We start from the raw sequence: 57,671 nt of genomic DNA on the forward strand, positions 1-57,671 counted from the left end.
GGCTTGGTTGCCATCAATCGTATTACCAGCGGTGTAGACATCAACGCTGCTGGTAACGCTTGCGGTTTTGCCTTGGGCTAAATTGGTTTGGGCGTGGGCGATGCTGGTGGCCAATGAGCCGATTAAACCCAGTGTGCTAATTAAAATACTGTTTCGTAAAAAACTGCTTCGTAAAAAAATGTGCCGGGGCACAGCGACTTGAGTAGCGCTTGAGGTTTTCATGCGGTTGTCCTCTTGTTATTGGTTGTTGTAAAGCATCATAAGGTGTAAAGCATGGATTGCTGTGAAGTGTCAGCCAAACACTACATGTGCTGACATACGGCATCACAAATGAAATGTAAAAAGTATTCAGGTGTCTGGTTGTGAACTACAGATCGAATTGTTTACCGCTAACTCGCATTTTTTATTGTTATGGATTGGAGCAAAAATATCTTAATGAGAGAAAATAGCTTGTGTCTAGATGAAAACCAGTGTTTTGAAAATCTGAAATCGATTTCTTTTTTTGAAAACGTTTGCACTTTTTGGATTTATCGACAGGGTTCACTTTTTCATTTTAGTGGGATGATAAAAATCGTGATGAAACAATGAGAGGCGGTTGCTTGATGATCTCTTACCTGAAATCGTTTTCAGAAATTTGAAAACGATTTCTTTTTTAAAAACAAGGGTTTGTCGCTGGACACTGCATTAATCCTGATATTAAATTGAAAACAGCCGGCGGGATTTTTCTTGCAGGAGTAAGCTGTTTTAACGTTTGCAATACAATAAATTAACGTTCTATTTTATATGTTGCGATTTTTATGTGTGGCAGCTTTTTATGTTTTAACAAATATAAAATTAAACGTTTTTTAAATGACCAATAAAAACTGAATTATAAAAAAATCAATCCATTATCAAGATTAAAAAAGCATGAAAAAAATACTTATGATCTTTATTGCCTCCTGGGTTTCCAGTGCGGTTGCTGCCCAGGCTCCGGCTGCCAGCATTTCTTCGCCATCAAAAACATTGGGTGTCAATTTTTACCTGTCTGCAACGGGTGAGCCCAGCTATAAAGTGTTTTATAAAGGTAAGGATGTAGTAGCCGATTCGCGTTTGGGCTTTGATCTTAAAAATCAGGCAGACATGGCAAACGGTTTTAAAGTGGTATCCACCAAAGCGACACGCGTTGACCAAACCTGGGAGCAACCTTGGGGTGAAGAGCGTTTTATTCGCAACCATTACAACCAGCTGCGCGTTGCGCTGCGTGAGGCCAGTGGTGCCAAACGCAAAATGGACGTGGTATTCCGTGTTTATGATGATGGTATAGGCTTTCGCTACGAATTTCCCAAGCAGGCATCAATGGAGTCGCTGGAGATTCTGCATGAATTGACGCAATTCAATATGGCTGCCGACCATGCCGCGTGGTGGACACCCGCACAGGCGGGCAACCAATACGAATATCTTTATAAGCAATCACCCATCAGCAAAATGGGATTAGTGCATACGCCTGTTACCATGAAAACGGCCGATGGTTTATATATCGCCCTGCATGAAGCAGCGTTGCACAACTATTCCACTATGAATGTTACCGGAGCTAACGCGGGCAACATTAGCGCAACATTGGTGCCTATTTCTAAAAATATGCCAACGGCAGTGAGGCTTCCAATACCTGCGGTCACACCATGGCGCACGCTGCAAATAGAAGAATCAGCAGCGGATTTGATGACTAATTATTTAACGCTGAACTTAAACGAGCCGAATAAATTGGGTGATGTTTCTTGGATCAAGCCTGCCAAATATGTGGGCATCTGGTGGGAATTGCATTTGGAAAAAACGACATGGAAATCAGGCGAGAAGCACGGCGCAACCACAGCAAATACCAAAAAATATATTGATTTTGCAGCCAGGCACGGATTTGCAGGCGTGTTGGTAGAAGGTTGGAACACTGGTTGGGATGGTGAGTGGTGGCTGCCTGGCGGCGGCAATGCATTTAATTTTTATACGCCAATGCCTGATTTTGATGTGGCGGAGTTGAGCCGCTACGCGCAACAGAAAGGCGTTTATATTATTGGCCATCATGAAACCGGTGCGGCGATTGAAAATTATGAGTCGCAACTGGAAGACGCTTTTGCCTTTCTTGAGCGCTATGGCATGAAAGCGGTAAAAACCGGCTACGTCGAAACCGGAGAGGAATTGGTTAATGGTTTGTATCACCACGGGCAGTTTTATGTGAATCATGCGCAGCGCGTAATTGATATCGCGGCGAAACATAAAGTTGCCGTAGTGGCTCATGAAACAGTGAAGGATACCGGCGAGCGCCGCACCTATCCCAATATTATTTCACGCGAAGTAGCGCGCGGCCAGGAATACGATGCATGGTCTGCTGATGGCGGTAATCCTCCTAATCACACGGCAATATTACCTTTCACCCGTATGCTATCCGGGCCGATGGATTTCACTCCTGGTGCATTTGAACTGACGCTGCCATCGCGACCAAAAAATCAGGTAAACACAACACTGGCCAAACAACTGGCGCTCTATGTCGTGATTTATTCACCGGTGCAAATGGCATCGGATTTACCTGAGCATTACGAGCAGCACCCGGATGCATTCCAATTTATTAAAGACGTAGCAGTGGATTGGGAAACTACCCGTCCATTAGGCGGTGAAATCGGTGAATATGTGGCGATAGCGCGTAAAGCGCGCAATAGTGATGACTGGTTTGTAGGTGCATTGACTAACGAAAGTGCGCGCACATTGGAAGTGAAGTTAGACTTCCTTGATGCAGACAAGCAATACACTGCGCGCATTTATCACGATGGCAAAGATGCCCACTACGCAAAGAATCCGGGAAGTTATGGAGTTAAAGAAATGGAAGTCAAAACTGGCGATGCGATTTCATTGCAACTGGCTCCCGGAGGTGGTGCTGCCATCAGTTTGATCGCCAGATAGTTGTTTTAAATTGTAAGTTTGTATTTCTTGTTTTTTGTTACCCGTAGTCTCTCCCTTAGCTTGGGGCAGTGGTGAATAGTCATTTGGGGATGTGTCTTCCCTGAAGCGCTGAGGTATCCCGCTGCTCCTTTTTTGCCAATTGTTAACACTCATTACTTTTTTGTAAAACCCGCCGCTTTTCCCGCCAAAAAATGCTAGCCTTTATTCGCTAGACACAGCACAAAAACCAATAACAAAAAATCAGGGTCGTTAAATGATTGGAATCAAAGAGATTGCCAAAGAGGCAAAAGTATCTCCCGCTACAGTATCGCGTGTGTTGCGCAACCCCGAGCTGGTCACCGAAGACAAGCGCAATCGTGTGCTGGAAGTTGTCAAGCGCACAGGTTATACACCCAATAGCCTTGGCGTCAGTTTGCGAATGTCCAAAACCTATAACCTGGTGGCTATTATTCCCGATGTAATCAGTGTGTTTAATTATCCGGTTATCCGCGCGATTGAAAGTATCGCATTGGAAAAAGGGTATTCGTTGCTGCTGGGTGATACACAAGAAAAGGAAAGCCGGGAGCGATCGTTTGCCAACATGGTACGCTCGCGTCAGGCCGATGGCATCTTATTATTTTGTTCGCGCCTGCCGTTTGATATAGACCCGGAAAAACCGGTTGCCGAACAATTGCCCCCACTGGTTAATGCCTGTGAACCCGTCGGTGTTGACGGTATTCCCAGTGTCAATATCGATAACGCTGCCGCTGCTGAAGATGCGGTCAACTATTTGTTAGGCTTGGGGCACAAACGCATTGGTGTGATTGCCGGCAACATGAGTGTGCCCAGTACCCAAAGCCGTATGGAAGGCTACAGACGAGCGCTTACCAATGCGGGTATTACGTTTGATGAACAGCTGGTTCAAATTGGAAATTACGCATTGAGCGGTGCAGCTGAAGCCACACGAAAACTCGCACAATTGGCCAACCGGCCTACGGCTATTTTTGCATTCAGCGATGAAATGGGCATGAGCTGCATGTCAACATTGCACAAAATGGGTTTTAAAATTCCACAAGATTTTTCAGTGATGGGCTTTGATAATATTCGCTATGCCGAATATTGCAGCCCATCGCTGACGACGATAGCGCAACCGATGACGGAAATTGGAATTGCCTGCATGGAATTGTTATTGCCGCAGCTCAATGGCGAGCCAATGACATCGGTCCACCGGATTTTGCCGCACGAGTTAATGGTGCGTGAGAGCACTGGCTTGGCACCGCAGCTGATTTAATTCTAATTTGTGCTGGAATTGGTTCTGATTGACTTTTTTATCGCTTCTTTGGTTGGCGGATTTAGTAGTGTCCAGTTTTTTACTCGCGGATTAAAAAATCCACACTCTTCATAAGCGCGCTGGATAATATTTTTTTGTTCCAGTAGCGCTATGCCTTTTTGTAGTGCAGCAAATATTGCCTCACCTTGCGGATGTTTTTTACTGACAGGCCAGTGGCGGCTGCCAGGCAAACCAACTTTCACGCCAGGAATAGGCACCAGTTCCAGATTATCAACTACCACTTTCATTTCCGGGTTGGGCTGAAACGGGGCGAGGGTAAAATCAGCGCGTCCTGCTACCACCATACGTACTATTTGCACCCAATAAGTTGAGTAATGAATTTTTTTCACGCCCAATGATTTCAAGGTGGCGACATCAGCTTTCCAGTGATTGTTGGATGCCGCACTTAATTGGCTGATGTGTTTGCGGGTGGTTGCGGCAAGTGCGTGCTGGTTGGTTTTACGGGTGTAAAGCCCTGCGATAAATTCGCCCTCTTTGACCAGCGCAGAAGTTGTGAGGAACGAATCGGTATCCGGTTCAATATCGGTGCGCCACATAAGTGCACCGGAGACAGGGATCTGGCCATCTTTGATTAATTTCAGAACACGCAAATAACTATTTTCGGGTCGGAATATCACGCGGCCTTTATATCCACCCAAATGTAACGCCTGCTGCAAAAGCACCAGTTCAATGACATCGCGGCGCGCACCGGCGCCACCGTAATAATCAATAGTGAGCGGATCGCGGTTACCCACAAATAATTGATAATCCGCAATAATATCTTCATCCGCTGCAGCGATAATGGTGTTGGCTGCTGTACAGGTAAAAGCGAACAGCAAGCTACATACGCTAAACAGTATGCCTAAAATATTTTTCAACAGGTTTCTCCTTGGAAAGCGTAGTGACCAGAGTCTCCCCAATTCCTGTTGAGGTTGTATTGCTACAAATGCCAATAGTAGTTATTAATAGTTATCTTGATTTTTAATATTCTGCATAATTTCTTTGCAGAATAACGTTTAGTGCATGCTTATGTCACTATCGTTGGTTTGCCTGAATTTTGCAATCGCAGTGGGCAATGAGGATACACTGCCGTCATGCAGCCCAATATCGCACTATTGTGATAATAAAATATAATTATGAAAAATAATGGTAGGTCAGCAATCAAATATTGAGGCTGTAAAGTGTTGTCCATACAGGGGCGGGTTTCCAGGTGGCAACCCAGCGAGGAATGTCTGCGGCGGGCATGGGGTGTGCAATGCCATAGCCTTGGGCTAATTCGCAGCCAAGAGGAATTAATAATTCTCCGTGAGCAATAGTTTCCACGCCTTCCGCAATTACCTTGCGGTGAAATGCGTTGGCAAGGCTGATAACTGCTTTGACGATTTCCAAATCGTCCGGGTCATCGAGCATATCGCGGATAAACGTCTGGTCAATTTTTAAAAGACCTGCCGGTAAGCGTTTTAGATAAGTGAGCGATGAATAACCCGTACCAAAATCATCCACGGCAAAACTAACGCCCAGTGCGCGGCACGCGCGCATTAATTCAGCTACTTCTGCGATATCTTTCAGTGCACTGGTTTCAACGATTTCCAATTCCAGAAAATCAGCAGGTACATCCGGATGCATGGACAAATGTTCAGCAAGACGCACAGCAAAATTGTTTTGTTGTAATTGCATAGCACTGATATTGACGCTGACAGGAATGTTTAATCCCATCAGCCGCCAGCGTGAAATTTGTTGCAGTGCATCATTAATAATCCAATCGCCCAGCTCAATGCTGAGCGGATGGTCTTCAATCACCGGCAAAAACGCTGCGGGCGCTAGCAGCCCTCGCTCGGGGTGCTGCCAGCGAACTAGCGCTTCGGCACCAATCATGTCACCGGTGCGCATATTTACTTTCGGTTGGTAAAACAATACAAATTCTTTTTTATCCAGTGCTGCGCGAATGTGTTCCAGTGTTTCGCGTTGGCTTTTGCTGGCAATATCTTTGGCTACATCAAACAAGTGGTAACAATTTTTCCCTGCTTGCTTGGCGATATACATGGCTTGGTCGGCGTGGCGCAATAGCTGGTCTGCATCAGCATTGTCCTGCGGATAGAGCGTGGCCCCCACACTGGCGGATACACGCAAAAATTGTTGATTGAGCATGGTGGGTTCTGCTGCTACTTGCAGCAGTCTATTTAACACAACCTCATAATCTTCAGGGCGTTCCAGATCGGCCATCACAACCACAAATTCATCGCCACCTATGCGCGCAAGCGTGTCGCTTTCGCGCAATGCCTCTTTCAAACGATGGGCAATATTCACCAGCAACTGATCGCCCATGTCATGACCATATTGATCATTGACTGCTTTAAAACCATCCAGATCAAGATAGACCACTGCGAGTGAGCCGTTTTTGCGATGGCAATGGGCAATCGCGTGTTTTAATCGGTCGGCGAGTAATACGCGGTTAGGCAAGCCTGTCAGCGCATCGTAATGTGCAATATATTCGAGCTGCCTTTGATGCTCTTTTAGTGGCGTAATGTCGGTAAATAAATTGACATAATTTTGTGCAACGCCGTGAATATCCTGAACCGCGCTGATGGTCATCAAGGCGGCGTAGACTTCACCATTTTTGCGTTTGTTCCATATCTCGCCATGCCAGTCACCCGTGCTCAGTAAATCTTTCCACATGGCGGCAAAAAATTCTTTATCGTGAAGACCCGATTGCAAAAAGCTTGGATTTTTGCCAATCACTTCTTCGCGTGGGTAGCCGGTGATCTCGGTAAAAATATCATTGGTTTCAATAATATTTCCCGCTGCATCGGTAATTAATATGCCTTCATTAGCGTGGGTAAATACACTGGCCGCAAGATGCAAGCGGGATTCTGCAAGAGATTGCTCAATTGCTACGGAGGTTAGTTTTGCTTCACTTTCAATCAAGCGAATTTCTGCATCCGATGGATTGCGGCTGTGCTGATGATAAAGCGCAAAGGTGCCGAGCACTTTCCCCTGCGCAGAGAAAATAGGTTGCGACCAGCAGGAATGAATATTGATCTGCTTTGCAATGTCGCTGAAAGCCTGCGTCCAGGGGTGTGTATGCACATCTGCCACAATGACCCTGTGGCCAAAATAAGCAGCGCTACCGCAAACTCCCATGCCTTCACCAACAGGCAAACCATTAATGGCATCGATAAAAAAATCAGGCAACCCATGTGATGCGGCAACGTGCAAATGTTTTTCATCGCCATCCAGCAACATAATGCTGCAAAAACTGTCTGGTAAAAGTATTTCAATATCCGTTGCCAGAGCAGTGAGGATTTCATTCAGCTCGACTTTAGCCAGCAGCATTTCCAAAATTCGGTTTTGGTGTTGATGTCGGCGCTCGGCTTGTTTGCGTTCACTAATGTCTTGATAAATTCCGGTTAGCCGCACGACTTTTCCATTTTCCATATGCGCAGTGCAGGTGGTTCGTATATCAATTTTTCGGCCTTTAAACGTGTATTTTTCAACTTCAATGTCAAACACTTCACCAGTATCCATTGCGCGCCGCAATGCTTTGGCAATGCGCTCGCGTGAACCTGGTGGGTACATGGTGAAGCCTTCATCCAGACTTGGGGTGTATTCTTCGGGAGTAGTGTCGTGAATGGCGTAGGTTTCTGTGGTCCAGTAAATGCGGCGTGTTGCTACATCCATTTCCACTCCGCCCACTTTGGCAATGCTTTGCGATGCTTCCAGTATGCGTGTATTGGTAAGCAGGGCTTCCAGTTGTTGATGTTCGAGCACGCTAAGTTCTTCCAGTTTTTGTTGCAGGTTTTGTAATTCGGTACGCTGTAAATCCAGCGCAAGGCGATATACCCGCAGTTCGCGCTCTGCCAATTGCAAGGGCGTTAATTCAGGTAAGGAAGTGCCGCGTAGCGGATGCAGTTGCTCCAAGGCGCGGTGATAAAATTCAGAACTGTCGTTTAATACTTTGGATGCCATAATCCAGATCCATTCCTTCAGTCAAAACTCTCCTGTGCGGTTGCACCTTGAGCGCTAGAAATATAGCAGTGCAAAGCGATGCTGTCGAAGTACTTCAAAATTCTCTTGCATAGGCAGATTTGTTGTTAGATCAAAATGATTGAGCGCAATAAAAATTACTGTTTTTTCTCCATAAATAAACAGATTTTTATCGCAATATGTAAATTAGGCGTGGGTTTTAATAACCAGGTTTGTCGGTGTTAAATCGGGTGCTGTAATACGCTGTAATAAAATAAACGCTAATGGTAATAGGGTGGGTGTTAGAAGTGGCGTAGTTCTACATCTTTGGGGCATCAAAATGCAGCACTCGCCAATCTGTTAGCCAATCCACATTTCCACTATCTACCACATCGCTTGTATTGACCTGCCCACCTCATCCCAATAGGGTGTGCGCCGTCAACGCTTTGCCCCCGGGCATGGACGAATTTTCCGCAGCTACAAGGAGTTGCCGCATGCAAACTTTTGCACTCAAACACCGCGCCCAACTGACATGGGAAGACCTTCCTTTTGTGGAAGCCCCTGTGTTTGCACATACTCATATTATGCAGATGCTGAACAATCCCAATCATTTGTGGATGCGCATCGAGCATCTTCAGGAATTTATCCGCACCGAAATTGGTTCCTATAACTCGCTAAGAAATCACGACTACGCCAATAACCAAATAGAACACCTGATCGGCAGTGGCCTCTATTTTAATGTGTGCCGCACCGGAAAGCCTTTTTGCGCGGCTTTCACATGGCAAGAAGATCCCGAACACCCACACAAAGGTTTTTGGGTCGATAAACTTAACTACTACTGGCGCGCATCTACAGCAATCAAAAATCAGCTTATGCTGATTGCTAATCAATGGCATAGATTACAGACGCAAGATAATTCTGATGAAAACTCACTTGATGAGTGGATCTCTAAAACAGATGCAGTAGCTTACGCTGCTGATCCTTTTACTGCGAAGGGAATGAAATCTGGTTATGCACTGAGTTCACCGGAGCAGTTGAAATATATTTCGCCGGTTACGGAAAAATCAGAAATTGAATCGGTGGATTATTTGGGGATTGTGGATGAAGTTTTGATGAAAGTGGGTGTGGACTCCGCACAGGTCATGTGTCCTCCTGCTAGCTCACCACCTAATCCCTATAAGGATGTGCTGGATTTAATTGCAAAAGGTGAAGGTGGCTATAACTCTATGAATAATGGGACTCGCAATAATAAAATTATCAATAGTACACATAATGCAAGTATTTATCTTGGTGAAGATTTAACTGAAATGTCACTGGATGAAATTATGATAATGCAGCAAGGTACTATAGATAGCGGGCGTAAAATATTTGCGGCAGGACGCTACCAAATGATTCCAGGAACGCTTAAGTCTGCGGTTCAATCCAGCGAGTTAGATCCGGACATCAATTTTACCCCAAAAACACAAGATCAATTGGCTATTCAATTAATCGAAAAAAGAAAACCTCTGGTGGATTACTTACATGGTAATCACGATGACATTAATGCAGCAATGCTCTCTATGTCAAAAGAGTGGGCTTCTATTCCAAATCCTGCCACCGGTGATAGTTATTATGGCAATGGTAATAAATCCATGCATACAGTGGATGAGGTTAAGCAAGTCCTGATAAATACAAGGAACACTCTAGCTAGAGCAAAATGACTATACTGCAATTCAGCTTTTGTATAATTTTTAAGGTGTTTTGATGCTATGAATTTTAAATTCAAAATTTTATCATTATTTTTAATTTTAAGTTTTTCATTTAATTCTTGTTATGCTGAGCCTGAATTTGTCGCAATAGATAAGTTGGAGGCTCCGCACTTTTCTTCAGGTGAGCCTTACTCTGCTGTAAGAGAAAAGTTAATAAATGAAGGCTGGAGTCCAGTTATATCTCCTGATTCAGATGTTTGTATTGATGGCGATGTGCGGTGCGCTAATCGTCCTGAAATGGAGGCATGCTCTGGTTCTGGCCTTGCTCCTTGCAAATTTGTCTGGAGTAAAGATGGCTATAATCTAAACGTGTTTACTGTCGGTGTGGATGCTACCGATGAAGGAGATGCAGCGTTTGATTCTTTGGAGATTGTTGACCTGCATTCGAAAAAATAAAATTTATTCAAAGCTCCCGGCCTCGCCGGGAGCTTTTAAGAGTTACTCCGCTTTCTTGCTCTCTTGTTCTTTCTTCTCGTAATAATCTTTTAATACAAAAAACGCTTTTTTCTTCTGGCCTTCGTTGGAGAAAACGCCTTTACGGTTAAAGTCATCTTGAATGCCATCTAACAGACGACGTGGAGAGCGGAAGTCGGCGAGGATCCAGGGGGAGGTGCCGACGTAGCCGTCGATTTTGTCGATCATGCCCAAGCTCTTGATGTAGAGATTTTCCTGGAATTCTTCAGTGAAAATGGTATTTACATCGCCATGATAGCCATAGCGTGCGCCACCGCCGAATTCGCTGATGAATACCGGTTTGTTGTAGTTAATTTCCCATGTCACTTTGTCTGCTTTCTCTGGCAGGCCATCGTACCAACCGATGTATTGATTAAAGCTCACCATGTCCACTATGTCTGCGAGCGGATCTTCTACAACAGCGATGTTCGGGTTGTCACTGCGGTAGTGTTTTTCCATCGCGGCACTTAATAAGCGGGTGTTATCCAATGTGCGTGCGGTTTTGGCGAGGCGACCGAGAAATTGGTTGCGCGCTTCTGATACGGGCGTTTCGTTAGCGAGCGACCAAATAATAATAGCGGCGCGGTTTTTGTCGCGCTCGATCATTGCGGTTAATTGTGCTTCTGCGTTTTTATAGGTCTCTTCATTTTTCCAATTAATCGTCCAGTAAACCGGAATTTCTGACCACACCAATAAGCCCATTTGGTCTGCAAGGCGCACCATGTCTTCGTTGTGCGGGTAATGGGCGAGGCGCACAAAGTTTGCGTTCAGGTCTTTTGCCCAGTTCAATAACGCTTGCGCTTCTTTGGCATTTTTAACGCGGCCACCGCCTTCGGCAGAATATTCTTCGTGTACCGAAATACCACGCAAGAACAATGGTTTGCCGTTTAACAATAATTGTTTGCCTTGGGTGGTGATGGTGCGCAAACCGATGGTGTCGGTGAGTTTGTCTTTGCCGCTGGTAACTTGCACGGCATAGAGTTTTGGATTTTCCGGTGACCAGAGTTGTGCATCAGGTACTGCGAAAGAAAACGTGGCATTGCCGTTTTTATCGGCCGTTAGTGTTTGCTGGATTTTTAATTCAGGCAAGCGCAGTTGGATTTTTTCACCGCCTTTTGCACCGTCTAACAATACTGAACCGGAAACCGTTTTTTGCTCTGGCGATGTGAGCGCAATTTTATAATCGCGGATAAAGACTTTCGGAACATTCAGCAATTTTACTTCACGGGTGATGCCGCCGTAATTCCACCAGTCGGTGTTGAGTGTGGGTACGGCATCGGCGTGACGTTTGTTGTCTACTTTGATAATCAGTGAGTTGTCTTTGGATTTAAGTTTTCCCGTCACTTCGTAATGAAAGGGCGTAAAACCACCGACGTGTACGCCGAGTTTTTTACCATTCAGATACACATCTGCACGGTAATTGATGGCAGCGAAATAAATAAATTGACGATCAGTTTTGCCGGCTTTGGGGGCATCGAATTTTTTGCGATACCACACACTGCCTTCGTAGTAATAGAGTTTTTCGTTTTGGGTATTCCAATCGCCTGGCACTTGCAGGGTATCGGCTTTATCAAAATCGTATTCAATTAAATCCGACGGTTTTTTTGGTTTTGAATCGGTAAAGAAGGCGTTTACCGACGGATTTTCCTGTTGGTCAAACGGTTCGTAGCGATAGTTGTAATAACCGTTTTCGTAAGGATCGACGATGATTTTCCATTCGCCGTTCAATGACACTGCATCGCGTGTGTAGGCTTGTAATGAAGAGGGTTCTGCCGCAGTGGCAAATGCGGTAAACCAGACGCAACTGAATAGTGCGCCAAGTGAAAATAGTTTCATGGTCTTTTCTCTGTTGACGGTGATCTTATGGTTTATGTGTGTGCTTGTCTGTGCAAGCTAGGTGTCAGGTTCAGTAGAAAATTGCGGGTACGGTGAACGGCATGAGTGGGTGGTGGTTGAATAATGGTTTGATTCTGCATGCTTGTATACCAGCAGCCACAATTCTAGTCTGGTTTGTGTTGTGACTTTAAGCCGGGAGGGGGTAAATAATTGTTAACCATCCATTGATGCCGAATGCTCGGCATCAATGGATGGTATTAAATGCAGACCGTGTTAATTACGGTGCGTGTTAATTACATTGGGTGTGAGTTACAGCGACGCGCTAAACGAAGCTAGTCAAAATACCTTGTGCATTGGAACATTAGTGGGCCGCAGCCTGTGAACCTGTTTTGTGCAGCCCCCAATTCCTTACCTTCTCCATATACAAATACACCACCGGTGTGGTGAATAAGGTGAGGAATTGGCTGACGGCCAAACCGCCGATAATGGTGATTCCAAGCGGTGTACGCAGCTCTGATCCCTCATTGAAACCGAGGATCAGCGGCACCGCGCCAAGCAGACCCGCGAGGTTGGTCATGAGGATGGGGCGCAAGCGGATCATCGCCGCTTGATAAATGGAATCGCGCGAGGAAAGCCCTTCGTTGCGCTCCAGCTCCAGCGCAAAGTCGATCATCAGGATCGCGTTTTTCATAACGATCCCGATCAGCAAAAATAACCCGAGCATCGCAATCAAGCTAAACGGTGTATCGGTCAGCCAGAGTGCGAGCAGGGCACCGATTCCCGCCGAAGGCAGGGTGGACAAAATGGTGAGCGGGTGGATGGTGCTCTCGTACAAAACCCCCAAAATCAAATAGACCGCGAGCAATACGCAGGCGATAAGCACGGCCGGATTTTGCGCCATACCCGGTACGCTTGGCCCCCAACCGGGGCGGCTGCTGCCTGACGGGGCGAGGTAGACTTCTTTAGGCATCATCAATTCGGCGACTTTGGCTTCAATCGCGATGCGCGCCTGCTCCGCCGTTACACCTTCCGCCAAGCCATAACCAATACTTTCCGACACAAACTGGTTGCTGTGGCGCACGCGGTCTTCGGCCAGGCCGTAATCAAAGCTGGAGAAGGTTGAGAGCGGCACGCGCTTGCCATCGCGGGTGATGACTTGTAATTGGTTCAGCACTTCCGGCGTGGCGGTGTAGCCGGGTTCCAGTTCCATCACCACGCGATATTGGTTCATCTCCTCATACATGGTGGAGACTTGCCGCTGCGAGAAGGAGTTATTCAACAGACTGGCGACGGTGGTCATGTCTACACCCAAGCGCTGCGCGGTTTCACGGTCAATGGTGAGGTTGATTTGCTGGGTGCCTTCCTCGCGCACGCCGTCAATTTCGGTGAGCTCTTTCATGCCTTCCATCGCGGTGGTCAGTTTGGCTGCCCACTTGTACAGCAAGCGGATATCGTCCGACAGCATCATCACTTCATGCTGGCTGCGGCTGAACGGCGAGCTGAGGCGGATATCCTGGTCTGGCCCCACCATGAGCATGGCACCGGGAATGGTCGGGATCTCGCGGCGGATGCGGTCGGTCACTTCCATCACCGATACTCCGCGTTCTGCCATGGGCTTGAGGCTGATGCGCATCCACGCATTACTGACCCCGTTGCCGCCACCGCTTGCGCCGAACACATCTTCAACGGCGGGGTCGGCCAGCAGGACTTTGCGGAATTCCTGGATTTTGGGCTGCATCAATTGGAACGAAAAACCGTCATCGCCGCGTATCCAGCCGGTCATTTGGCCGGTGTCTTGCTCGGGCAGCATGGTTTTGGGAATGGCGATGTACAGGTAAATATTGATGCCGATCACCGCGGCGAGAATCAACATCACAATACGGCTATGGCGCAGCGCCCAATCCAGCGCGACGGCATAACCTTGTTTGATGTCATCAAAAATCCCCGGTTGTTGTTCTTTCTGCGCCGCACTTTTTGGCTCTGCTTTGAGCAGTTGGCCGCACAGCGCCGGAGTGAGGCTGAGCGAGATCACCAGCGAAATCAGCATGGCCGCCGCGAGGGTGATGGAGAATTCGCGGAACAGTTTTTCTACCACGCCGCCCATCAGCAGGATGGAGACAAAAATCACCACCAGCGTGACGTTCATCGCCAGTAGGGTAAAGCCGACTTCGCGCGCGCCCTGAATGGCGGCCTGAAACGGCGGCATGCCTTTTTCGATATGGCGTTTGATGTTTTCCAGCACCACGATGGCATCGTCAACGACCAATCCGGCAGCGACAATCAAGGCCATGAGCGACAGGTTATTGAGCGAGAAGCCCCACAGGTACATCACCGAAAACGCACCGATAATCGCGACCGGAATCGCCAGCGTCGGGATCAGCGCACTCTGGGCGCTGCGCAAAAACAGGAACACCACGCCGACAACCAGCAGCACCGCGACCGCAAGTGTGATCTGCGCTTCTTTGAGGGTGGCGCGGATTCCGGGCGAGCGGTCCATCACCACTTTTAATTGGGTATCACCGGGCATAAGCGCGCGCAGGTTGGGCAGTTGCGCGTTGATGGCATCGATGGTTTCGACAATATTGGCACCGGTCTGGCGGCTTACCGTCAGCGTCACCGCAGAGCTGTGGTTGTGGAAGCCGTCGGTATAGCGGTTTTCTACCGAATCGCTCACGGTGGCTACATCGCGCAGGCGCACCGGGCCTGCATCGCCGTAGCGGATCACCAGATTCTGGTAATCCGCCGCAGTGCGCAGGGTTTCGCTGGTGTACACCTGCCAGCGCGAATCATCTTCTTCCAGTATGCCCAGCGGGCGCTGCACGTTGGCGTTGCTAATGGCGTTGCGCACTTCATCCAGCGCGATGCCGTAGCTGGAAAGCATATTGGGGTTCAGTTGGATGCGCACGGCAGGCAGTGATGCGCCGTCGATCCCCACTTGCCCCACGCCTTTAATCTGCGCCAGTTTTTGCGCAAGGATGGTAGAGGCGGCATCGTAAAGCGCGCTGGGCGATAAATTGGGCGAGCTGAGTGCCAGCGCCATAATCGGCGCTTGCGATGGGCTGACTTTGCGATAGCTCGGGTTGCCCGGCATACCGGCGGGCAATTGACCGCGCGCCGCATTGAGTGCGGCCTGCACATCGCGCGCGGCGGAATCCAGATCGCGGTCAAGGGTAAACTCGACCCAAATAAAGGTAGAGCCTTGGGTCGAGTTGGAGTTGATCGCCGTTACCCCGGGAATACTGCCAAGTGCGCGCTCCAGCGGTGTGGCCACCGTCGATGCAATACTTTCAGGGCTGGCACCGGGCAGGGCGGCAAAAATCTGTACCGCCGGAAAATCCACCTGCGGCAGCGGGGCGACGGGCAACATGCGCCAGGATAAAAGCCCGAGCAATACAATCCCGACCGCCAACAAACTGGAAGCGACCGGGCGTTTGATAAAGGGTTCTGCGATATTCATTTATGTCTCACGTAGGTTGGTGGTGAGGAACGAACCCCAACATGACCATCTCGCCGCGCCAACCAGAACCCTAATGGAGCCTTGAATAACGTTTTGGCGCAGGCGGATGGATGGACATGTTGGGGTTCGCAAGCTCACCGCCAACCTACGCCTCCTCCGCAAGTTGATTTGCCGCGGGTTTATTTACCCAGCGATCAAAAAACAAATACACCACCGGTGTGGTGAACAGGGTTAATACCTGGCTCACCAACAATCCACCCACCATCACCAAACCCAAGGGCTGGCGCAGTTCCGCGCCGGAGCCGCTGGCGAGCATTAAGGGGATCGCGCCAAACAAGGCGGCGAGGGTGGTCATCAAAATCGGGCGAAAGCGCATTAAGGCTGCGCGATGAATTGCCTCGCGCGGGCTCATGCCCAGTGTGCGTTGGGCATCTAGCGCAAAGTCCACCATCATGATGCCGTTCTTTTTCACCAAGCCGATCAACAACACCACGCCGATCACCGCAATCAAATCCAGCGGCTGCCCCGTCAGTAAAAGCGCGAGCAGCGCACCCACGGTGGCGGATGGCAGGGTGGAGAGGATGGTCACCGGGTGGATAAAACTCTCGTAAAGCACACCCAGTACGATGTACATAGTGACCACGGCCGCCAGCACCAGCCACAGGGTATTGCTGAGCGAGGCGCGGAAAGCGTCGGCCGCGCCCTGAAAACGCAACTCAACCGCGGCGGGCAAATCCAGTTCGGCAGTGGCGGCTTCTATCGCATCGATGGCTTCACCCAGTGAGGCATCTTCTGCAAGGTTGAACGAGATAGTGGTCGATGGAAATTGGCTTTGGTGGTTGATCAATAAAGGCGTTGGCCGCTGGCTGATTTTGGCAAGCGTAGACAAGAGCACCGGTTGGCCGCTGCTGGAACTGACATAGGTATTTTCCAGCGCCTTCAAGCCTTGGGCGTAATCCGGATCTACTTCCAGTACCACCCGGTATTGGTTGGCTTGGGTAAATAAAGTGGCGATCTGCCGCTGGGCATAGGCAGTTTGCAAGCTGCTGGCGATATTGCTCACGCTCACGCCGAGGCGCGCGGCGGCATCGCGGTCGATATCCACATAGGCTTGCAGGCCGCGGGTTTGTAAATCGGCGGCGATATCGGCCAGTGCCGGTTCCATACGCAAGCGCTCCAGCACACGCGGCAAGGTTTCATCCAGCAGGGCGATTTCCGGGGCGGTCAGGGTGAACTGGTATTGGGTGCGGCTCACCCGGTCTTCGATACTCAATTCCTGTACCGGCTGGAACCAGGCGGTAATGCCGCTGATCCCCGCAATACGCTCCTGCAAGCGGCGGATAATCTCGCTCGCGTGTTCGTCGCGCTCGCCGTGGGATGTCAGGTTAATCAGCAAGCGGCCGGAGTTGAGGGTGATATTGCTGCCATCTACACCGATAAACGATGAAATACTCGCCACATCCGGGTCTTGCAAAATCAGCTCAGCAATCTGCTGCTGGCGTTCGGTCATAGCGGCGAAGGAAGTGTCCTGCGGCGCTTCGGTGATCGCTTGAATCGCACCGCTGTCCTGAATCGGGAAAAAGCCTTTGGGTACGACAAGGTACAAACCCGCCGTGAGTGCAATAGTGCCCAGCATCACCGCCATGGCGGCGGTTTGGTGTTGCATCACGGTATCCAGCAATTCGCCGTAGCGGCGGATCACTTTGTCCAGAAAGTCAGGATTGTTTTCGTCATGCACCGGCGCGGTTTTGAGCATGCGCGCGCACATCATGGGCGTGAGCGTGAGCGAGACGATCAGCGATATACCAATCGCCACTGCCAGCGTAATCGCAAACTCCTGAAATAGCCGCCCCACCAAATCGCCCATAAACAGCAGCGGAATCAATACCGCGATCAGGGAAATAGTGAGCGATACCAGCGTAAAACCAATTTCCCCTGCACCTTTAAGCGCGGCATTCATCGGGGTTTCGCCCTGCTCGCGGTGGCGGGCGATGTTTTCCAGCATCACGATCGCATCGTCCACCACAAAACCGGTGGCGATGGTGAGCGCCATCAGCGTCAGGTTGTTGATGGAGAAATCGAGGAAATACATCACCGCAAAGGTGCCGATCAGCGATAGCGGCACGGCGAGGCTCGGGATTATGGTCGCGGGAATGGAGCGCAGGAACACCAGAGTTACGGCGACGACGAGGAAGATCGCAAAGATCAGTTCTTTTTGCACATCGCGGATGGAGGCGCGGATGCTGTGGGTACGGTCGCTCAGCACCTCGATCTTGGCCGCAGCGGGCATGGTCACCATCAATTTGGGCAGCAGCTCTTCGATACTGTCCGCCACATCAATCACATTGGCGCCCGGTTGGCGCTGGATGTTAATCAGCACCGCCGGTTGCTTGTTCGCCCAAGCGGCGAGGAAACGGTCTTCCGCGCCGTTTTCCACGGTGGCGACATCGCCCAAACGCAGTGGTGAGCCATCGCGGTAGCTCACAATCAAATCGCGATATTCCTGTGCCGAGCGGATTTGGTCATTGGCATCGAGCATGGTGGAGCGGTATTCGCCGTCAAAACTGCCTTTGGGCTGGTTGGTGTTGGCGGATACCACCGCATTGCGCACTTGCTCAAGGCTCAGCTGGGTATTGGCGAGCGCATTGGGGTTGACCTTGATGCGGATCGCCGGGCGCTGGCCGCCCGCCAGAGTCACCATACCGACACCGGGCAGCTGGGCAATCTTCTGCGCCATGCGGGTGTTTACCAGATCGTACACCTCGGGCAGTGGCAAGCTTTCAGAGGTGACCGCGAGGGTCATGATCGGCGCATCAGCCGGATTCACCTTGCGGTACACCGGCGGGGTGGGCAGGTCATTGGGCAGCAAATTGCTGGCGGTATTCAGCGCGGCCTGTACTTCTTGCTCGGCGACGCCCAAATCCATCTCTAACAAAAACTGCAGGGTGATGATGGATGCGCCGGTGGAGCTGGTGGAGGAGAGCTGCTTAACACCGGGGATTTGCCCCAGGCTGCGCTCCAGCGGGGCAGTCACGGTGCGCGCCATTACATCGGGGCTGGCACCGGGGTTGAAGGTAAAAATCTGGATGATCGGGTAATCCACCTGCGGTAATGCGGCCACCGGCAACAGGCGATAACCGAGCAAACCGGCGAGCAAAAACGCCAGCATCACCAGCGAGGTGGCGACGGGGCGGAGGATAAAGGCGCGGGAGATGTTCATGCGTTTCTCTACTGTAAGTCTATCGTCACTCCCGCGTAGCGGGAGTCCATAGGTCTTGTTCTTTATGGTTCCCCGCTGCGCGGGGATGACGTGGGGAGGTTACTCAATCACCTTCACATCTTTACCCGGCCAGAGGCGGTCGATCCCTTCCAGAACCACTTGTTCGCTCTCTTTTAATCCCTCTAATACCGCAATCCGGTCGGCTTCTACCGCGCCGAGTTTGATTGGGCGCATCTGCGCTTTGCCATCATCAATGGTGTATACATAGGTGCCTTTACTGCCGTATTGCACTGCATCGGTTGGAATGGTGATCGCGCCGTCCAGCGTTTGCAGGTGCAGGCGCGCATTGATGAATTGGTTGGGGAAGAGGCTGTCGTCGTTATTAGCGAACTCCGCTTTCAAGCGCAGGGTGCCAGTGGCGGAGTCGATCTGGTTATCCAGCGTGGTCAGTGTGCCGGTGGATAACAGGCTTTGCTCGCTGCGGTCCCAGGCTTCTACCGCAAGGGCTTGCTTGGCTGCCAGTGCGGCATTGTGAGCCGCACGCACGGCGATCAATTGATTTTCCGGAATAGTAAAAATCACCGAAATCGGTTGGGTTTGGGTAATGGTGACCAAGCCATTGCTGTCGTTGGCATTCACCAAGTTACCCACGTCCACTTTGCGCAAACCGGTGCGGCCAGAAATAGGAGCGGTAATGCGCGTGTAGGACAGTTGCAGGCGTGCATCTTCCAGTTGCGCCGAGTGGCTTTTTAAGGTGCCGCGCAATTGCTCTACCAAGGCTTTTTGTTTGTCGTGTTGTTGTTTGGCGATGGAGTTTTTTGTCAGCAACTGCTCATACAGTGCCAAATCATCTTCCGCATTTTTTAATTGGGCTTTGGTTTCCTGTAGCGCACCTTGCGCTTGTTGGAGTTTTACCTGATAAGGCGCGGGGTCGATTTCTGCCAGCACATCACCCGCTTTCACAAATTGCCCTTCGGTAAATTCCACACTCAGGATTGGCCCACCCACACGCGGGCGAACCGTCACGGTATTTAACGGGCTGACACTGCCAATCGCTTTTACGTGCACTTTTAAATCGCTTTTTGCCACTGTCACCACATGCACTGGCGTTGGCCCCATCCAGGGGTTAGGTGGCGGCGGCCCTTTTTTATCGGGTGTGCGAATGCCAAAAAACCACACCAATAACAGCACCACAACAACAACCAAACCCAACAGCCAACGCTGGCCGCGCGACAGGCGATTTACAGAAGCAAACATGAACACATCCATTAGTTGATTATTTAACGCAGAAACGCGCCCTTAGTCGGTGCTTGATGTTGCACACCTGTAGAAATGACGCATGTAATTGCAGGCTAGTATGCAGGGGGTATGCCTGCAATGGGTTTTACATTTCTCGACGTTTGTGCAGCAAATGCATGTGATTTCTTCACAAAAGTCCTGTTGCTTTTCACACACAAGGATGTTGGTTTTGAGGCGTAGTATGAAGTGAGTGGTAGTTGTGCCACACACCTTGTCATACAGGGTTCGCCATTTTTCAAAAGGATCTTCCCATGAAAAACACATCCAAACCTATTCTGATTCCGTTGCGCTTTAGTGAAAAACCCGCGCAAGACCTCTCACTCGTCGCTTTTTTGTTTTCGCGCAGTGGAAAACTGTTAGAGAAAACTGCGCTGCGTGGCGATTCAATTGAATTCAAAACAGCGGACAATAACCCGCGGCTGTATAAAATTTTTGTTGCACCGGCAGATGATAAAACGATAGATGGCATTACTGGCCTGCCGGAGTTGGAGCGGTTCAATCCATTTGAAGTGGTATTGGATGTGAATCGCGAGGGAATCATTAATCCGGTTTTGATTCCCAATGAATATCCCCTGTTGTGGTTGCGCCGCTCATGCCGTGTGCGCGGCCGCGTGATTAAAAATTTCTCGCTCGGCACCCTCACACAAGATCGCGGTATTTGCCATGCGCGCGTGCATATCTGCGAGGTGGACCGTATTCGTCTGCTGATTGAAAAAATTCCTGATCGCATCATCATTAAAATTCCGGAACTGGTGATTCATCCCGAGTGGCCATTTCCCATTCCTGAACCTGAACCGTTTAACCGATTGGGTTCGTTAACCGAGAAGTTTGATCCTCCACAACCTTTGCCTTGGCGTTTTGGTTTTGATGCGGCTTCTGAATTTGCTGCGCGTCAGTCTGAGCCGCTTAAAAATGTTTTGACTAATGAAAATGCACCGGAAGAATTGCGTGAGGTGCAATCGGTATTGTTGTCATCGCCCAGGATTCTTAGCCAATTAAATTCCGGCAATGTAGCGGCCATCCGCAAAACGCTGGTGGAAAATTTTGCGATTTTCCATCCATATTTTTGCCATGTACCCTGGTTGTGGCCGTATTTTTATCGCTACGATGAAGTGGCCTTGGCGTACACCGATTTAAACGGCGCATTCGATGTCACCTTCCGTTACTGGAATACGGGTGATAAACCCGATTTATATTTTTGGGTGGAATATTTGATCGACGGTGTGTGGACCACCGTATACAAACCCTCAGTCCCCTGTAACACCTATTGGGATTATCTGTGCGGCAGTGCTGTCACTATTCGTGTGACTGATCCACGCGTGCGTTGGGAATGCAACGATATTCTCGATGGCGATATTGTGTGGATCAAAACCATCGGTTCAAGTGCGAGCGTAAGCCATATCAAGCAACAGGATCAGTATTCAGTTATTCAAGGAAAATTATTTAATCACGTCGGCCTGAGCGATGTATTTATGAGTGGCGGTAGCAGCGCGCTGGATAATTATCGCCGCCCGTTTGGTGGCACGCTCAATTTTGTGGTGCAGTTTGGCAGCGGCTTGCCCGCGAATGGAATGTATTACTACCGCTGGAGTTATCGCCAGTTGCGCAATGCCGATTTATCCAATGCACCAGCGGCTGCGCTTGCATCGCTGCATAAAGGTCAGGCGTTACACAAAGCCTACACCTACGAATATTTTGATGCGCTGGGCCATAAACATTTTGGCCAAAATACCTTTAAGTTGGGGCCAGTCGCGCTCAATGGTGAAGATGACCTTTATGTTATTCCGCCTGCGTTTCCGTCATCCAGCCCGGTGAATGCAACAGAATTGAGCCCGCTGTGGGATCAGAACACTATCACCGCGAGTGTAGATTCAACGCAATTTGCCGATGGCCTTTATGAATTTGTATTGGAATTGTTTGATGCCAATGGCGTGAAATTGGCGGCAATTCCCAAACAGATTTTCCAGGTGCCGCACTACACCAGTTTTGCACCATCGGTGAATGCTGCGGATGACTATTTATTGCTGAATGGTGCCAATGCCCGTGGATTTACCATGAAAGCGCGCGTGGATAACCAGCGCTGCGAAGCGACGGTTTATAAAATCAAAGTCAACGGCAGCGAAGCGACCTCGGATTGTTGCGGTTTTGTGCCTTATCCACCCAATGCCAATATTGAAGTCGCGTTCCGTGCTTACCACCCACACAATTTTGCGACATTTAATTTTGTGGTGAATAAAGGTACGTGTAACGATGCCATCCAGCAAGGGTTTACCAACGCCAGTGGCATGGTGATTGGCAATGCCGGTAATTACACACGCGACAGCGCCAGTATTTATCGCGAAGGTTTTTCGCCTGCGCAATTATTGGGTATGTGTGTTGCGGGGGGCAAAGCGGCGTTTGCGGAGCATGTCTATGTCTCGGCATTGGCGACTAATGGTTATGATCGTTTGTCGTATTTGGATGCATCAGACCTTGCGGCCTTTGCGCTTGAACCGCTGTAAAACAACATCGCTAATAACGGGTTAGTGCAAATTGCATTAACCCGTTTTTTATTTAAACGTATTAGGTTAGATAAGTATTTAAAATCCTTAGGCAACTGCTTTTTTGAATGGTTACAGTTTGTTGCGAAGTGCGAAGAGTAAACTTCCAAACAATAAACAGCCAATGCCCAAGACGACGGGGAAATTAATATGTTCATCACTCATCACGTGAGTTTTTAATGAGCTTTCGTCTAAGGTTTTGATTTCTGTCGTTTGATGTATGTTTCCATAAATCAAACCTATTGCTCCTATGCAAAGCAGGATAATAGATAGCCTTTTGGTGGTATTCATAATGGTAAAGCCTTGAATATAAAATTAGCGGCAGATGTATCAGATACGATGTAGGTGCCGTGCACGTGCCAGCAGTGCAATAAGTGATGTCACCACTAAAAAGCCTAAAAAGCCGTTTAATCCATATAGCGATGAAAATACAATCGTACCCATAATAATGATAATAAAAACAATCATATCTATCTCCCTGTAAAAGAATAATAATGTCTGCCTGTGTTTGATTGCGGTCTGTTCGATAGCGTACATAGAAGGTTTCATAATTGACGTATATTTGCGCGCGAACACATGGTTCTTATTCCAAAGGAGCGTCAACTATGCCTCAGTCACCTAAGCCACAGTTCAATCATTTGCTCGCTGCATTACCTTCAGGTGTATTTCAACGGCTGGTGCCTAATCTTGAATTGGTTTCTCTCCCTTTGGGGAAAGTGCTATATGAATCGGGTGATACATTGCGGCACGTTTACTTTCCGGTTGATTGCATAGTGTCGCTCTTGTATGTAATGGAAAATGGTGCGTCTGCTGAAATTTCTGTGGTGGGAAGAGAGGGTATTATTGGTGTTGCTTTGTTTATGGGAGGTGAAAGCACTACCAGTCGAGCCATCATCCAAAGTGGTGGCTATGCATATCGTTTGCTTGCCTATAAGTTTAAGGACGAATTTAACCGCCACACAGAACTATTAATGTTGTTATTGCGCTACACACAGTCGCTCATTACACAAATGGCACAAACTGCAGTGTGCAACCGGCATCACTCAATAGACCAACAGTTGTGCCGTTGGTTGTTGTTGTCGCTTGATCGTTTGCCCGATAACCACATCACCATGACACAAGAGCTGATTGCCAATATGCTCGGTGTGCGGCGTGAAGGTGTGACGGAAGCGGCAGGTAAACTCCAAAAACTGGGTGTGATTGAATATTCACGTGGCAAGATTACAGTATTGGATCGCTACAGCCTTGAACAATTAAGTTGTGAATGTTATGCAGTTGTGAAAAAAGAAACTGACCGGCTACTGCCTTGCCCTTTAACACTCGGTACATCTCTGCGCCAGGCGACCATGCCTCGTGTAGTCAGGATGCCTCCCTGTGTAAAGTGATGTGTGTTCCTTACATCACTTTACCTTATTCCCTGTTCAACACCTGTGCGCATCCTGCGCACTATGAAGAATGTATGCAACTAATTCCTTTTAGTAATCCGCATGCCAATGTAAAAGGGTTCCTTTGAGTGATTAGCCTGATTAGCCTGATTAGTCTATTGGTGTTGTTATCGCTTATCAGTACGCAAGCACACATAATAATTTAAATTTTATTATTATGATTTTCTTTTGTGCAATGTCGAACAGATGGCGATTGATTAAATCTCTAAAATAAAAAACGAAATAACATCATTCATGCTTGGAGCTTGTCATGAAATTATTTAATTTTAATACAACTAAAATACTGGGTTTTAGTATTGCTTTTTCTGTATTGCTAATGGCGTTTGTGGGATGTGCATCAACACCAAAAAATGCCAGTATGGGCGAATATATTGATGATAGTGTTATTACCACAAAAGTAAAAGCAGCCATATTAAATGACAAAGAATTGAAAGTGATGGAGGTAAATGTTGAAACTTTCAAGGGCGTTGTTCAGCTAAGTGGTTTTGTGAATTCCCAGGGTGATATCAGAAGGGCAGCCAAAGTGGCAAGTGAAGTGAAGGGTGTAAAATCCGTTAAAAATGACATGCGAATAAAATAATAAGGCACAAAAATTTTTTTATAAAAACCAAAAAACGGAGCCTGCGGATATGCTGTTTGTATCCCAGCGCACCGACTTTTCGGGTGATAACTCTGACACTGTATGTCGAAAAAGCCGCTCAAATTGTTGGGCCTAAGGTCGGACTGCGCAACCTGCGCAATCATAGACGGCACACCTCCCGGAGTTATCAATGAAACGTTTTCAATTTTATCCATCAATTTTCTTGCCTGTACCAACACGTTTGGCAATCGCTATCAGTGTAATAACGATGTCAGGCAGCCCACTATTATTAGCGCAAGGCGCAACTCGCCATGATCTAAACTCAAATTGGTATGGCGGTTTTAATATTGGCCACACCTACGAGAGCATTAATGATGGCGCTATTGCTAATCACGAGTTGGGCGGTGGCCTGACAACAATTACCGACGATGACCGTGATAATGGTTACAAGCTATTTGCAGGTTATCTTATCAACGATATCTTTTTATTGGAGGCTGGTTATTTTGACTTGGGCCAATTTGGTTCGAGAGCAACAAAAACAAATATTAGTACGCTGCAAAGCAGAACCAAAACCAAGGGTTTTTCTCTTGATGTGCTAGGTTCATTACCGCTAACGGAAAAATTTTCAGCGTTTGCGCGAGTTGGGGTGCATTACAGCGAAGTAAAAAATCGATTTCAAGGTATAAGTAATCTGGTGGCTATCAATCATCATCACCGCGAGCGTGATGTGAATTTTAAATGGGGTGGTGGTTTGCAGTATGACTTTACCGCTAAATTCGGCATGCGTATTGAGGCAGAACGTTACGCTATTAATGACACTATGAATAATAATGGCAGCATCAATTTTTATTCATTGGGTATCGTTTACCGTTTTGGGAGTCAACACCCTACAAGGACGCAATTGATCAGCAATCGGGATATGCCGGATACTAGTATTGACCCACCGACATTAGAAGAGTATTGCAGTATGTTGGATATCCAGTTTGAAATTAATAATGCCGATATTCAGCGTGAAGATTTTGAGCGGCTTTCTGTGGTCGGTATATTTCTAGCAAAGTATCCGGAGGCCTCTGTTGTTATTGAGGGTCATACAGACAATGTAGGCTCTCCTGAAGATAATCAAGCCTTATCGCGTCATCGGGCAGAAAGTGTATTGTCGTATTTAGTAAAGGATCAGGGTGTGGATCGCGCGCGATTATTGGCAGTCGGCTTTGGTGATACGCGCCCAATAGCAAGTAATGCTACCGAGGAAGGCAAGCGCGCCAATCGCCGTATCAATACTGTTATCAGTTGCGTGAATGATATAGAAGGTTTATCCCCTGCTGCTGCACGCATGACAATGGCTATGTTGATGGAATTTGATGTCAACAGTGCAGTAGTCAAACCGCAATACCATAAAGAATTGGCAAAAGTCGCCAAATTTCTAAGAGAGAATCGTCGCGTTACCGCAACTGTCGAGGGACATACCGCAGGCCTTCAGGTGACTGTATCTAATTCTCATGAGATTTCTTTACGGCGCGCGCAAAACGTTGTTGATTATTTAGTCAATAGTGAAGGTATTGAGCGTGCACGGCTTACTGCAGAAGGCTTTGGGGAAAGTCGTCGTTTTTCCTACAATACCAGTCTTGGTCGGCAGCAAGAAAACCGTCGGGTCAATATTATTTTTACATATCCCAAAAATAGCCTTGCTAAACACTAATGAAGTGGAATGTTAGGATGTATAGATATTTATAAAAAACCAGCGCTATGCTGGTTTTTTATATTTCATTTTTAGATCTGAAAATGTTCTTGCGATTCAATTTTATTAACCATCAAGAAAATATTTTCTCATAATCTTTGATCATTATTTGATAGCACTTGCATGAAGTTGCTTCCAATCCTTTTCTATTAAGAATGGTAATTTCACCGCGGTTGTAATGAATAAGATTTTTGGCTTGCAATGCACCTGCAGCTATAGTGACGCCACTGCGGCGAACTCCAAGCATGTCGGCAAGAAATACTTGGGTTAAGTGTAATTGATCGGCGTAAGTGCGGTCATGGGTCATTAATAGCCAGCGAGCCAGACGCTGCTCTATTTCATGAAAATGGATGCAAGCCGCTGTTTTGATTAATTGCTCGAATAGCACATACATATAGCGGTTGAGGTGCTGCACCAGTCTTGGGGTCGCTTGTAATTCACGGCGGAGTTGTACTGGACTTAGGCGTAATGCTTCACCAGAGCCTTGTACCAAGGCGCGCATTGGCGTTGTGATGAGTCCCAGTGATACGGTTGCTCCCAGCATCCCCTCATTTCCAACTAAACTGATTTCCAGAGGCTTATGTCCCTCAATAGGCGTTACTGATGAAATAAAAGCGCTTAATGGAAAATACACATATTTCAGTGGCTTATCCGGTTCGCACAAAATGGTGCCGAATTTTAATGTGACTGGCTCGCAGATTTTCAACATATGTGTACGTAATTTTTCAGGTAGGCTGTCCAATAAACGATTAGTGGCTAGCTTGCGTGGATAAGTTTTTTTTACGGTTGGATTAAATGACATCACAGTAACCTTGGCACTCAATTTCCAATATGGCACAAGATCAGTGCTATGCAATCTTGCTGGTTCAGCATGTGATGAATAGATTATGTTTTCTGTACGTCAGATTACAGAGAGTGCATTTTTTGTATATTTATGTATTTGAAAAATAGGTATTTCATTTTGTTGTGTGTGTTTACGAACTGATGCGGAGATGCTGCTGTGGCAGAATTTTCCGTGATGACAGATGCGGAAAATGTTTTCAACAAATGCGAATGTTGGCAGTTACAACCATAAGGGTTGCTGTTTTTCGTTCGTTACACACCAAAAGGAAACTATGATGAGCTATGAAAATCGCGATACCTATGGCATGTACAAAACATCCCATGAAAATGGTCTTGAGCCAAGATTGATGGGGGCAGATACTCTGGTGGGCAGTGATGTCTACAACAAGCAGCATGAAGACATTGGAGATATAAAAGAAATAATGTTGGATATGAGCAACGGTAAAGTCTGCTATGCCGTTTTGTCCTTTGGCTCATTTTTAGGTATGGGAGAAAAATTGTTTGCTGTACCTTGGCGGGCGCTTACCCTGGATAGGAAAAATAAACGTTTTATTTTGGATGTGGAAAAAGATCGCCTGAAAAATGCACCAGGATTTGATAAATCTCATTGGCCTAATATGGCAGATCAGTCGTGGTCTAATGATATACATACTTATTATGGTGTTAAGCCGTTTGGCCGCTACGAGTGACATTTGAATTTATTTACATGTGGTGATAAAGAAATATTGAAGTAATAGTTAAAGATGTAAAGGTGGTTAATGTTTAAAACATTAACTGCTTTTTTTGAAAATCCATTCATATCCTCATTTATTTTCTATCAACAAATTTTGATATCCTTCTGCGGAGAGTATCAGTACAGATTTTGCTGCTGATGTTTGTTGCCAACTATGGCTATCTACAGTCAATAATGTTTGGCATGAGTCTTTTTGTACCAACCTTGCAAGTGGCTTACGTTGTTTGATTGCACCTATGGCAATACCTGTAAAGCCACCGATGCATGCTCCCCAGCCAATTAATACCAGAGGTACAGTCAGTGGGCTTGCGATAAATAAACTGGTATTTATCATGGCTAATTCAATAGTCATTCCTACGAAAACACCAATTAGTATGCCTATTGTGCCACTGACCAGTACAGCGACTAATATGTTGCTGCTATTACCCTGTTCAGCCCATGCCGCGATCAATGTGGATTTCAAATCTGAATCACTGAGCTTAAGTTGTTTGGCTGGAATTCCTTGTAACAATAATGTTGCGTACGCCTTTTCTGCCTGATTGCGATGTAAAAACGAGCCTGATATCCGGTGATGATATTGCGGCATCATGATTGGCCTCGATTGATACCGTTCGCAGCAGCACAAATGGTGAGTTTTGTACCAAGGCTATGTAGATAGCCTTATCTCTCACTGCACTTTGCGATTGGCTCTGGTTATTGTGCAACTGTCAAATTGTCAGTGATGATAGCTTCTACGCGACGATTTAAAGCCCGTCCAGAAATTGAATCATTGCTGGCTACCGGGTAATTTTCTCCTTTACCATAAACGCTCAAGCGATGCTCACTAATACCTTGTTGTAGTAAATAACTACGCACGGACTCTGCTCGATGAAGTGATAGCGTTTGGTTACTCGCTTCGCTACCAACATTATCAGTGTGCCCTTCAATAATTAATGTACGATTAGGATAGTTTGTAAGAAAACTGGAAAGTTTAGCCAGATTTTCTGCAGCATTACCTTTCAATTGTGATTTTCCAGTTTCAAATAACATATCTCCCAAGGTGACTACCAAACCACGCTCGGTAGCTTTTGCATTTAATTCTGCAATCTGGCGGCGTAATTCATTGCTCTCTTCTCGTGCTTGATCTGCATCATACTGTGCACGATCCGCTTCGCGAGTACGAGACTGGAGTCGTTCGGTATTACGCTGCTCAGTTAATCTTGCCCGTTGATCTTCTAGATAACGGGTATTGGCTTGCGCCCAAGCAATATCAACTTCGCGAGTGGCGACAAATACCAAATGATCGGAAAGTGCTTGATCTTTGCGAGGGATTTCTGCCTCGCGTACCGCAGATTCAGCTGTACGAATCGCTACCGAAACGCGGCTTGATAGTTCGGGATCATTTTGCAATTGTGTCAAACGATCACGTGCAGCGATTGCGTCCGCGGGGATTTTGGAAGTGGTTGCGCAGCCGCCTAGAATTAATAAACTAGTAGCAACCATAAAAAATGGGCGGAAAAAGTATTTTGCATGTTGGGTGGGGTGGATAGTGAATAATTTCATTGTGGTGCTCCAGTTTTGCGCTGCATTTCTTCTTTAAGGACGTCGATGTTTGTATTCATATCGTTGTTAACAGCTTCCGCTTTGGCAAGCTCAGCTATGGCTGACGCAAACCTGATATCAACACTGGCTTGTTGTGCCATACGTTTTGCCAATAGCATGTCTTCGTTTTGTACGGCAATACGTGCGGCAGCGAGTTTTCTTCGTGCCTCTTGCAATTCCGGTAGCGCGTATTGCGCCACCCGCGCTTGTTCTGCATCCACCATAGATTGCTCGGCAGTAGCAATTTCTTGTGTAGGAGGCAATGGTTTTGATGTGCAAGCTGCCAGCAAAAATAAACTGGTACCAAACATCAATGTATACGGAATTAAACTCCGCATGCTTCCAGTAATCGCCTTATGTGTGAATTGATACATGATATTTACCTTGGTTTGACGAATATGTATTTAGGTGTTAATTCACCAACTCTTTTGCCTGTACGCTTTTAACACCGCGAATATTTTGTGCAAGTTCAATGGCAAGCGCGCGTTCGACACCGCTATTGACTTTACCGCTTAAGGTGACCACGCCGTTATCAGTGTTTACGCTAATATCAGCGCTATTCACATTGCGCGAATACAAATAAGTGGATTTTATCTTTGTCGTAATCCAACTATCTGACAGAGTACTGCCAGTTTCTTCGATAGATGCTTTGGCCATTCCGGCACTGCCTGGTGTTTTGTTTACCTCCAAATTGTTGGTAACAGATATTACGCCCGGCGTCCCTTTGGCTAGCCGCTCTGCAAGTTCACGGGATTTCTGTGTGTCGACATTTCCGGAGAGTGTGACTTTGCTGTTGATAGTTTCGACTTTAATTAATTTTGTATTGATGTATTTGCTCCACAATAATTTAGATTTGACGGCACTGGTTATATTCACATCGTCAATATGACTGCCATATCCACTTGTATCGGAATTTGGTTGGTAGTCGGGTACAACTTTAATGTTGTTTTCCACTGCCTTAATGCCTGTAACACCAAGTGCAATTGCTTCTGCTAGATCTCTATTAACATCTTCATCAACGGTTCCTTCGAGTTTTGCTTTGCCTTCATTGACCGATACTTTAATGTCGTTAGCGCGAAGGTAAGGGCTTAGTGCGTAGGTGGTCCATATTTGTGTTTCTTGTTTTGCATTGATCACTTCTTGCGATGCCGTATCCGCAAAAATTGGGAAACAAACTATCATTAATGACAATGCAAAAAAATTCACTTTTTTCAATAAATAGTTCAGTGAGGTTTCCATTTTTTTCTCCATGGTACTGTTGGGTATAGGCAGCTTTTTTAATCAAATTCGCCATCTTTTTTGTAGATGGCGATAGTTCTATGGAGGTTAGCAGTTGCACTTATCTAAAAATGTTTTCACTTGCTTATCTGCTTCGCTGCTGTTTATGTGGTAGCGCTCTTGTATTAAGCTGGATAAATTCTCGGCCTTGCCATTAGAGTGTAAAAGCTCGGCATCCGTTAATTTTCCCCACATTGTTTTTGCATTACTGACTTGCTTGGACCACGCGCTTGTTTTTGGTATGGCATCCGCTTGTTGTTGAGGGCGGGTGGACATTTGTTGTTGATTGGGCTGGCGCTGTTGTTTAGCAATAAATCCAGGTTGATAGTCTTTCTGGATCGCAACATTCAATGGTGTGTCTTCTGCAGACTGTTGCTTTTTGATTGCTGGGGAAGATACTGGTTGTTGCTGTGAATTTTTTTCTGGAGTGTTCGATTTGTTACCTGTATTGGTGTTCATGATGGCCTCTCGGTGCATTCAACCAAACTGCGGTATTGCAGTGATGGTGAATGAATGGATAAGCAACAGTAACAGGTTAACGGCGAATTTTCGGTGTGTTGGCGCACCCAGAGATTTTTATTTTTGTGGGTAAATATCAGTGTGTTGGCGAACAGAAAATATAATTGCCAAGTGATAGTGTTTGTGCCTGTTTTGGTTGCGGTAGTGCAGTGGTTTTTCTGCATTCTACCCGTTGGCCGAAATGTTGAATTTAATTAATTGATACAGGAGTAATCTATGGAAATTACACAGAAAAGTTATCCGTTGAATGCCGATGCAAAAGAAGGATCTGCTCACTCAAGCAATACATCATCTACTATTTCAAACGAATTTCGCCGTTTTTTGGAGGATATAGATGTCCTCATCAATGAGACTAGTAATATGACCGGTGATGACTTGAAGCGTGCAATAATGAATTTGAATAAACGCGTTTCAGAAGCTAAAGATTCGATAGAGCATTTTGGCGAATCGGTAATGAGTCATGCACGTAAATCAGCCGAAAGCACGAATGAGTATGTGCATAAAAAACCATGGGTGGTAATAGGTGCCGGTGCGGCTATGGGGTTGCTTTTAGGTTACTTGCTGACTCGCAAAGGCGGCGATGCTAAATAGCGTTGTATGCTGCATAAAGTGTCAACACTGCTAGTGAATAAACTGGTCAAACAGAATTATCTCAACCTGCTCGCCTTCAGCAACCGATCCACGTTCTGCTTCCAAGCGAATATAACAATTCGCGTTTGCCATGCCGGTTAATACGCCGGAGTTTTGCAAGCCTGCTCTGCGCACGTAATAACTGCCGTTGCGATATTGCGCAATGCCGCGCTGGAAATCGGTGCGCCCCGGTTGTTTTTTTAGCGCATGGCTGGCGATGGCAATGCGTGGCGCGTGTGGTGTGATGTTTTGCATTTCACCTGACAACTTGCGCAATGCTGGCACGACCAGTTGGTGATAAGTAACGGCGGTTGAAACCGGGTTGCCCGGTAAACCAAAAAACCAACCCTTACCCAAGCGGCCGAACGCAAAAGGTTTTCCCGGTTTCATGGCAATTTTCCAAAAATGGATTTCACCCAATTCAGCGAGAATATCTTTGGTGTAATCCGCATCGCCCACTGAAACACCGCCGGTGGAAATCACCACATCGGCTGTTTGCATCGCCTGCGTAAATGCATTGCGCAGTGCATCGGGGTTGTCGGGAACCACACCCAAATCAGTCAATTCAACCGGTAAACGTTGCAGCAGTGCGCGCAGCAATGGGCGGTTGCTGTCATAAATTTTTCCCAGTTCCGGTGCGGCACCGGCGGGCAATAATTCATCGCCAGTGGTTAGCAAGGCAACGCGAATATTGCGCACGACTTTGACTTGTGCCAAACCGAGTGAAGCGAGCAAACCAATATCCAACGCAGTAATGCGATGGCCAGCTGCGAGCACCTTGCTGCCGTGTGCAATATCTTCACCGGCGCGGCGGATGTTATTGCCAAGCGGTGATAGCTCATTCAGCACAATGCTATCGCCATCGGCCAGAACATTTTCCTGCATCACCACCGTATCGGCTCCGGCAGGTATTAAGGCGCCGGTCATAATGCGCACGCATTGACCCTGCTGGATTTCCTTCCTAAACGGGTGGCCAGCCAGTGATTCGCCAATCCGTTGCAGCTGCCCCGGTGAATCTTGCGCACGCAGGGCGTAACCATCCATGGCCGAGTTATCACCCGCAGGCACATTAACCGGGGCAATGACATCGCTTGCGAGCACACGGTCAAGCGCATCCGGCAAGGCAAGCCACTGCTGTTCCTGTACGGGTTCCAGTTGGGCCAGTAAGCGGCTGAGGGCGTCATCAATCGGGAGTAGTTGGGGTTGTGCGCAATGATCCACGGGTATTGTTCCTCCGCTGGGATGGTTCCGTAGCAGTAATCGAAGCCGCCAGTATGCCTGATCCGGTCGTATTATAAAGATTCCCAATTGATAATAAGTATCATTTATGTAAGCATGTGCCACATGAAATAGGGGCAAACCCTGTGCACGGATGCAGCAATCAATTATGGCAACTGATCCGTGGACTATTCGATGAATCAATCCCTTCCCATTCTTAACCGTATCGCCGCCGGTGTTGTGGGCGGCTATGCCTTCACCTGGGGCTTTTGCGCTATTGGTATTGCCGCTTTGGCTGCTTTGGGGGTGAGTGTGCACGCCGCTGAACTGGGGGTGATGCTGTTGGCCTTTCTGCTGTTTCTCTGTCTGTTTTTATGGGCATTTGCTGCGCAAAGTATGGTGAAAGTTTGGGTTGTGTTGGCGGGCGGCGCAGCCCTTATGAGTGGCGCGGCGCTGCTGTTACAGCGCTCCTTGGTTGGATAGGGCAAGGGTTATAGGGTAGGAGATAGACCATGCATAACAATTTTCGCGTGTCCATGACCTGGGTGCACACCTGGTTCGGCCTAGTACTGGGTTATGTGTTGATGGCGTGTTTTTTCTTTGGCGCGCTCTCCGTATTTGACCGTGAGATTGACCGCTGGGCAATCCCGAAAACCCGCTTTGAGCCGCAGCCCATGCCATCCTTCGATAACCTGCTGATGGATGTCTATAAAAAGCTGGAACCACACCCCGTTGATATGGCTGCCACTGCCGAGCGGGTGATTGGCGATTTGCCCGATCCGAAAACCATGCCGTTGGTTTCGTTTTATGCCTACACCACCCATCGCGATCCGGTGTTGGCGATTGGCGGCGAATTCAGTATCCCTAATAAACCTAAAAATCCCGCTGACGACCATTTACATGTACACGGTTGGGCGACTATCGACCCGCGCACCGGTGAGGCCATTCCTGACGATGCGTTAAAAATCGGCAGCGGCTGGTTTTACCCCATGCACTACAGCCTGAATTTTCATTGGAATAATCTGGGTTACTGGATTGTGGGTTTTGCCGCGCTGATGATGCTGGCCGCACTGGTGACCGGCGTGATTATGCATCGCAAGATTTTCAAAGAGTTCTTCACTTTCCGCCGCGAAAAACGCCTCCAGCGCAGTACGCTGGATTTGCACAACATGAGTGGCGTGGTAGCGCTGCCGTTTCATTTCTTTTTTGCGCTCACAGGCCTGATTATTTTTGCCGGTATTTATTTGCCGGTCAGTCACACCATGCTCAAGCCATTGCATGACCAGCATGAAATACTGGATGCCGAGCGCACCGGCTTGCCGCACGAAGCGGCCGGTGTGTACGCGCCTATCGCCTCGGTCGATGCCATGGTGGCCGAAGCCAAGCGCCGCTGGGCTGCACGCGATATGGCGGGTGAGGTGGGTTATGTATTTGCTGACCACCTCAACGATGAAAATGGCTATGTGAGTATTTATCGCGCCGGTAGCGACCGCGTTGCCTTGGTCGGCGAGCCGATTCACTTCAAGGCCAGCACCGGCGAAGTGCTGCGTGAAGAGCCGCCTCAAGCCGCGGTCTTTGAGATCAACGAATTCCTCACCGGCCTGCACCTGCAGCACTTCGAACACTGGATGTTGCGCTGGTTGTACGTGATTGGCGGCTTGCTCGGCTGCGTGTGTATCGCCACCGGTTTTATTTTCTTTGTCGAAAAACGCAAACAGCAACACGCCAAACTTAACAGCCAAGGCGCGCGTTTGGTGGATGCACTGGCCGTTACCACCGTGACCGGCATGGTGATTGCGGCGATTGCGATACTGGTGGCCAACCGCCTGCTTCCGGCCGATCTGACGGGCAAGGGCGAATGGGAAATGAAAGCCTTTTGGGGGGCTTGGTTATTGGCCTTGATCCACGCTGGTTGGCGCAGTGCGCCGGTAGCCAAGGCGATGGCGAATCCGGCGTGGCGTGAGCAATGTTGGGTGATAGCGGTACTCGCGGTAGCAGCGGTTATCCTCAACTGGGTGACCACGGGCGACAACCTGATCAAAACCCTGTTTACCGATACCTACTGGGCAGTCGCAGGCGTTGACTTGAGCCTGCTGGCTACAGCCGTTATCGCCTTGTGGACCGCGCGCAAACTCAAGCAGCGTGCACTGGCACCGGTTGGTGACAGCCCGCGCCGTGCTGCACATGAGCCAGTCGTTGCCGGTATCGATATGGCAGCGGAGGTGAAAAATGGCTAACACAGGTTTTTTGTTATTGTTCGCCGCACTCATGGCGCTGACCAGTTTTGCCTGGTTGGCGCTGGCGATGGAGGTTCATTGGAAAAAAGTTCAGGAAGGTCGCGCTTCAAATCATCCGGCTAAGGCTTTGCGTGTAATGGGCTGGGTTGGTCTGTTGGTTACCGCCATCCTCTGCTTTATGGCAGATCGTCCGTCCATGGCGGTATTGGTGTGGATTATGTTACTGGCCGCGACTGCCCCATCCGTCGGTATGATTCTGTCGTGGCGACCAGGATGGCTGCGGTTCTTTTGGCCTGCTCGATAAATCCGATATCAATAAATAGAGCGGGTCTCGCACCCGCTTACCCGTAAGTTGCTTTTGTTTCCTGTACCTGCCCCGGCGTATCAATGTCGATGCGCGCGCGTAGCCAATCGGCAAACTCTTTTTCGCTCAATGAGCCATCGACCAGACCGATCATAGCGGCATATTTTTCTTCATCACTCGCTATCAGGTTGCCGTGATTCAGTTTCAGAAAGACGCGATAACAAACATGTGCGGTGCGCTTATTGCCATCAACAAACGGATGATTGCGCGCAAGGCCAAAAGCCAGGCTCGCGGCCAGGTCGGCTAAATCCGGCGGTGGGTCGCCATAAGTGAACAGTTGCTGCGGGCGCGCCAGCGCAGAATCCAATAATCCTTCGTCACGTACGCCGCTGCCCCCACCATGTTCTGCGAGTTGGCGGTCATGAATGGCCTGCGCCAGTGTTTTGCTGATCCAGGCGATCATGCTTCATCTCCTTATTGAGCCAATTTATGCAGGACTTGACGGTCTTCACGCATGATCTGCTCCGCCACCTCCATTTGCTCTGCAAGAGTGGGGTCGAAGGTGGTGAGCTTAATGCCGTCTGGTGTTTCCAGCAGGTAAACATCATCGCCTTTGGCTAAACGCAGGCGCGCGAGAACCTCTTTAGGAAGAATTACACCAGCGGAATTGCCGATAGAGGTGATTTTGAGTTTCATAAGTGCTCCATTACTCTGTTATAACAAATGGTATAACGGGTTGATGGTAGCAGTTTTGTGCTTATTTGCGAACTGTGCTCTCCGCAACAATGCAATTGCGGCCATTTTGTTTGGCCTGATACAAGCGGCGATCCACTTTATTAATAAAATCCGTAAGCAAGTCATCCTGTTCCGGTATTGCAGTGCCCACGCCCAGGCTGATGCTTAACAACTGGTCGATGTGCGATTTCTCGTGCGGGATCTGCAGTGAAAGAATGGCGCTGCGGCAGCGCTCGGCAACGGCCAGTGCCGCTTCTGCGTTACTGTCCGGCAATACCAACACAAACTCTTCCCCGCCAAAGCGCGCCACAAAATCCCGCGCCCGCGCGGCCGATCCGGTCAGTGCCTGACTGACGCGTTTAAGGCAATCATCACCTTGCAGATGGCCGTAGTGATCGTTGTATTGTTTGAAGTAATCAATATCCACCATCACCAGTGACAAAGGCTGGTGCGTGCGTTTGGCGTTGAGCCATTCCACTTCCAGCACCGAATCAAACATGCGCCGGTTGGCAACACCGGTCAGGCCGTCTTTAAAGGATAAGGTTTCCAGCTCTTTTTGCAGGTCGATCAGCTTTTGCTCGGTCTGTTTGCGCTCGCTGATATCAAACATAAAACCAACCAGCGATTCCACTTCTCCCGCCGGATTGCGTACCACGTGCACCACATCGCGGATCCACACAAAGCGGCCATCACTGGTTAGCGCGCGGTAGTCCGCCTCGTGGTCAACTCCGGCTTGGGATTGGCTCACACAAAAGTTGACCACACGCTCGCGGTCTTCCTCGTGCATACGTGCCGCCCAGTCTTGCACCGACACCCAAGTATCCGGCTCCCAGCCCAACAGCTGTTTGATTTGCGGGCCTATGTAAGAAAAGGTGAGCGTGTTCCAGTCAATTTTCCAGGGAATGGCTTTAGTGGATTCCAGCAGGGTTTTATAGACGCTGGGGTCTTCGTCCACAAAGTGGCTCATGCGCTTCTCCATACAGACAAAGGAGAAAATATACGCCACGTGTCAGGGTGGATGCTAATAAAAAAACGCAGGCACAGATCAAATCTTCACAACTGGCAAAGATCCAATACTGTGCCTGCGCTCAACACTCAGGTAATCAATATTTCACTTGCAGGCTCAGGCTGGTACGGCGCTCGTTGTAGAACGCTGAATCAACGTTGGACTCCCACTGGTTGTAGTACTCCTGATGTTCCTGGGTCAGGTTGGTGACTTGCAGCGCGACAGTCATGTTTTCAATGAATTCATAACTGACCGACGCATCCACATAGTTAGTGGGTTTTTGGAAGTACGCGAATTGGTACTCGCCCTGCAACGTGCGACCAACATACATTTTGCTGCGGTAGTTATGGGCGATACGCGCCTGAATACCATTTTGCTCGTACCAGAGTGCGAAGTTGGATTGATATTCAGAGTTGTTGATTCCCGGCATGGTTTTACCGTAGTAATCCTGGTCCGAACCTTCACTGGGTGAGTAGGTGAAGTTGGCGTCTACACCGAGGCCACTCCAGAGTCCCGGCAGGAAATCGAGCGATTGTTTGTAACCAAACTCCAGTCCGTGTGTTGCATCGCCTTTCTCATCGAAACTGATAATCGAATCAATCGGCACAACACCGGTAAATTGTCCGGTTTCCGGATTGTAGCCGCGCACTACGCCATCATCATCCGCAATGTCCGAACGATAAATGCGCGTGTTTTCAATTTGCGTTAAACCCTGAACCCAAAACAAACCGAGGCTGACCATACTGCTGTCATTTAAATACCACTCGTAACTCAGGTCGGCGTTGTATTGCAAATTAGGCAGCAATGCAGGGTTGCCGATTTGCGAGCCTGAGTTGGCGCAGGCAACGGGGCCGCCATTAGGGCGAGTGATGTTACAGGAGTTAGTGCGGTTGACATTGAGTCCGCCGCCCAGAGAATCAGTGTCATGGGTGCCGATGGTTTTGGTAAATGCAAAACGCAACACTTGTTCATCGTTTAAATCCATCGACAAGTTAATCGCGGGCAGGATTTCATCGTAGCTGTTAACCGTGGTAATTGACTCGCCTACTGAGGCAACCATCCCCGGGCCAAGTAAATAGGTCTCGCCGTTGATCACAGTAGATGCCGCAGAACCCGCAACACTTTGGGTGATGGTGTATTCGGTATCGATATAGCGCAAACCCACATTACCGCGCAGTGGTTTACCAAATACTTCCGTTTCCAGATTGCCCTGAATATAGAACGAACTGGTTTTATCTTGCACTTCGTACACGTTGGCCGCATCTGCAACTAACATATGTGGGCCGTACATTTTTTCATGCCAGGCAATCGGATTATCCATCGCTTTCGGGTTAATGAAATAAACCGTGCCCAAGCCTGAGGTGCCATAAAAATCGCTAATGCCTTTAATCATTCCCTGTTCATTTAAATCAGTGAATGAAATGGGATCGACATAAGATTCGCCAGTCACAGGTGCAGGGGAAACGGTATCTTTCCAGCGCGCGACAAATGCATCACCGTATTCGTTGGTTCTTAACAAGCCGCCAATCCAACCATTTTTTTCAACATTGCGCTCACCGTAACGCAAACCAACATCAACCGAGGTGAAGGTATTTAGCAGCGGTGTATCGAATGCGTAATTGGAATCCAAACGGACAATGTCCATGTCGGCATTTGAATAGGTGCCGGTCAGGTTGGCTGACTTGGGGCTGTAACGATTCAAATTACTGCCGAAGGTTTCATTGACGGTTGTGGTGGTGCCATCCGGATTGGTGATCGGTAAATTCGTACCGGGCAATACCCAATGTTGTTTGCCGCCGGAGTAAGCGATGTGAATCGGAACTTGAATTGCGGTGCCATCCACTTCTGTGCCATCCGGCAGCAGTGCATTAAAGCTACCGTAGCCCCAGGGGTTAGCCCATGACTCTTCACCATTCGCAGGGCGATATTTGTCATTGATTTGCGAGCCGTCGGTGAGTGTTGAGTCAACTGTGCTGTTGGCTTGGTCATCCACTGCTTCGCCGTGCAACCAACGCAATTTTCCGGTCAGTGGGCCACCGTTATCAAATGACAATTCGATATTGGTGTTAGTCGATTCTTTGTCGGTCGCGATAGTTTGGTTTTGGGTTTTGGCTAAACGTGTTTGCCACAACGCCGATGACATGGTGTACAGATTGCCCGGCAAGGTAATTGCCTCACCATTGCGATGCACAATATTGTCGTAAGCCTCGGTTGCGCCGTCATCCGGTGTGGCCCAGCCGATAATACTTTGCCATGACTGTTCGGCTACAAATGCCTGCATATAAATATGCTCATCCAGCTTGGTGTAAAACACATCGCCAGTCAGTTGGAATGCATCGTTGATCTGGTATTGCATCGAACCATTTACACCGGTTCTTTCGCGGTCAATAAAACGGTTGGCGGCTTGATGGCCTTCAAAGGTGTAATACACATCGTTGCTATCGCCATCGCCGTTAACATCCACATTGCTGGCAACATAACCGGTTTCTTCACTGGCAAGGTTGCGCCAACCTGACCAGCGGCCGGGGTTGCCGCCTTGCGAGCCATTCCAGTAATCCGCCAGGTAAGAGGTGCCGTAAGAAAGGTTTAACGATGCCCCGAATTTATCGTCGTTGTTGTAACCAAAAAATCCGGAATAAGAACCATCGGTCTCTTCTCCCAGTGCGCCTTGAATGACTTCCACTTTACCAACGGCAGTAAAACCATCTTCCAATAAAAAAGGACGGTTGGTTTTCAAATTGATGGTGCCCGCCAAACCGCTTACGACATTTTTTGCTTCGGCAGATTTAAAAACTTCAATGCCCGATACCATAGTGGAAGGGATGTCAGCAAAATTAGGCGATACGGTAGTAATAGAACCCGCTGCCAACATTTGTTCGCCATTGAGTGTGGTGGTGATATTGGAGTTGCCGCGGATATTGACGCCGGTTCCTTCGCCGCCGGTGCGCGTAATTTGAATGCCGGGAACACGTTGCAGTGAGTCGGCGATGGTCGCATCGGGTAATTTACCAATGTCGGTTGCAGTAATCGCATCCACCACCGAGCTTGCATTGCGCTTGGTGTCTATCGATTGCATAACCGAGTTGCGCATCCCGAGTACAACCACTTCTTCAACATCGTTTTGTGCTGACTCTTGTGCAACGGCAATACCGTATGGGTGCAAGGTTGCCAGAGCAACGCCCAGATAAACCAGATTATTTTTAAAAGCGGTTTTTTTAAATAAATGTTTTGTATTTGGGAAAAACATAATTCGTTCCTGTTTGTAAATTCGCTGGGTGACGTTCAATTTTTTTTGCTGCGCGCAATGGGCAGCCAAATTCAACGTCGATAAGTAGCGCCCGGTGCGGGCGCTACAAGTGCGCTAATCATTCAGTTATTCAAAGCTGACATCGTCGATGTAATAGCTTGATTCAGTAGCACTGTTGACCGGCCCCATGAAGCGCACGCCCAAACCACTGAGCTCACCGCCCATATCCGAAATGTCCAGAGTCAACTCTGCGCTGCCATTAACCAGCGCAACAGCACCGCCATCTTTCCAGGAGAAATTTTTATCTTTAGCGAATAATTGCGCTTGTGTGGCGTTGCCGGTATTAACCGCGTGCACGGAAATTTTCAGCGTGGTTACATCACCCAACAACAAGCCACCGGTGGGATAAACTTGCAGGATGATATTGTCGTCGCCGTCTTTCAGTTGAGTGGTTCCGCCCAAGGACAAGCTGCCGGATTTACTCCAGTCACTTGCTAAATGAATGCCACTTTCCGGCGACCAGTTTTTCTGGAATTCCCAGTTGCCAGTGCCTTCAAAGTCGTAGATCACATCGCTATCCAATTTGACGGTGTCGATATAAAAACCGGCAGCAGTGCTGGTGCTATCGAAGCCTTCAAATTGCACACCGAGACCTTGCAATGTGGTGAGCGCAGAGACATCAATTTGCAATGTTGCACTGCCCGTTGCCGATACCGAACCTGAGTCCAGCCACATCCAGTCAGCGCCGTGCTTCACAAATAATTTTGCGGTGGTTCCTGCACCGGCATTTGCTGCATGCGCAACCAATGTGAGTGTTTGTTTGTTGGATACATCAATACCGCCAGTGGGATAAGCCTGCAGCACAACGCTGGTGGGGGCATTTTCTTTACTCAAATCTTTGATAACGCCCAGGGATTTTTTGCCAGTATTGCTCCAGTTACCCGAGAGGGTTGCGCCCAGTGTTGCTGACCAATTTACCTGTGCTTCCCATGGTGCAACGACTGGCTCAAAGTCATAGAGCAAGGTATCGCCCAGCATGACTTTATCGATTGCAAAAATGGCGTTGGTGCTGGCGGGATCAAACCCTTCAAACTGCACACCAATACCCTGCAATTTATCCAATGCCGATACATCCAGAGTCAGGGTGACATCGCCTGCAGTAGACACTGCACCTGAATCTACCCACGCCCAATCATCACCGTGTTTTACAAACAGTTTTGCGGTAGTGCCTGCGCCAGTATTTGCTGAATGTGCAACGAGTGTCAGTTGTTGTGCATCGCCAACATTAATGCCACCAACCGGATAAGTTTGCAGCACCACACCGGTAGGTGAACTCACAAGGCTTAAATTTTTAGTGATTGATAATGCGTGTCCGCCAAGTGCCGACCAATTGCTCGATACCGCTGCACCGGGTACGTCGCCCCAGTTAATTTGTGCACCCCAGCTTGCAACCGGCAATTCAAAACCGTCGTACAAACCCGCTTCTATTTTTGCGCGGCCACCGGGAACGTCATCCAGATTAAGGGTGCCTTCAAATTCGTAACTGGCTTTGAGTTCAGCTGCATCGGCATTCAGTGGGCCGTATTCATTGCTGCCTTGTGAATTCCAGGTAACAAAAAAAGCCCACCACGCGTTTTGTTGATGCATTAATGCGATATCAGGAATAGTGCCGGTTTCTGTGAGCGCAACTAATTTTTTGCCATCAAAACGATCTTTTAATGTAGTGAATTCTGATTTGAATGGGTTGTCGGCATTTTTGCCGTCGTAACCGTCATAGCCAACGATATCGACGTAAGCATCGCCCGGATACCAATCTGCACTCAGTGAACCTGCTGCGGTATAAACCCAAATTAAATTATTTAATTGATGCACATCGGTAAAACGTTGATACATGATTTTCCACAGCGCTGTTAACGATTGCGCATCCGATGCACCCCACCAAAACCAACCGCCTTCTGCTTCGTGCAATGGCCGCCACAGCAATGGAATATCGGCATCAGCAAATTTTTTCAGCTCTGCAGCTATGTCATCCATATCGGAAATCAGCGCCTGATAATCAGCACTGTTGGTATCCGCCAAAGCGGTTTTTAAATTGAAATCCGTGGCGGTGCTGTAAAAGCCGGAATACCAAGCGGTATTACCACTGCCGCTGCAGTTGGTGTCTTTTAATTTAGTGGGTGAGTTCCAATGCCACAGCGGAGAGAGAATGACATTTTTGGTGTTGTGTTCATTAATCATGTCTTCGCTGAGAACGCCGGGTTCTGCACCGCAGGCAATACGTGAGCTGGAGTAATCCATTAAATCGAACGCCACAATCGCAGGAGACAAACCGCCGGTAATTTCAGTGATTTTATTAAAATCACGCAGGCCGGTTTTATTGCCCAGATCGTTGTAATCCATAAATTCGGTTTGACCACTCAGTGTTTTTGCACCGTAGTTGCTGACCAAAAATGCCATCAAATCTTTTGTAGCAGCCGTTGCATTGGCATTTACTAAATTGGGTGCAACCGCTAAAGGTTTGGTAGGTTGTGGAGCAGGAATTAATAAAATGCTATCGATACGGTAGTAATTCCAACCGCCGCCAATTTCAATGCTGTTGCTACCCTCATTAATTTTAATGACATCGACACGTGCGTTGTTCCAGCTGCTGGTAGCGAGGAATGGCACATTCGCATCAACACCATTTGTTTTCACCACTGCTTGTTTGCCACCATAAGAAGCGGGAATTGCATAGCGCACAAACAGCGTATAAAAACCTGCACCAATGGTTTTATCGTCTACGGTGCTGCCTGAGGGAATTTGATAAATTACTTTTGCGCCGGGGGTGATGTCGGCGGTGTGGGAACCCGAAGCGCCGGAAATATAATTGGGGCCGTTGCTAACCAAGGTTGCACCACCGGCCAGTGTTGAAAATGCAGTGTCTTCTGCTTCAAGCGTGATGATGACCGATGGATCGTAAACAAGGATTTCAATTTCATCGACCAACGGATTGCCGCTGGCATCGTTAATAATATTTCCCGCGCTATCACGTGCAGAAATGCGGAATTTGAATGTTTCCAATCCATCTATATCGGGCGATGGAAAGGTCAGATTGGGCGTTGACCAATCGCTGACACCGGTAATAGGGGTTCCGCTAATTTGTTCCCATTTCACGGTTTGGGTGGTAACGGTACCGACCAGTCGGCCAGACAAGGTAATCGTTTGGCCTTTTTCGTACTCGGCATTATCACCGGCAATCACACCTAAATCCCGTTGCTCGGGCGTATAGGCCACATCATCGTTATTGATTTTTGACCCGCTTCCGCAGCCGCTTAACAGGCTCAGGCAAAGTGATGCGAACAGTAAAAGCTTCATTCGCTTTACAGTTTTTAAAATGAGCATTGGAACACCTCGATGTAGTAGATTCCGGTCTGGTTATAAGTATTGGGTGTGCCTTTTCCGTGTGCGGAAACAACAGGGTTGTCGGGCGCGCACCGGGTCTTATGGATGAAGGGCACAGGCGGGGCGAATTGGAACCCCTGCGCAATATTATTTGTAATCGATTACATTTTGAAAGAGAGTATTTGTAAATTTTCAGTTGGATGTGCATCCAAAAATTTGATGAAATTTATTATTTTTTTATTTTATCGATACAAATCAATGATTTAATAATTTTATTGGCGCATTAATTATCTTATTTGCTATTGAGAATGTAATTGATTAATTGGTAACCGTTTACATTTTTTGTTACTTATGGTGACGACAGAAGGGGGTCATCGCCTTCATCACTATTATGGTGAAGGCGATATTTTTTTTAATTCGCTTGAGGCAATCGCGCGATTACTTTGAGTTCAACATCAAATCCCGCCAGCCAGTTAACGCCAATCGCCGTCCAGTTTGGGTAGGGGGCTTCACCGATGTTTTTTTCCCTCACTGCCATAAAGGTTTCAAATTGTGCCTCTGGGTCAGTATGGAAGCTGGTGATATCCACCACGTCTTCAAAGCCACAACCGGCGGCTTTTAATACCGCGTTCAAATTATCAAACGCCAGTTGCACCTGACGCGCGTAATCCGGCTCTGGCGTGCCATCTGATCGGCTTCCTACTTGCCCCGACACAAAAATCAAATCGCCGGATTGGATAGCGGCGGAATAACGGTGTTGCTCATAAAGCGCGTGGCGCTCTGCGGGAAAAATGGCTTTGCGATGGTTCATAGTCAATTCCTCTTTAATGAAGCGGGTGTACCGGCTTCATGAATAAATAGATAAATGGGTAAATCGATAAATAAATCAGTAAATAGATAAATAAGTAGATAGGTAAAAAGTTGAGTTACTGGATCGACCTTATTAACATACGCAGCGTATGTTAATAATAAATACATACGGCGCGTATGTAAATAGAAAAACAACCGGAGTTATCAGTTTTATGAAGCGGGCTGAAAAAGTTGAAGAGACGCGCAACAAGCTTATCCAGGCAGCGCGCAAGGCATTTGCAGAAAAAGGTTATGCGGCAGCCTCAATGGACGACATCACCGCATCCGTAGGGCTCACGCGTGGCGCGCTCTACCACACCTTTGGTGACAAGAAGGGTTTGCTGATGGCGGTGGTGGATCAAATTGACACGGAAATGGCATCCCGCGCGCACGCCTCGGCGGCCGAAGCCAACAGCCTATGGGACGGTCTGGTTGCCGAAGGTGAGGCGTACATCCGTATGGCCCTCAACCCCGAAGTGCAGCGCATCGTTCTGCTGGATGGCCCCGCTGTCCTGGGTGATCCATCGCAATGGCCCAGCCAGAATAACTGCCTTCAAATGAGCATTAGCACCATCAATAAGCTGATTGAGGAGGGCACCATTAAACCGGTAAACGCCGAGGCCGCCGCACGCCTGTTAAACGGCGCCGCACTAAATGCTGCGCTGTGGGTTGCAGCCAGCAGTAACCCCGAAGAAGTTGTTAATAAAGCGATTGAAGCATTTAAGTGGATGCTTGATGGGTTGAGGGTAGTGTGAGGTTAGGTTTCATGTTGATAGATAACAATTCTGTTGGCGCGACAATCTAATACAGATAGCACGACAATCTAATACAGGATTATTTTTAAGAGAAAAGCAAACCAATACACCATGGGAAATGAACAGATCAGGAAAATATTTTTGACTGCGGTGCAGCGGAAAATAGTGGCGAATACATTTCGCCGTTATCGCAGGCTCTGATGTTTTTCCTGATTGAATCAGAGCTCTATAAAAACGACGTTTTTAGCTGAAAAGTAGATGGTGTTAATTAAAAAATAGAAAATGTGAATTGAACAAACAGAAGATAACGTTAACCCGTCTTCGCTGTTTTGGTATTGAAAAGTGTGCAGCAGTTTGAGGAATTATTTTGGTGCTTGAGCACAAACCCCAAAACAAAAAGCCCCGCTATTTTCATAGCGGGGCTTTCATGTTTGGTGCCCAGGAAAGGACTTGAACCTTCACGGCCGAGGGCCACTAACACCTGAAGCTAGCGTGTCTACCAATTTCACCACCTGGGCATTCTCAGCAAGCTGAGGCCGCGCACTATAAATATCGCCCTGTGGGCTGTCAACAGGGTTTATGGTTTTATTTGTAGGTTTGTCATGATTGCTGCCCTATAATCCTTCTATAACCTCCGGATCGTTCGGAATTCGCCAAATTGATCATAGGATGCCCAATTGAGCAAACGTAAATCTCCCTCCAAAGACCCATTCGCATCACGCGAAGCCGAAAAATACGAAAACCCCATTCCCAGCCGCGAGTACATCCTCGACCTTCTCGACACCTCCGATCAGCCTGTGACCCATGAGCAAATGTGCGTCATGCTCAAGCTCACTGGTGAAGACCAAATTGAAGCCCTGCGCCGCCGCTTGATTGCGATGGCGCGCGACGGCCAGTTGATTAGCAACCGGCGCGATGCCTATGTGCGGCTGGACAAAATTGATGTAGTGCGCGGGCGGGTGCAAGGGCATCGCGATGGTTATGGCTTTGTAATCCGCGCCGATGGTGGCGAGGATATTTATTTGCACAATCGCCAGATGCGCAAGGTGTTTGATGGCGATGAGGTGCTGGTGCGGCTTTCGGGCGAGCAATATCGCGGTAAGGAAGAAGGCGCGATTGTCGATGTGCTGATCCGCAATACCACGCAATTGGCGGGGCGTTTTTTTAATGAAGAGGGCGTGCAATTTGTGCGTCCGGAAAATCCGCGTATTACCCATGACATCATGATTCCGTTTGGCTCCTACGGTGGCGCCAAACACGGGCAAATTGTGGTGGCGGAAATTACCCAGCAGCCGGACAAAAACCGCTTGCCTACCGGCCGTATTATTCAGGTGCTGGGTGACCATATGGCGCCGGGCATGGAAATCGAGTTGGCGATCCAGGCACACGGTATTCCGAGTATCTGGCCGGAGGCAGTATTGGCTGAGGCTGCGCTGTTGTCCCACGAGGTGCAGGAGAAAGATAAATTGCATCGCGTGGATGTGCGTCATCTTCCTTTTGTCACAATTGATGGCGAAGACGCGCGCGATTTTGATGATGCAGTGTTGTGCGAGCGCCGCAAGGGTGGCTGGCGTTTGTATGTGGCGATTGCGGATGTATCGCATTACGTGCAGATCGACAGTGCGCTGGATTTGGAAGCGCGTGCGCGCGGAAACTCGGTGTATTTCCCCGATTATGTAGTGCCTATGTTGCCCGAGGAATTATCCAACGGACTGTGTTCACTCAACCCGCATGTAGATCGTTTGTGCATGGTATGTGAGATGAATATCAGCGATGCAGGGCGCATCACTGGCTATCAATTTTATGAGGGAGTGATGCATTCCCACGCGCGCCTCACCTACACCAAAGTGGGCGAAATACTCACCGGTGAAGGTGAAGCGCGCAACGCACTGCGCGAGGAATACAGCGCGGTGGTTCCGCAGTTGGAATTGCTGCATAAATTGTATGAGTGTCTGCGCAAAGCGCGCGATGAGCGCGGTGCAATTGATTTTGAAACAGTTGAGACGCGCATTCAATTTAATGAAGATCGCAAAATTGAACGCATTGTTCCCATCAAGCGCAACGACGCACACAAATTAATTGAAGAGTGCATGCTCTGTGCAAACGTGTGTGCAGCGAAATTTATTGAGAAGCACAATCTCGTCGGCTTGTTCCGTGTACATGAAGGCCCGACGGAATCCAAGCTCACTAACCTGCGTGCCTATCTCTCTGAATTAGGTTTGGGGCTTGCCGGTGGCGATAAACCAACGCCCAGCGATTACCAACAATTGTTGCAAATGATCCAGGGGCGCGGTGATGCGCATTTAATCCAAACCGTGATGCTGCGCAGTTTGCGCCAGGCGATGTACCAAGTGGAGAACCACGGCCACTTTGGCTTGGGTTATGAAGCCTATACCCACTTTACCTCGCCGATCCGTCGCTACCCTGATTTACTGGTACATCGCGCTATCCGCTCGGTCGTGCGCAGTGCCGAGCCGAGCACCCATGTGTGCCGCGTTGAAACCGCAAAAGCGATTCCGAAAAAATTTATTTATCCTTATTCCGCCAGCGATATGTTGGTATTTGGCGAGCAGTGTTCACGCACCGAGCGCCGCGCCGACGAAGCCACGCGCGATGTTGTGAGTTGGCTCAAATGCGAATACCTGCGCGACCAAGTGGGCGCAGTGTACGACGGCCACGTCAGTGCTGTTACCAGCTTTGGTCTGTTTGTGGAGTTGAACGAGCTTTACATCGAAGGTTTAATTCACATCACCTCCTTGCCGCATGATTATTATCGCTTTGAGCCTGCACAGCATCGCTTGTTGGGTGAGCGTACACGCAAGGTATTTGGTTTGGGTGATGAACTGGTTGTGCGGGTTGTGGGTGTGGATTTGGATAACCGCAAAATCGATTTTGAATTGGAATCTGCCAGTGCTGTGCGCCGTCCAAAATCAGCGGTCAAGCCAAAATCAACCCGACGGACTGCGGTGAAATCAAAAACTGCTGCAGCGACAGCGACCAGTGCGCCCGCCGTAAAACCTGCCGCTAAAAAAGCGGCAACGAAAAAGGCTGGTGTGAAAACGATAGAAGTTAAAAAAGCTGACGTTAGCAGTGCGGGTAATAGAAAAGCAGGCGCTAAAAAAACAGCAAACAAAAAAGTAACGGTTGATAAAGCAGTTGCTAAAAAAGTGGTTGCCAAAAAAGCCGCAGTGAAAAAACCGGCGGCGGGAGCTGCACCGGCAAAATCTGCCAGCGCCAAAGTAGTGAGTAAGAAATCCGGAAGTGAGGTTGATCATGGCCGTAAAACTGCGAAAGTTGCAAGCAAAGCATCGCCAGCAACAGTTCAATCGCCTGCGTCGAAAAAAACTAAAAGCAAGGTTGTCACTGGTATCAAGAAAGCTCCTGCTAAGAGACCGGTGGTTAAGGCTAAGACAAAGGATTAACCTTTGGTTGCAGAGTGAAAGCTTTGTGCTCGATGAGCGGCTGGATCGTGAAATTTATATAGTGAAAGACCGGGAGATCCGCGAGCGTGAAACGCGCATCTCCGAGCGTTAAATGTTTATCAGGAAAATGTTTTGAAACGTGAAATTATTTATGGCTTGCATGCTGTGCAGGCATTATTAAAAAGTGCGCCCCAGCGAGTAATTGAAATTTATTTGCTACAGGGCCGCAATGACCAGCGCTTGCAGAAAATTGTGAATGCGGCAGAGATCAACGGCATTCATTGCCAGCAAGTCGGCCGCAATAAACTTGACGGCATGGTGGGCGATGAAAATCATCAAGGCGTTATCGCGATCTGTACACCTGGCGAAACCTATGATGAAACCTGGTTGTTCCGGTTTCTGGAAAACCTGCGTGAGCCTGCTTTTTTGTTGATCCTTGACGGCGTAACTGACCCGCATAACCTTGGTGCCTGCATGCGCTCGGCAGAGGCAGCGGGCGTGCATGCGGTAATCGCTCCCAAAGACAAATCCACCGGCTTGACGCCTGTTGCGCGCAAAGTCGCGTGCGGTGCTGCAGAGGTATTGCCGTTTGTGCCGGTGACCAATTTGGCGCGCACCCTGAAAAAATTGCAGGAGCAGGGCATTTGGTTATTTGGTGCGGCGGGTGAAGCCACCCAATCTATTTACCAATCCAACCTTACTGGCCCTATTGGTATTTTGATGGGGGCAGAAGGTGATGGTTTGCGCCGCCTCACACAGGATTCATGCGATCATCTGATGAATATTCCTATGGCGGGAACGGTCAGCAGTTTGAATGTGTCTGTCGCTACCGGTGTCTGTTTGTTTGAGGCTGTGCGCCAGCGTGCGAATGCGGCACCGGCGAAAATCTAACGCTGAATAATCTTATATTTCCCAATCATCTATCCCCTTTGTTTTTCTCCCGATACGCAATTTTTTTATTCTAATGAAATAAAAAAATTGCGTATTCGTCATCTTTTAGTCATATCGCTGATTGCCAGATCCGTTACCGGGTGATATATATGGCAACGTTGTCATGCTGGGCTTTAAGCGGAAATATAAAAAGAAACCGCGCGGTAATCGCTAGATAGCTCGATAGATTGTCAGGCGTGTGATTCAGGATCACTGTTCAGGGCTCGCGCCGTGAATGCCTTCGGATGGATCTCATTAGTGTTGTAAACAGGAAGGGTGTGTCTCTTAAAGTACGGACCGGTGTTGCACAGTAAATAAAAATCGCAACACAAGTACTTGATCCCCGGAGCCACTCAAAAAAATCTCGTTGCGTTTTTTTAACTAAAAAAGAAGTTTGCCCAAAAGAAATTTTCGCAATTTCTTTACGGCTTGCTATTGCCTGAAACTTTTGTCTATCGCGTTTTTTTTACATCAACTTACATCAACGCAGTAAACCAGAAATAACAAATACAGTGAGGGGTCTATGAAACGTTCAGTTATTGCGCTCGCCGCATTAGGCGCGGGCTTATTATCCGGCAGTGCATTTGCCGTTGATTGTTCCGGTTTGCCGGTATGGAATAGTGCAGCTGCCTATGGTGGTGGCACTCAGGTTCAGGAGGCGGGTAAAGCTTATAAGGCCAATTGGTGGTCGCAAGGCCATAGCCCGGCCAGTTATTCCGGCCAATGGCAGGAGTGGGCATTACTGGAGGTGTGCGATGGTGCTGCCTCTTCCTCAATCCGCAGTTCGGTTGCGCCATCGTCTTCTGCACCCAGCAGCGTTGCGCCCAGTTCAAAGTCATCCAGCTCGGTAGCGCCATCCAGTTCATCGATTTCCGGTGGCAATTGTTCATCACCGCAATATGTTGCGGGTACCGCTTATGCAGCGGGTCAGTTGGTGCAAAATGCCGGAAGTGAATACCGTTGTAATATTGCTGGTTGGTGTGGTTCTACCGCGGCATGGGCTTATGCTCCGGGCACTGGTGCCCATTGGCAAGATGCTTGGTCTTTGGTCAAATCCTGCGGAGCGGCTTCAAGTACGCCCAGCTCAAGTTCTTCTGTTGCACCATCTTCCAAATCGTCCAGCAGTGTGAGCAGTCGCTCATCATCCAGCGTCAGCGGTAATGGCCGTGTTCCTGGCGATGCAGCCGCACTGCCGAAGCATGCGCTGGTGGGTTACTGGCACAACTTTGATAACGGCAGTGGTGTGATCCGTCTGGCGGATGTTGATCCGGCATGGGATGTGATCGTGATCGCTTTCGTTGAAGATGCGGGCAATGGCAGTGTGGAATTCCGTTTGGACCCTGCACTGAACAAAGCGCAATTTATTCAGGATGTTGCGACCAAGCGTGCGCAAGGCAAAAACATCGTGCTGTCTTACGGCGGTGAGAAAGGCACAGTCACGCTGAATAACTCAACCAACCTGGCCAACTTCGTTAACAGTACTGCATCGATTATCAATGAGTACGGTTTTGATGGTGTCGATATCGATCTGGAATCCGGTGCCGGTGTTATGCACGGTGCGCCAGTGATCAACAACATGGTATCGGCGATCAAACAATTGAATGCAATGTACCCGGACTTCTACGTGTCCATGGCACCTGAGCATCCTTATGTTCAAGGTGGTTATGTGGCCTACACCGGTATTTGGGGTGCGTACTTGCCGATGATCGACCAATTGCGCAATGAATTGGATTTGCTGCACGTGCAGCTGTACAACAATGGCGGTCTGGCAACGCCTTATGCGGCCCAACCTTATCAAGCAGGTACAGTGGATATGATGGTCGCTTCTGCGCGTATGTTGATTGAAGGTTTCCCACTGGCAAATGGTACTGCGGGCACCTTCAAAGGTTTACGCCCTGACCAGGTTGCACTGGGTTTGCCATCTGGCCCACGCGCTGCAAACTCTGGCCAGGCAACAACAGCTGACATCAACAAAGCGGTCGATTGTTTGGTTAAACGCACCAATTGCGGTAGCAACCTGCCACTGGCGGCCTATGGTGACTTCCGCGGTGTGATGACTTGGTCAATCAATTGGGATGTGAAAGATGGCCGCATCTTCTCCGTTCCGGTTGGCAATCATCTGAAAAGTTTGCCCTGATCGATAAACGGTGGACAGACAGTGCGGTGTGATAACCCTGCTGTCATCCCGCCCGCTATCTTCTATGACGCCCGCGCTTATCACGCGGGCGTTTTTTATTAACCAAATCCTGCATTCTTTAACAAAGAGCTCTGCTATCCTTGCCGGTGTGCACTCGCTGGTAGTGGTTCCTGACACCGTTCCCAGCCGCAACCCACTTACAACTCGAATAATCCGGACACTATATGCACACATTCTTCCGCGTCTCTAAACTGCTGTTGGTTATGATCTCTGTCTCCCTGATAACGGCCTGCGCGCCCGAAGTTGGCAGCCCTGAGTGGTGCAAAAATATTGAAAACAAACCCAAGGGCGAACTGACAATGAATGAAGCGAAAGACTACGCCAAGCATTGCGTATTCAAGTAGTGTTTGTTCGCGTGGCTTTTTCAGGCGTGTTGAATAACGATCGGCGCAAATAATATAACGCTAACAATAGGTATTGGTTTGGTGCTGCACACCGCCATTAAAATTGCCTGATTGGTTAGTCAATATCGACACGCGTTTACGCCCCTATAAATCTTGCGCCGTTATACAAAAACGAGAGAGATCCAGAGCGATCCAGAGAAAGACCTGATGAAAACCAACTTTCTAAATATCCATGATTTAGTACTGGTGCTCACCGCATTAGAGTGCGGTGTGCTGGCTGTGCTATTGAATCTGTTGCCTGCCAAACATATCCAGCCCCGGCGAATTCTAGCGGGATTTTTTGTGCTGATTGCGCTGGTGTTAACCACTACGTTAATCGTCTGGAATGGCGATCTGAAAGTCGCCGCAATCAATCACACACCGGTTGTTGTCACTGTGCTGGCTGCGTGTCTGTTGCTGCAGGGGCCGGTACTGTATTTTTATTTGCGCTCGCTTTCGCAACATGTCGTGTTGTTGCGCTGGCGAAACTTGTTGCACCTGGCTCCGGCGCTTGTGGCGGTCATCTTATTGGTCGCATTCGGTATTGATAGCCTGGAATGGCAACCTGCCACTGAACTCACTGGTGTAGAAAACGCGGTGGTAGCATTTTTGTGGGCGTTGGTAAAACTATCGCCGCTGGGTTACATCATTGCCTGTGTTATTGCGGAATATAAATTGCGCGAGCAGTTAAAACATTTGTATTCCGATATTGCGGTATCGGAATTGAAACTGGCTGATGTAGTACTGGCCGGTTTTTGTTTGCATTGGTTGTGGTCGTTGTTAGCGTATTTGTTAGAGGGATTGGTGAGCGCGTCTGTTAGCGATACGCTGGGGATTATCGACAATTACCTCACAGTCATTCTGGTGAACGGGTTGTTTGTATTTGGCCTAATCAACACCCGACAATTGCTTAGCGTGCACGCTGTGCCTGTAGCAAAACCGGTACAGCCAAGCAAAATGGATCATAAGGTTCAGATTATTGAAAAGGCGATCCATGAAGATAAATTATTTTTGGAGAGCAATATCAATCTGGAGCGTTTCGCTGAGCAGATTGGTTTAAAACCGCGCGATATTTCCGCGATCTTGAAAATGCATTACCAGAGTAACTTCTTTGAATTTATCAATCGCTACCGCGTAGAAGAAGCCAAGCGTTTGCTCGTTGCACCTGAATTCAAAGACGAAACCATTCTTGAAATTATCTACAAGTCCGGCTTTAACAGCCCCTCAGCCTTCCACCGTTTCTTTAAACGTATGGTAGGGATTACGCCAACGGAATATCGGCAAAAAGGCTAGTGGTGTTTGTTTATCAGCTTTCGTAAAAAATCCCCGCCAATAAAGCGGGGATTTTTGTTTATGGCGATGCGATTTTTTGGCTTTTTGTTTTCTTCAGGCTGGCTTTCAGTTCCAGTTTTAATTTGTTGTCTTTATTCAGTTGTCCTTCGTGGGCGGCTGCCATTTTGATGTGGCTTATATCGATACCCGGTGTTTGGCTAAGCTGTTCGTACACAACTTGCGCGCGCTTGTTGGCCAGTTGAATAAGATCTTCCTGGGAAATTACCTCGGTAGCAACCAGCGCATCTTTTATTGATCGCACATAAGCTAATCGATCCATGTTGTCACTCTCATCATCCGGTTGGTTGAGTGCGTTTCGTTTTAATTCATCAAGGCTCGGCGTGAGATTTTTCTCTGCGTATAATTTTTCCAGTGTTGCTATGTATTTGCGTGAACCGATATTGGCATCGGTAAGGTTTTGGGATATTTGCCCGCGCAACGCGGCATTAAATTTTTCTTCTTTGAGTGTGTCTGTATCAAACGTCGCTGAGTAAGCGCCTGCGATAGTGATTTGCAAGTCCGGGCGTTTAAGCATTGCTTCGCCCAGCTGCTGGACTTTTTCAGTTTGTGCGGGCGATAAATCGGTGCGGCCAGCAAAAAAGCTGATGTAACCTAAATCTTTATTGCTGCCCACGCCAACCAATCCGGCTAAAAAACGAAATGGTGCTGCGGCCACATTGGTGATCAGTTTGCTCAACGCGCGGCGAATGGTTTTGCTGTAGTCAAATTGCGGATCGTCAACATTACCCTGTACCGGCAGATCGGCGCGGATGGTGCCGTCTTTATCTTTTAGGAGTGCAATGGCAAGGTCGAGCGGCAAATCGGCCGCGCCAGGTTGCGCGACTTTTTTGCCTAGCGCGAAATCGTGCAACACAATATTGTTTTTCCCCAGCATTTGGCTTTTATTGATTTCATATTCCAGGTCGAGATTCATTTTTCCTTTGGCAATTTCCCGGCCTGCAAATTTAATGGAGTAGGGTGAAAAGTCGGCGATATCAATATTGTTAAATGTCAATTGCATGCGGGTTTTTTGTGTGGGCTCCAGCGGAAAAATAGCGCCGCTCATCACCATTTCGCCAAAGTCGCTGACTTGTCCTTCCAGTTTTACATCGGCGGGTGTGTTACTGGTTGAGTCCAATGTGGAAATAGTGCCATTGATGTGGGTAATGTCAGCCGAGAAAGGCAGTGGGAGCGATGCATCAGAAAATTTCCCGCTCGCATCATCAAAATCAATACGGCCAATTAAATAGGTAAATTCGCTAGCCGGATCAGTTGTTGTCACTGTTGCTGGTTCAGCAGGTTTTTCGGGTAACACTAATACTCTGGATAGTGTGTGGCTGCCATCCGGGAATACATTGAAATCGGCAAAAGCTTTATCAAAACGCATACGCCCGATGTTGATTTTTTTATCTTGGGTATTGGCAATTATGCGGTTAATCCGCAGTTGTGACCATGTGAGTATTGGTTTTCCGGATGACTTCTCTTGCAGCGTGAATTGGTCAATCAGCGCATTTCCTTGAATTTGGATGACTTCTTCTTTTGATGTAATTTTACCTTCCGCTGAAAGCTCGCCTTCAATAATGTCAACCAATGCATAGTCATCAATAAACGTTTGCATGGCTTTCATCGGGAATTTTGTAATGGTGTAAGTTCCTGCCGCATTCTTGAGTGGATTGATCTGTAATCTTGCGGCTGATTCAAATTTTCCGCCTTGCAAATAGAAATTGGCAGACACTTCTACGGGTTGATTTTCTTTTGTGCTCAGGTTTTTTGCCTGAAAGGCAATATTGCTAACCTTGACTTGTGAAGCAGTGCTGATCGATGAATCTGTATAGTGCAAGTTTATGCCAGTGACCGACAGGGTATTATTGGTGAATTGCCAAGCCGATTTTTCTGCGTCGCTATGGTCGTCTGCCGCACTTAATTGCGCCCAATTGAGTGTTCCATCTTGTGTAGTCGTTAGCCATAAATCGCCAGTGCTTAATGTGATGTCTGGTATGTGAACCTGTTCTTCCGGCCATTTGAATTCGCCTCCACTCAGGATAATTTCGTTAAGTGAGAGCAATGGTGCATTATTGGTTAGCTGCGAGGCCTTTATATTTTTCGCTTGAGTTTGTATATCAAAAATATGAACCGCTATGGCTGATCTTTTTGTTTGGTGAATATCGTATTTAAAGGTGGATTGGTAATCGCCGGTAGTGATGGCAACGTTAAACTCTTCACTGAAGTAATCTGCCAGTGTTGTTAACAGTGGGCCATTGATGGTGACATCGCCCTTGCTGGCAAAAGGCGCAACACTGATATTGCCTTTCCAACTCAGCTCAACACCGCGATCCGTTTTTAAGTGTAAGGATTGCTGTCCTGTGGTATTGGGCAGGCTACTGAATTGTTGGATGTGAAAATCAATTGGCCCTATATCCGTTTTAAAGGTGTTTTTACGTAGCTGATCTTCAATGTGGAATTGTTCAACTTGCACGTAAATATTTTCTATAAACAATTTTAGCGGTGACACGCTGGTGCCATCATTCAGTGTATTAGCAACAGTTGTATTGTTATCGGATGGACCCGTTAAACGGGTTTTAAGGTTGTTAAAAATGTGAGTGAAGTTGTGTGTGGTACTGTTGATGCGTTTGAATTCGCCATAAATTCCGGTGAGCTGCACTTCATTGAATTTCCATTCGCCCAACTGCCATAGACTGCTCAGTGAATTCCACACTTGCAAATCGACAAATAGACGATCAAACCCCAGTGGTTGATCCAAACCTTGCCCGGAGATTTTTGCGTCATTTATCTCAAGGGTAAATTCATAAGGGTTGATGGATATCCCCCCAATATCCAAATTGAGCTTTAATTGATTTACAACAATGTCATTTAACCGGTTTTTAATGACCATAGGCGCAATAACAGCAAGTGCCAGGTTGTAACTGAGCAATAAGCCAAGCAGCCATACCCAGGGGCGACGCCAGGATAACCAGGCAAGATACTTGGCGCGAAATGATGTGTTGGCAGTTTCTTTCGTCATGAATAAAACCAAATCTGTTGTTGCCCGGTATTGCGGGCGAGTATCAATGTGTGAGGAGGTGTCTGTGCAATCCAGTCTAGCGGCCTTGGTTGCCAATGACTGTTAATTTCTGCGTAATTGGCGATAAATTTTGACCTCGCCACCCTGCAGAGGTTCGCACTACAATTGGTGTGGCAAGGAAGAGCGTAAAGATACGTCTGCGGCATTAACCAATCTAAGCATTAATAGCAATGATTGGAACAGGGCATTTTGGGTAAAGTAGCGCTTTGCCCCATGATTCACTATCCACTATTAGAGAGAGGCTCCGTTATGAAAAAGTCTGTTTTCGCATTGTCTGCATTATTATTGGCTGGCGTTCAATTTGCCCATGCAGATGAGTGTTCATTTACCCTGAACAGTAATGATTCTATGCAGTTTGATCAAAAAACGATTGCGGTAAAAAGTAGCTGTAAAGAATTTACCTTGAATTTAGTGCACACCGGAAAATTGCCCAAAAATGTGATGGGGCATAACTGGGTGCTGAGTAAAGCGGCAGATGCCAAAAGTGTTGCCA

At 48.1% G+C, this 57,671-nt stretch carries 43 protein-coding genes and 1 tRNA gene (1 of these 44 running past the window's edge); 20 read left to right on the forward strand and 24 right to left on the reverse strand.

Annotated features, from left to right (window positions below; translation table 11 throughout):
* A partial coding sequence (locus tag B2739_RS06920) for a hypothetical protein (RefSeq protein WP_331345135.1) occupies positions 1 to 222 on the reverse strand: 222 nt, incomplete at its 3' end.
* Positions 223 to 906: 684 nt separating this feature from the next.
* Between B2739_RS06920 and B2739_RS06925 the strand changes: the two genes are divergently transcribed.
* Together B2739_RS06925 and B2739_RS06930 are read left to right on the forward strand one after the other, a co-directional pair.
* Positions 907 to 2,928 carry a glycoside hydrolase family 97 protein gene (locus B2739_RS06925; RefSeq protein WP_331345136.1) on the forward strand — a complete coding sequence of 674 codons (2,022 nt, stop codon included), beginning with the start codon at positions 907 to 909 and terminating at the stop codon, positions 2,926 to 2,928.
* A 253-nt stretch (positions 2,929 to 3,181) separates the two neighbouring features.
* A complete protein-coding gene (locus B2739_RS06930) occupies positions 3,182 to 4,198 on the forward strand; it encodes a LacI family DNA-binding transcriptional regulator (RefSeq protein WP_331345137.1) in 1,017 nt (338 codons plus the stop codon).
* A gap of 2 nt (positions 4,199 to 4,200) precedes the next feature.
* On the opposite strand, the gene B2739_RS06935 is transcribed toward B2739_RS06930, so the two are convergent.
* Together B2739_RS06935 and B2739_RS06940 are read right to left on the reverse strand one after the other, a co-directional pair.
* A complete protein-coding gene (locus tag B2739_RS06935; protein ID WP_331345138.1) occupies positions 4,201 to 5,115 on the reverse strand; it encodes a hypothetical protein in 915 nt (304 codons plus the stop codon).
* 283 nt (positions 5,116 to 5,398) lie between these two features.
* Positions 5,399 to 8,203: a sensor domain-containing protein gene (locus tag B2739_RS06940; protein ID WP_331345139.1), complete on the reverse strand. Its 2,805-nt coding sequence runs from the start codon at positions 8,201 to 8,203 to the stop codon at positions 5,399 to 5,401.
* 491 nt (positions 8,204 to 8,694) lie between these two features.
* On the opposite strand from B2739_RS06940, the gene B2739_RS06945 reads away from it, so the two are divergent.
* Positions 8,695 to 9,900 carry a hypothetical protein gene (locus B2739_RS06945; protein WP_331345140.1) on the forward strand — a complete coding sequence of 402 codons (1,206 nt, stop codon included), beginning with the start codon at positions 8,695 to 8,697 and terminating at the stop codon, positions 9,898 to 9,900.
* 48 nt (positions 9,901 to 9,948) lie between these two features.
* Entirely contained in the window at positions 9,949 to 10,344 is a 396-nt protein-coding gene (locus B2739_RS06950) for a hypothetical protein (protein WP_331345141.1), read from the forward strand.
* 42 nt (positions 10,345 to 10,386) lie between these two features.
* Here the strand turns inward: B2739_RS06950 and B2739_RS06955 are convergent, their stop codons facing one another.
* The 4 genes from B2739_RS06955 to B2739_RS06970 form a co-directional block, all read right to left on the reverse strand.
* On the reverse strand, positions 10,387 to 12,237 hold the full coding sequence (locus B2739_RS06955) for a glycoside hydrolase family 2 protein (RefSeq protein WP_331345142.1): 1,851 nt from the start codon (positions 12,235 to 12,237) through the stop codon (positions 10,387 to 10,389).
* 361 nt (positions 12,238 to 12,598) lie between these two features.
* Positions 12,599 to 15,694: an efflux RND transporter permease subunit gene (locus B2739_RS06960; protein ID WP_331345143.1), complete on the reverse strand. Its 3,096-nt coding sequence runs from the start codon at positions 15,692 to 15,694 to the stop codon at positions 12,599 to 12,601.
* 145 nt (positions 15,695 to 15,839) lie between these two features.
* Positions 15,840 to 18,914, reverse strand: a complete 3,075-nt coding sequence (locus B2739_RS06965) for a multidrug efflux RND transporter permease subunit (protein WP_331345144.1) — start codon at positions 18,912 to 18,914, stop codon at positions 15,840 to 15,842.
* Between the two features lie 99 nt (positions 18,915 to 19,013).
* Positions 19,014 to 20,171, reverse strand: coding sequence for an efflux RND transporter periplasmic adaptor subunit (locus tag B2739_RS06970; RefSeq protein WP_331345145.1), 1,158 nt, complete (start codon positions 20,169 to 20,171; stop codon positions 19,014 to 19,016).
* Between the two features lie 293 nt (positions 20,172 to 20,464).
* Here B2739_RS06970 and B2739_RS06975 point away from each other — a divergent pair, with 293 nt between their 5' ends.
* On the forward strand, positions 20,465 to 22,714 hold the full coding sequence (locus tag B2739_RS06975) for a hypothetical protein (RefSeq protein WP_331345146.1): 2,250 nt from the start codon (positions 20,465 to 20,467) through the stop codon (positions 22,712 to 22,714).
* 111 nt (positions 22,715 to 22,825) lie between these two features.
* On the opposite strand, the gene B2739_RS06980 is transcribed toward B2739_RS06975, so the two are convergent.
* Both B2739_RS06980 and B2739_RS06985 read right to left on the reverse strand, forming a co-directional pair.
* Positions 22,826 to 23,044, reverse strand: a complete 219-nt coding sequence (locus B2739_RS06980; protein ID WP_331345147.1) for a hypothetical protein — start codon at positions 23,042 to 23,044, stop codon at positions 22,826 to 22,828.
* 39 nt (positions 23,045 to 23,083) lie between these two features.
* On the reverse strand, positions 23,084 to 23,221 hold the full coding sequence (locus tag B2739_RS06985) for a hypothetical protein (protein ID WP_331345148.1): 138 nt from the start codon (positions 23,219 to 23,221) through the stop codon (positions 23,084 to 23,086).
* A 137-nt stretch (positions 23,222 to 23,358) separates the two neighbouring features.
* On the opposite strand from B2739_RS06985, the gene B2739_RS06990 reads away from it, so the two are divergent.
* From B2739_RS06990 to B2739_RS07000, 3 genes are all read left to right on the forward strand, one after another.
* Positions 23,359 to 24,138 (forward strand): Crp/Fnr family transcriptional regulator, encoded by a 780-nt coding sequence (locus B2739_RS06990; protein ID WP_331345149.1) that lies wholly within the window; start codon positions 23,359 to 23,361, stop codon positions 24,136 to 24,138.
* 376 nt (positions 24,139 to 24,514) lie between these two features.
* Positions 24,515 to 24,778 (forward strand): BON domain-containing protein, encoded by a 264-nt coding sequence (locus tag B2739_RS06995; RefSeq protein WP_414633213.1) that lies wholly within the window; start codon positions 24,515 to 24,517, stop codon positions 24,776 to 24,778.
* A gap of 190 nt (positions 24,779 to 24,968) precedes the next feature.
* The gene (locus B2739_RS07000) at positions 24,969 to 26,477 is read left to right on the forward strand and encodes an OmpA family protein (RefSeq protein WP_331345151.1); all 1,509 of its coding nucleotides are present in this window, start codon (positions 24,969 to 24,971) and stop codon (positions 26,475 to 26,477) included.
* A gap of 112 nt (positions 26,478 to 26,589) precedes the next feature.
* Here the strand turns inward: B2739_RS07000 and B2739_RS07005 are convergent, their stop codons facing one another.
* Positions 26,590 to 27,318 (reverse strand): Crp/Fnr family transcriptional regulator, encoded by a 729-nt coding sequence (locus B2739_RS07005; RefSeq protein WP_331345152.1) that lies wholly within the window; start codon positions 27,316 to 27,318, stop codon positions 26,590 to 26,592.
* Between the two features lie 313 nt (positions 27,319 to 27,631).
* Here B2739_RS07005 and B2739_RS07010 point away from each other — a divergent pair, with 313 nt between their 5' ends.
* Positions 27,632 to 28,048, forward strand: coding sequence for a PRC-barrel domain-containing protein (locus B2739_RS07010; RefSeq protein WP_331345153.1), 417 nt, complete (start codon positions 27,632 to 27,634; stop codon positions 28,046 to 28,048).
* Positions 28,049 to 28,162: 114 nt separating this feature from the next.
* Here the strand turns inward: B2739_RS07010 and B2739_RS07015 are convergent, their stop codons facing one another.
* The 5 genes from B2739_RS07015 to B2739_RS07035 form a co-directional block, all read right to left on the reverse strand.
* Positions 28,163 to 28,681 (reverse strand): hypothetical protein, encoded by a 519-nt coding sequence (locus B2739_RS07015; RefSeq protein WP_331345154.1) that lies wholly within the window; start codon positions 28,679 to 28,681, stop codon positions 28,163 to 28,165.
* A gap of 104 nt (positions 28,682 to 28,785) precedes the next feature.
* Complete coding sequence (locus tag B2739_RS07020; protein ID WP_331345155.1) at positions 28,786 to 29,634, reverse strand: OmpA family protein; 849 nt, start codon at positions 29,632 to 29,634, stop codon at positions 28,786 to 28,788.
* The gene (locus tag B2739_RS07025; RefSeq protein ID WP_331345156.1) at positions 29,631 to 30,047 is read right to left on the reverse strand and encodes a DUF4398 domain-containing protein; all 417 of its coding nucleotides are present in this window, start codon (positions 30,045 to 30,047) and stop codon (positions 29,631 to 29,633) included. Before B2739_RS07025 ends, B2739_RS07020 begins: the two co-directional genes overlap by 4 nt.
* A gap of 37 nt (positions 30,048 to 30,084) precedes the next feature.
* Positions 30,085 to 30,924 carry a BON domain-containing protein gene (locus tag B2739_RS07030; RefSeq protein ID WP_331345157.1) on the reverse strand — a complete coding sequence of 280 codons (840 nt, stop codon included), beginning with the start codon at positions 30,922 to 30,924 and terminating at the stop codon, positions 30,085 to 30,087.
* Positions 30,925 to 30,999: 75 nt separating this feature from the next.
* Positions 31,000 to 31,410 (reverse strand): hypothetical protein, encoded by a 411-nt coding sequence (locus tag B2739_RS07035; protein ID WP_331345158.1) that lies wholly within the window; start codon positions 31,408 to 31,410, stop codon positions 31,000 to 31,002.
* A gap of 276 nt (positions 31,411 to 31,686) precedes the next feature.
* Between B2739_RS07035 and B2739_RS07040 the strand changes: the two genes are divergently transcribed.
* On the forward strand, positions 31,687 to 32,061 hold the full coding sequence (locus B2739_RS07040; protein ID WP_331345159.1) for a DUF883 family protein: 375 nt from the start codon (positions 31,687 to 31,689) through the stop codon (positions 32,059 to 32,061).
* A 30-nt stretch (positions 32,062 to 32,091) separates the two neighbouring features.
* On the opposite strand, the gene glp is transcribed toward B2739_RS07040, so the two are convergent.
* A complete protein-coding gene (gene glp, locus B2739_RS07045; protein WP_331345160.1) occupies positions 32,092 to 33,321 on the reverse strand; it encodes a gephyrin-like molybdotransferase Glp in 1,230 nt (409 codons plus the stop codon).
* Positions 33,322 to 33,513: 192 nt separating this feature from the next.
* Between glp and B2739_RS07050 the strand changes: the two genes are divergently transcribed.
* The 3 genes from B2739_RS07050 to B2739_RS07060 are packed head-to-tail and all read left to right on the forward strand — an operon-like array spanning position 33,514 to position 35,859.
* On the forward strand, positions 33,514 to 33,801 hold the full coding sequence (locus B2739_RS07050; protein WP_331345161.1) for an iron uptake protein: 288 nt from the start codon (positions 33,514 to 33,516) through the stop codon (positions 33,799 to 33,801).
* 29 nt (positions 33,802 to 33,830) lie between these two features.
* On the forward strand, positions 33,831 to 35,555 hold the full coding sequence (locus B2739_RS07055) for a PepSY-associated TM helix domain-containing protein (RefSeq protein ID WP_331345162.1): 1,725 nt from the start codon (positions 33,831 to 33,833) through the stop codon (positions 35,553 to 35,555).
* Positions 35,548 to 35,859 carry a DUF3325 domain-containing protein gene (locus B2739_RS07060; RefSeq protein WP_331345163.1) on the forward strand — a complete coding sequence of 104 codons (312 nt, stop codon included), beginning with the start codon at positions 35,548 to 35,550 and terminating at the stop codon, positions 35,857 to 35,859. Before B2739_RS07055 ends, B2739_RS07060 begins: the two co-directional genes overlap by 8 nt.
* 37 nt (positions 35,860 to 35,896) lie before the next feature.
* On the opposite strand, the gene B2739_RS07065 is transcribed toward B2739_RS07060, so the two are convergent.
* From B2739_RS07065 to B2739_RS07090, 6 genes are all read right to left on the reverse strand, one after another.
* The gene (locus B2739_RS07065) at positions 35,897 to 36,322 is read right to left on the reverse strand and encodes a type II toxin-antitoxin system death-on-curing family toxin (RefSeq protein WP_331345164.1); all 426 of its coding nucleotides are present in this window, start codon (positions 36,320 to 36,322) and stop codon (positions 35,897 to 35,899) included.
* An 11-nt stretch (positions 36,323 to 36,333) separates the two neighbouring features.
* Positions 36,334 to 36,555: an AbrB/MazE/SpoVT family DNA-binding domain-containing protein gene (locus tag B2739_RS07070; protein ID WP_331345165.1), complete on the reverse strand. Its 222-nt coding sequence runs from the start codon at positions 36,553 to 36,555 to the stop codon at positions 36,334 to 36,336.
* Between the two features lie 61 nt (positions 36,556 to 36,616).
* Positions 36,617 to 37,561 carry a sensor domain-containing diguanylate cyclase gene (locus B2739_RS07075; RefSeq protein WP_331345166.1) on the reverse strand — a complete coding sequence of 315 codons (945 nt, stop codon included), beginning with the start codon at positions 37,559 to 37,561 and terminating at the stop codon, positions 36,617 to 36,619.
* 136 nt (positions 37,562 to 37,697) lie between these two features.
* Positions 37,698 to 40,847 (reverse strand): TonB-dependent receptor, encoded by a 3,150-nt coding sequence (locus B2739_RS07080; RefSeq protein ID WP_331345167.1) that lies wholly within the window; start codon positions 40,845 to 40,847, stop codon positions 37,698 to 37,700.
* 126 nt (positions 40,848 to 40,973) lie between these two features.
* Positions 40,974 to 44,201, reverse strand: a complete 3,228-nt coding sequence (locus tag B2739_RS07085) for a glycosyl hydrolase (RefSeq protein ID WP_331345168.1) — start codon at positions 44,199 to 44,201, stop codon at positions 40,974 to 40,976.
* Between the two features lie 439 nt (positions 44,202 to 44,640).
* The gene (locus B2739_RS07090) at positions 44,641 to 45,039 is read right to left on the reverse strand and encodes a RidA family protein (protein WP_331345169.1); all 399 of its coding nucleotides are present in this window, start codon (positions 45,037 to 45,039) and stop codon (positions 44,641 to 44,643) included.
* Between the two features lie 211 nt (positions 45,040 to 45,250).
* Here B2739_RS07090 and B2739_RS07095 point away from each other — a divergent pair, with 211 nt between their 5' ends.
* A complete protein-coding gene (locus B2739_RS07095; RefSeq protein ID WP_331345170.1) occupies positions 45,251 to 45,832 on the forward strand; it encodes a TetR/AcrR family transcriptional regulator in 582 nt (193 codons plus the stop codon).
* A 432-nt stretch (positions 45,833 to 46,264) separates the two neighbouring features.
* Here B2739_RS07095 and B2739_RS07100 read toward each other — a convergent pair.
* Positions 46,265 to 46,350 (reverse strand) — tRNA-Leu (locus B2739_RS07100).
* Between the two features lie 159 nt (positions 46,351 to 46,509).
* On the opposite strand from B2739_RS07100, the gene rnr reads away from it, so the two are divergent.
* The 5 genes from rnr to B2739_RS07125 all read left to right on the forward strand — a co-directional run bounded on the left by rnr (position 46,510) and on the right by B2739_RS07125 (position 54,057).
* Entirely contained in the window at positions 46,510 to 49,254 is a 2,745-nt protein-coding gene (gene rnr / locus B2739_RS07105; RefSeq protein ID WP_331345171.1) for a ribonuclease R, read from the forward strand.
* Positions 49,255 to 49,386: 132 nt separating this feature from the next.
* A complete protein-coding gene (gene rlmB, locus B2739_RS07110; protein WP_331345172.1) occupies positions 49,387 to 50,145 on the forward strand; it encodes a 23S rRNA (guanosine(2251)-2'-O)-methyltransferase RlmB in 759 nt (252 codons plus the stop codon).
* Between the two features lie 562 nt (positions 50,146 to 50,707).
* Positions 50,708 to 52,321, forward strand: coding sequence for a chitinase (locus B2739_RS07115; RefSeq protein WP_331345173.1), 1,614 nt, complete (start codon positions 50,708 to 50,710; stop codon positions 52,319 to 52,321).
* 224 nt (positions 52,322 to 52,545) lie between these two features.
* A complete protein-coding gene (locus tag B2739_RS07120; protein ID WP_331345174.1) occupies positions 52,546 to 52,725 on the forward strand; it encodes a DUF3012 domain-containing protein in 180 nt (59 codons plus the stop codon).
* 207 nt (positions 52,726 to 52,932) lie between these two features.
* The gene (locus tag B2739_RS07125) at positions 52,933 to 54,057 is read left to right on the forward strand and encodes a helix-turn-helix domain-containing protein (RefSeq protein ID WP_331345175.1); all 1,125 of its coding nucleotides are present in this window, start codon (positions 52,933 to 52,935) and stop codon (positions 54,055 to 54,057) included.
* Between the two features lie 58 nt (positions 54,058 to 54,115).
* Here the strand turns inward: B2739_RS07125 and B2739_RS07130 are convergent, their stop codons facing one another.
* Positions 54,116 to 57,118 (reverse strand): DUF748 domain-containing protein, encoded by a 3,003-nt coding sequence (locus tag B2739_RS07130; RefSeq protein ID WP_331345176.1) that lies wholly within the window; start codon positions 57,116 to 57,118, stop codon positions 54,116 to 54,118.
* Positions 57,119 to 57,427: 309 nt separating this feature from the next.
* Between B2739_RS07130 and azu the strand changes: the two genes are divergently transcribed.
* Positions 57,428 to 57,671 carry the 5' portion of an azurin gene (gene azu / locus B2739_RS07135; RefSeq protein ID WP_331345177.1) on the forward strand. 206 nt of this gene lie beyond the right edge of the window, so 244 of the gene's 450 nt are visible here — the first part of the coding sequence; it begins with the start codon at positions 57,428 to 57,430; its stop codon lies off the right edge, out of view.

This window comes from Cellvibrio sp. UBA7661, assembly GCA_002483365.1.
Taxonomy (GTDB): domain Bacteria; phylum Pseudomonadota; class Gammaproteobacteria; order Pseudomonadales; family Cellvibrionaceae; genus Cellvibrio.

Excerpts from the sequence above, each read along its gene's own strand:
- B2739_RS06970 (WP_331345145.1), bottom strand. The coding sequence starts at position 20,171 with ATGTTTGCTTCTGTAAATCGCCTGTCGCGCGGCCAGCGTTGGCTGTTG.
- B2739_RS07055 (WP_331345162.1), top strand. The coding sequence starts at position 33,831 with ATGCATAACAATTTTCGCGTGTCCATGACCTGGGTGCACACCTGGTTC.
- B2739_RS06945 (WP_331345140.1), top strand. The coding sequence starts at position 8,695 with ATGCAAACTTTTGCACTCAAACACCGCGCCCAACTGACATGGGAAGAC.
- B2739_RS06960 (WP_331345143.1), bottom strand. The coding sequence starts at position 15,694 with ATGAATATCGCAGAACCCTTTATCAAACGCCCGGTCGCTTCCAGTTTG.
- B2739_RS06950 (WP_331345141.1), top strand. The coding sequence starts at position 9,949 with ATGAATTTTAAATTCAAAATTTTATCATTATTTTTAATTTTAAGTTTT.
- B2739_RS07120 (WP_331345174.1), top strand. The coding sequence starts at position 52,546 with ATGCACACATTCTTCCGCGTCTCTAAACTGCTGTTGGTTATGATCTCT.
- B2739_RS06965 (WP_331345144.1), bottom strand. The coding sequence starts at position 18,914 with ATGAACATCTCCCGCGCCTTTATCCTCCGCCCCGTCGCCACCTCGCTG.
- B2739_RS06975 (WP_331345146.1), top strand. The coding sequence starts at position 20,465 with ATGAAAAACACATCCAAACCTATTCTGATTCCGTTGCGCTTTAGTGAA.
- B2739_RS07065 (WP_331345164.1), bottom strand. The coding sequence starts at position 36,322 with ATGATCGCCTGGATCAGCAAAACACTGGCGCAGGCCATTCATGACCGC.
- B2739_RS06955 (WP_331345142.1), bottom strand. The coding sequence starts at position 12,237 with ATGAAACTATTTTCACTTGGCGCACTATTCAGTTGCGTCTGGTTTACC.
- B2739_RS07085 (WP_331345168.1), bottom strand. The coding sequence starts at position 44,201 with ATGAAGCTTTTACTGTTCGCATCACTTTGCCTGAGCCTGTTAAGCGGC.
- B2739_RS07075 (WP_331345166.1), bottom strand. The coding sequence starts at position 37,561 with ATGAGCCACTTTGTGGACGAAGACCCCAGCGTCTATAAAACCCTGCTG.
- B2739_RS07000 (WP_331345151.1), top strand. The coding sequence starts at position 24,969 with ATGAAACGTTTTCAATTTTATCCATCAATTTTCTTGCCTGTACCAACA.
- B2739_RS07010 (WP_331345153.1), top strand. The coding sequence starts at position 27,632 with ATGATGAGCTATGAAAATCGCGATACCTATGGCATGTACAAAACATCC.
- B2739_RS06925 (WP_331345136.1), top strand. The coding sequence starts at position 907 with ATGAAAAAAATACTTATGATCTTTATTGCCTCCTGGGTTTCCAGTGCG.
- B2739_RS07060 (WP_331345163.1), top strand. The coding sequence starts at position 35,548 with ATGGCTAACACAGGTTTTTTGTTATTGTTCGCCGCACTCATGGCGCTG.
- B2739_RS07020 (WP_331345155.1), bottom strand. The coding sequence starts at position 29,634 with ATGAAATTATTCACTATCCACCCCACCCAACATGCAAAATACTTTTTC.
- B2739_RS07095 (WP_331345170.1), top strand. The coding sequence starts at position 45,251 with ATGAAGCGGGCTGAAAAAGTTGAAGAGACGCGCAACAAGCTTATCCAG.
- B2739_RS07015 (WP_331345154.1), bottom strand. The coding sequence starts at position 28,681 with ATGATGCCGCAATATCATCACCGGATATCAGGCTCGTTTTTACATCGC.
- B2739_RS07080 (WP_331345167.1), bottom strand. The coding sequence starts at position 40,847 with ATGTTTTTCCCAAATACAAAACATTTATTTAAAAAAACCGCTTTTAAA.
- B2739_RS06930 (WP_331345137.1), top strand. The coding sequence starts at position 3,182 with ATGATTGGAATCAAAGAGATTGCCAAAGAGGCAAAAGTATCTCCCGCT.
- B2739_RS07035 (WP_331345158.1), bottom strand. The coding sequence starts at position 31,410 with ATGAACACCAATACAGGTAACAAATCGAACACTCCAGAAAAAAATTCA.
- B2739_RS06980 (WP_331345147.1), bottom strand. The coding sequence starts at position 23,044 with ATGAATACCACCAAAAGGCTATCTATTATCCTGCTTTGCATAGGAGCA.
- B2739_RS07125 (WP_331345175.1), top strand. The coding sequence starts at position 52,933 with ATGAAAACCAACTTTCTAAATATCCATGATTTAGTACTGGTGCTCACC.
- B2739_RS07025 (WP_331345156.1), bottom strand. The coding sequence starts at position 30,047 with ATGTATCAATTCACACATAAGGCGATTACTGGAAGCATGCGGAGTTTA.
- B2739_RS07070 (WP_331345165.1), bottom strand. The coding sequence starts at position 36,555 with ATGAAACTCAAAATCACCTCTATCGGCAATTCCGCTGGTGTAATTCTT.
- B2739_RS07130 (WP_331345176.1), bottom strand. The coding sequence starts at position 57,118 with ATGACGAAAGAAACTGCCAACACATCATTTCGCGCCAAGTATCTTGCC.
- B2739_RS06990 (WP_331345149.1), top strand. The coding sequence starts at position 23,359 with ATGCCTCAGTCACCTAAGCCACAGTTCAATCATTTGCTCGCTGCATTA.
- B2739_RS07040 (WP_331345159.1), top strand. The coding sequence starts at position 31,687 with ATGGAAATTACACAGAAAAGTTATCCGTTGAATGCCGATGCAAAAGAA.
- B2739_RS06995 (WP_414633213.1), top strand. The coding sequence starts at position 24,515 with ATGGCGTTTGTGGGATGTGCATCAACACCAAAAAATGCCAGTATGGGC.
- B2739_RS06940 (WP_331345139.1), bottom strand. The coding sequence starts at position 8,203 with ATGGCATCCAAAGTATTAAACGACAGTTCTGAATTTTATCACCGCGCC.
- B2739_RS07050 (WP_331345161.1), top strand. The coding sequence starts at position 33,514 with ATGAATCAATCCCTTCCCATTCTTAACCGTATCGCCGCCGGTGTTGTG.
- B2739_RS07005 (WP_331345152.1), bottom strand. The coding sequence starts at position 27,318 with ATGTCATTTAATCCAACCGTAAAAAAAACTTATCCACGCAAGCTAGCC.
- B2739_RS07030 (WP_331345157.1), bottom strand. The coding sequence starts at position 30,924 with ATGGAGAAAAAAATGGAAACCTCACTGAACTATTTATTGAAAAAAGTG.
- B2739_RS06985 (WP_331345148.1), bottom strand. The coding sequence starts at position 23,221 with ATGATTGTTTTTATTATCATTATTATGGGTACGATTGTATTTTCATCG.
- B2739_RS07115 (WP_331345173.1), top strand. The coding sequence starts at position 50,708 with ATGAAACGTTCAGTTATTGCGCTCGCCGCATTAGGCGCGGGCTTATTA.
- B2739_RS07090 (WP_331345169.1), bottom strand. The coding sequence starts at position 45,039 with ATGAACCATCGCAAAGCCATTTTTCCCGCAGAGCGCCACGCGCTTTAT.